Below are 57,671 nucleotides of genomic sequence, written 5' to 3' on the forward strand. Positions count from 1 at the left end.
CGTGTCCGATGAAGGCACCGGCATGGATGAGGCGACGCGCCAGCAACTTTTCACGCCCTTCTTCACCACCAAGGCGGGCGGCACGGGCCTGGGGCTGATGTCGTGCAAGCGCATCGTCGAATCGGCGCGCGGTCGCATCGAGGTCAACAGCACGCTGGGGAAGGGCACGTCCTTCGAACTGCACCTGCCCGCGCCCACGACCGACGAATGGGCAGGCAGCGAAGACGCGGCGTTCGCCGACGGCGCGGGGCGCCGGATCCTGCTGGTCGACGGCGATGCCACGCGCCTGTCGCTGCTGGGCAATGCGTTGGCCGCGCAGGGTTACGACCCGGTCATGGCGCCGGACGGTGCGAACGCCTTGCAACAGATCGCGCGCGACGGCATGCCCGCACTGGCGATCATCGACGACGACATCCTGCTGCTGTCCGCGGCGGACGTGCTGGCGGTGCTGCAGGAGGCGGGTTTCGACGGCCCGGTGATCCGGCTGCAGGAGCCGGGAAGGGCGCCGGATGGGCGCGAGTGCGCCACGGTCGCCAAGCCGGTACAGGTGCAGGCGCTGTTCGGCGCGATCGAACACGCGCTGGGACTGCGCGCCTGACATCCTCTCCGGGAGGAAGCAGGCGCGCGCCCGGCAGTCTCAGACGTGGCCCGCCGTAGGCTTCAGGCGCTGCCACACCGCGCGCATGATCGGCTGCGCGCGATACCAGCCGATCGGCGTGTCGGGGCAGTGGCGCTGCAGGCGGTCGCGCAGCGAAGGCGCGATCTCGTCGAACTCCTGCCGATGGTGCAGCAGGTAGGCGTCGTAGCCGATCTTCAGGCACTTCTCCAGATCGCCGACCGTGGCGCCGATCACCTGGAAGGTGTCCTCGTTGAGGCGCGTTTTCCAGTAGGCGAGTTCGGCGTCGATGTCGACGATCTGCGCAGTGGCTTGGACGTTGCGCTGGTGCAGGCTGGCCATGGTGAATCCCCTGTGTCGATGTGGTGGTGACGAGAGGATTTTTTGTTCGTCGCGGTGATGCTTAAGTGAAATAAAGGCCGTTTTAACCCGTATTTAACCGTGCAAGGGAATTTCCGTTCACCTTTGCCAGCGCTGCGTGAATGCGCTGCATGGGCGCTGGTCAGCGACGATGCATGGCGTCGCTGATCAGTGCGCGTTCTTCCAATGCGGCGGCTAGCGGCGAGAAGAGCGGGGGGTCTTCTTCGAGCGGCGCATTGAGGCGCTCCCAGACGCGTGCGATGACCGCCGCCGCGACTGGCCATTCCAGGCGAACGCTGCGCGCGAGGGCCATCTCGTAGCGCCCCGGCAGTAAGGGCAGCAGTTGCTGCAGTGAGCGCCGGTGCGACAGCAGATAGCTGTCGTACGCGAATTTCAACGTCGGCACGTAGTGCCGGAAGGGCGTGCCCGGGTGATGGAAGGGCTGGCAGGCGTAGGTTTGTTCCCAGAACCGCAGTTCGGACTGGATGTCCACCACGGCGCAGGGCATGGCGTCGTCATTCCATGCATGGGCAAACGGATCAACGCGACGGGACATGGGTCCCCTCCCTGGCGCACGGCAAGGCAGCGTATCGATCCCATGGAATGAAGCGCGGTTTGCCCGTGCATCGGCCTCTGTGCCCACGGCCATCGCGACGGCCTTCCGGACCTGCGCGATATCCGCGTGAGACCATTCGACCCCATCCCCGGTGAGATGCGTGCGTACTGCCGGCGTTCGCGGTTGTGGTGGCCCCTGCTTCTGATCAGACGAGGACGTGCAACCGGAACGGCCGACCGTCCGTCGGTGCGGACGTGGACGGCATGTGGGTCAGTGCACGCGGGCGGTGACCGCGCCGTGCTGGTCCAGCCAGCGCCACGCCTCGCGCAGCAGGGTCCTGGCCACGGGCCAGTCAGGGCCGGCCTCGCCGCGCAACCGTTCCCAGTCGTGTTCGAGTTCGAGTTCGGTATCGAGGTCCAGCGCGCCGTCATACTGGACATGCGAGGAAGCGGCGAATGCATAGACGTGGCAGGCGTCTTCCCACGCGACATCGGGGTGCAGGCGCCGGCGGCGGCTATAGTCGTAGGCCGTGAAGGCGGCGAACGCATCGCCATCGGCGGCCGTGCCTCGCCATGTGGTTTGCCGCAGCTGGTCGAGCTGCGCGCGATACAGTGGTCGGTCCATGGAAGTCTCCTGCTCCTGGCGAGCGCTTGGCATGGATAACTGGTAGCGCGCGACGCGTTAGTCGCAGGTGAGAAATACCTTCGTTGGCCGGTCACGAAGCTGACGCCGGTCGACGCGATCAGCGGGCGGTCAGTCTCAGCGCCTGAGACGCTCCGCGCGTCAGATGGCGGCCCCTGCCGAGAGACCGCCATGGCCGCAAAGACCGCATTGATCCGTCGCCACGCCGACGAGACCGCCCTGTTGCCTGCGGTGCACGCCGATGGCGGTGCGCTGGCCGAGCGACTCGCCGGCAAGTACCGCGACCGCGTCACCGGGCAGTTCGTCATTCCCGCACGCGAGGGGCGTTACGAAGCGCTGCCAGACGACGTGCCGGCGGCATTGGCCGATGCCTTGCGCCAGCGCGGCATCGACCGGCTGTATTCGCACCAGGCCGAGGCATGGCGGCAGGCGCAGGCCGGCGATCATCTGGCCATCGTCACCCCGACCGCCTCCGGCAAATCGCTGTGCTACACGATGCCGGTGGTGGCGTCGGCGCTGTCGCGCCGGGGCAAGGCGCTGTACCTGTTTCCGACCAAGGCGCTGGCGCAGGACCAGGTGGCCGAGTTGCTCGACCTCAGCCGCGCCGGCGACCTGGGCCTGAAGGCCTTCACCTTCGATGGCGATACGCCGGGTGATGCACGGCAGGCGATCCGCCTGCATGGCGACATCGTGGTCAGCAACCCCGACATGCTGCACCAGGCCATCCTGCCCCATCACACGAAATGGGCGCAGTTCTTCGAGAACCTTCGCTACGTGGTGATCGACGAGGTGCATACGTATCGCGGCGTATTCGGCAGCCATGTGGCGAACGTGCTGCGGCGCCTGAAGCGCGTGTGCGCCTTCTACGGGGCCACGCCTCAGTTCATCGTGTGCTCGGCCACCATCGGCAATCCCCAGGCGCACGCGGAAGCGTTGCTGGAACTGCCGGTGCATGCGATCACCGAGTCCGGTGCGCCGACCGGCGAAAAGCACGTGCTGCTGTGGAATCCGCCGGTCGTCAATCCCGACCTGGGCCTGCGCGCATCGGCACGCTCGCAGAGCAACCGCATCGCGCGGCTGGCGATCAAGGCGGGTCTGAAGACACTGGTGTTCGCGCAGTCGCGCACCATGGTCGAAGTGCTCACCAAGTACCTGAAGGACGTATTCGACAGCGATCCGCGGCTGCCGGCGCGCATCCGCGCGTATCGCGGCGGATACCTGCCGACCGAACGGCGCGAGGCCGAGCGCGCGATGCGCGATGGGCGCGTGGACGGGATCGTCTCCACGTCCGCGCTGGAACTGGGGGTGGATATCGGCAGCCTCGATGCGGTGGTGCTGAACGGTTATCCCGGTTCCATCGCGGCGACCTGGCAGCGCTTCGGCCGGGCCGGGCGACGGCAGCAGGCATCGCTGGGCATCCTCGTCGCCAGTTCGCAGCCGCTGGACCAGTACGTGGTGCGGCATCCGGAGTTCTTCGCCGACAGCCCGCCGGAGCACGCACGCATCGCGCCGGACCAGCCGATGATCCTGCTGGACCATGTGCGCTGCGCCGCGTTCGAGCTGCCGTTCCTCGCCGGCGAGCCGTTCGGTCCGGTCGATCCGTCGCCGTTCCTCCAGCTGCTCGACGAAGACAGCGTGGTACACCGCGAAGGCGACCGCTACGAGTGGATCGCCGACAGCTATCCGGCCAACGCGGTCAGCCTGCGTTCGGTGGCGGACGGCAACTTCGTGGTGGTGGATCGTACCGACGGGCGCCAGGTGATCATCGCCGAGGTGGATTTCAGTGCCGCGCCGCTGACGCTGTACGAGGGGGCCATCCACATGATCCAGTCCGCGCCGTACCAGGTGGAACGTCTGGATTGGGAAGGCCGCAAGGCCTATGTCACCCGCACGCAGGTGGACTACTACACCGACGCGATCGACTACACCAAGCTGAAGGTGCTTGAGCGGTTCGATGGCGTCATCGCCGGGCAGGGCACGTGCCACCACGGCGAGGTGCATGTGGTGCGCCGCGTGGCTGGTTACAAGAAGATCCGTTACTACACGCACGAGAACATCGGCTACGGCCCGGTTAACCTGCCCGACCAGGAGATGCACACCACCAGCCTCTGGTGGCAGCTGCCCCCCGCGCTGCTGGAGTCGGCCTTCGAGTCGCGGCAGGACGCGCTGGATGGCTTCCTCGGCGCGGCGTACGCGCTGCACATCGCGGCCACCGTCGCGGTGATGGCGGAAGGTCGGGATCTGCAGAAGGCGGTGGGCGACGGTGACGGCGCATGGTTCGCGCTGCCCGATACGCAGGGGCGAGGACAACTGCGCGGCACCGACAGCCAGGTACTGTCGCCGGTGTCGGGCGAGCGTTTCATTCCCACCGCGTATCTTTACGACAACTACCCGGGTGGCATCGGCCTGAGCGAACCATTGTGGCGGCGCCAGCGCGAACTGGTGCAACGGGCGGCACAGCTGGTGTCTTCGTGCGATTGCAAGGCGGGGTGTCCCGCCTGCGTCGGGCCCGTGCTGGCGAACGAGGAGGACGCGGACACCACGCCGCGCGCACTGGCTGCGCGGGTGCTGCAGCTGTTGGACGCGGCGTGAGCGTCAGCCTGGAGAAGCTGCAGCGCCTGCGTCGCCAGGCGGGGCAGGGCGGTGGTACGTCGCCCTCGGCTCCTTTGCCGCCGGCGCACGATCCATTGCCGGCACTGCGACGCATGCTCGGGATCCGTGAGCGGGCGCGTCCGGCCGTCCCCCGGCGCGCATGCGATCGTGCGCTGCCGGGCGACGAGATCGCGCCGGGGCTGCTGCACATCGAACAGGTGTTGCCGTTCGACGCCGTGCCGCCCCACGTGGACGGCACGTTCGCACGGACCGGCGCACTGCCGACGCCTGGCATGCTGTTCTTCGACACCGAGACCACCGGCCTGTCCGGCGGCACGGGCACGCGCGCCTTCATGGTGGGTGCGTCGGATTTCGTTGCGGCCGGGCTGCGCGTGCGCCAGTTGCTGATCACCCACCTGTCGGCGGAGCCGGCGATGCTGCGCGTTTTCGCCGGCTGGTTGTCGGAAGACACACGATTGGTCAGCTACAACGGTCGCTGCTACGACGCGCCGTTGCTGGCCACGCGCTACCGGCTGGCGCGGCAGGGCACGCCGTTGGCCGGCATCGAACATCTCGACCTGCTGTTCCCCACGCGGCGGCGGTATCGGGGGGTGTGGGAAAACTGTCGCCTGGGCACCATCGAGCGCAATGCGCTGGGCATCGTCCGCGAAGACGACCTGCCGGGCTCCGAAGCACCGGGCGCCTGGCTGCATTACCTGCGCGGCGGCGACGCCGGCCTGCTGCGGCGCGTGCTGCATCACAACTTCCAGGACGTGGTGACGCTCGCCCACCTGTTGCTGCACCTGTCGGCGCCACCCGAAGCCTGAGGAACGGCGTGCTTGACCGTGCAGGAGGGCGCGTCGGATGCTGATCATGTCGGGGCACCGACGAGGATGCGATTCCCTCCGCTCCAGGAGCGTTGCATGAAGACCGCTGTCGTCCTGCTGGCCATTGCATTGTCCGCGCCGGTGGCGGCGCAGGACCGGCTTCCGCCCATCGACAGGTTCGACTTGGGTGTGGGCCTCTACGCGGCCGACCACGATCTCGACACGCGCTGGGATGCCAGCGATGGATCGAGGGGCGCGCGCGTCGACTTCCAGCGCGACCTGGGATTCGCCGATCGGCAGGATGCGCTGGCCTGGCGCATCGGTGGCAGTCTGGGCACGGCGCGGCGGCACACGTTCGACGCCTTCGGCTACGACTACGACGACACCAGCATGCGGGTGCTCGACCGCATGCTGGAGATCGGCGACAACGTGTATCCGGTCGATGCGTCCTTCGAAGGCCGTCTGGATCTCGACATCACCGGCGTGGCGTATACGTGGATGTTCCTGCATGACGGACGCCAGGCCGCGGGCATCGGCCTGGGTGCGATGCGTTACGACATCCGCGCCGACCTGGATGCCAGCGCGACCCTCGCCGGTACGCCCGCCGCGTATGCGAACGACCTCTCCGAAGACGCATGGGCCCCCATGCTGCGTGCCGAATACGTGCGATCGCTGTCCATGCGCTGGCGCTGGGGCGCGGCACTGGCGTACACGCGCAAGAACGGCGGTGCGGTCAGCGGTGATGCGTTCGATGCGCAGGTCGCCCTGGACTACCTGCCTTGGCGGCACCTCGGCTTTTCCCTGCGCTACAACTACAACAACGTGGACCTGGACCTGCGGCGCACGCGGTTCGATGGCAACATCCACCTGAACAACCGCGGGCCGCAATTGCTCACGCTGTTCCGGTTCTGAACCGCCTGTCGGGGAACCACCGACAGCGGAGTGTGAAGCGTTGCGCATTCCCTGCATCGCGGCTCAAGAATGCGCCGCCATGGCCGACACCCTTGCTAGATTCCACATGAGCCGTGCCTTCCCCCCGTGGAAGGCATGCATCGAACTTGCAAGAAAAGAAGGGGACGTGCCTTGCGCATTCTGTACGTTGGCGACACCGCCTGCCTGCCTGACGATCTGGCCGACTACATCGGCGACATGGGCGACGAGTGGACGGTCGAGACGGTAGCCGACGGGAAGTCGGCGATGTTTGCGGTCGCCAATGGTCCGGTCGACGTGGTGATGGTGGGACCGGCGCTGCCCGACCTGCCGCCGGCCACCTTGCTGGGCCAGATCCGCACGCTGCGCTCGGAGACGATCCGCATCGCCCTGCTGGAAGGCAATGCAGACAGCCTGTCCGCCCCCATCAAGCTGATCGGCGTGGCGCACCGCTTCCTGCCGCTGCCGTTGTCGTCGGAAACGGTGCTGGAAGCGATCCACAGCCTGGAAGAACTGCGCGACCTGCTGGACAGTCCGCGCCTGCGTCGCGCCATCGGTCGCGTCGAACACCTGCCGTCGCCGCCGCACCTGTACTTCGCCCTGACGCGCGCACTGGAAGAAGACGAAGGCACGGCCAACGACATCGCCAAGCTCGTGGCCGGCGATCCGGCCATCGCGGCCAAGGTGCTTCAACTGTGCAACTCGGCCTACTTCTCCAGTGGCCGCTCGATCACCGACCTGCGTGCTGCGGTGACGCGGTTGGGCCTGGGCACCTTGCGCGACCTGGTGCTGGCGAGCGAGGTGTTCTCGATGAAGACCGCGGCCCATGTCGACCGCGGCGCGCTGCAGCAGCGTGCGCTGCTGGCGTCGCGCCTGGCGGCGAAGATCCTGCCGCGGACCAGCTCCGAACTCGGTGCCACCGCGGCGCTGCTGGCCGACATCGGCCTGCTGCTGCCGGGCGTGCGCGACGAGCGCGATACGCCGGCCAGCGAGGACGACGACCGCCCCGGTCACACCGAGGCGGGCGCCTACCTGCTGGGCCTGTGGGGCCTGCCGATGCCGATCGTCGAAGCGGTGGCATTCCACCGCCAGCCACAGCGTTCCAGCCTGCGCAGTTTCTGGGTGCCCGGCGCCGTGCACGTGGCCGGTGCGCTGGCCAGCAACGAACCGGTGGACGAGGGTTACCTGAAGTCGCTGGGCGTGCTGGACCAGTTGCCCAACTGGCGCCAGATGGCCGAGACCATGGTCGAGCGCGCCGAAGAGCAGGCGGCCTGACGCGTCTCCGATTCCGCGTGCGCGCCTGCGCGCGATGCAGCGTCTGCGATGCTTCACGCCTGTCTACGTGGAGCGGCCCGCGAGTGACGTCGTGGCCGTCATTGCGGCGCAAGCCGGAATCCATGGCCTCTCAGCGATGTCCTTCCTTGCGAACGTCAGGGAAAGCAACGGCAACGTGGGTCCCGGCTTTCGCTGGGACGACGGGGCTGGCGTGTCCGAATCCGTGCCGCCATCCCTTGCTGTCATTCCAGCGCAAGCTGGAATCCACTGTCCGTCAGTGATCCGCATCCTTCGTGCGGCGGGGAAGGCAAGGGCGAGAGGGGTCTCGGCTTTCCCCGGGGACGACGGGCCGTGACGCTGTCAGGGACGGTAGGTGGGAGAGGTCTCCTGCACCTTGCCTGCTGGCCTGGCGATGATCCGCGGGCGTAGCCACGCGGCGAAGTCGGCTTCGCCGAGACTGCCTTCCGACAGGCCCAGATACTGCGGATAGAGTTCGTGGTCTTCCGCCGACAATGTGGCGCCATTGAGTACGATGAAGACTTCGCAGGCCACGGCTGCCATGCGCTTGTTGCCGTCGACAAAGGGGTGGTTGCGGGCCAGGCCGAAGGCCGTGGCGGCCGCCAGATCGGCCAGGTCCGGCGTGGGTTGCCCGTAGGCGTGCAGCTGCCGGGCGCGCGCCAGCGCCGATTCCAGCAAGCCCTCGTCGCGGATGCCGGTCGCGCCGCCATGCTCGGCCAATTGCCGGTCATGGATGGCCAAGGCCAAGGCCCGGCTGATCCAGACGATCATCCGCGCTGCTTCATTGGGCCAGCTTGTGGAGCAGGGTGCGGCGGCTGCGCATCACCTGCTCGGCCACCTCCATCTGCTCGGCCAGGGTGGGATCGTAGACCGTCAGGCGGATGCCGTCGGGGGTCTCGAGTGCATGGAGTTCATCGCCTTTTTCCAGGCGAAGGCGCGCCAGGAGATCCTTGGGCAGGATGACGCCGGCAGAGTTGCCGACCGTGGTGATCTTGAGCTTCATGATTGCCTTCCTGACGTTATAACCATGGTTATATTGGGGCGGATGAGGGGTTGAGGCAACCCGCACGTTTTTCTCGTCATGTGAGACCTGAAGGTGTACAAATGTACACCCATGAACCCCATCGATCTGCCTCCCCAACGTGCCGCCGTCCTGGCCTTCCTGCGCCGGGAGCTGGCGGCCGGACGCGCGCCCAGCCTGGCGGACATCGCCGGGGCCTTCGGCTTCGCCTCCCGCAATGCCGCCCAGAAGCACGTACAGGCGCTGGTCGCCGATGGCCTGCTGGAACAGGCGCCGGGCCAGAAGCGCGGCCTGCGCCTGCCCGGCGGTATGGCCGACCTGCTGCCGTTGCCCGTGCTGGGCCGGGTGGCCGCGGGCCAGCCGATCGGCGCCGACATCGGCCTGGACGAACAGCTGTGGCTGGACCGTCGGCTGTTTTCGCCGCAGCCGGACTACCTGCTGAAGGTGCAGGGCGATTCGATGATCGACGACGGCATCGTCGATGGCGATCTGGTCGGCGTGCATCGCACGCCGGAGGCGCGCGACGGCCAGACCGTCGTGGCCCGCATCGACGGCGAACTGACCATCAAGCGCCTGCAGCGCGAGCGCCGGCGTATCCGCCTGTTGCCGCGCAATTCCGCGCACGCGCCGATCGAAGTGGAGCCGGGGCAGGACTTCGCCATCGAAGGCGTGTACTGCGGCCTGGTGCGCCGCGGTTGAGATGGGCGCCGTCGTCGCCCTCGACACGCTGCTGGCCGCGCGCACGCTGTGGCACGCGGGCCGCAGTGCGGCGATCGCCGCCGATGGCGAACCCACAGGCCATGCGACGCTCGACGCGCTGCTGCCGCAGGGCGGTTGGCCACGGCGCGCCCTGACCGAGCTGCTGCTGCCTGCCGACGGCGTGGGCGAACTGGCCTTGCTGCTGCCCACGCTGGCACGCATGACCCAGGCCGGCAGCGCGGTGGCGGTGATCGCGCCGCCCTACGTGCCGTATGCGCCGGCCTGGCAAGCCGCGGGCGTGGACCTGGCGATGCTGGAGATCGTCGAAGCCGCGCCACGCGATGCGTTGTGGGCGTTCGAGCAATGCCTGCGCAGCGGTGCCTGCGCCGCCGTGCTGGGCTGGCCCACGCACGCCGACGGGCCTGCGCTGCGCAGGTTGCAGGTGGCGGCCGACAGCGGCGAATGCCTGGGCTTTGCGCTACGCGACCGTCGCCACGCGGCCAATCCCTCGGCGGCCGCGCTGCGCGTGGAAGCCATGCGCGATGCGCAGGGCGGCACGCAGTGGCGGGTGCGCAAATGCCGGGGTGGTCCGGCACCTGCGCAACCCTTCGCGCTGGTCGCGCATTGAGGCCTACCGATGCTCTGGGCCTGTGTACTGCTGCCGCAGCTGGCGCTGGACGCCGTCCTCCGGCGTTTGCCTGATCCCGACGCGCCGCTGGCGCTGGTCGGCGGTGCCGTGCAGTTGCGTACCTTGCAAGCGGTGAATGCCGCTGCCGCGCAGGCGGGCCTGCGGGCCGGCATGCGGCTGACGGCCGCGCACGCGCTGTTGCCGGAGTTCGCGATGGTCGAATACGACCCCTCGGCCGAAGCGCGCTGGCAGCGGTTCCTCGCCGCCTGGGCGTATCGCCACAGTTCGCTGGTAAGCGCGCAGTGGCCGGGCTGCCTGGTGCTGGAGGTGCGCGCCAGCTTCCGCCTGCTGGGGCCCTGGCCGCGCATCGAGGCGCGGTTGCGCGAGGAACTCGGTCTGTTGGGTTTCCAGCATCGTCTCGCGCTGGCACCCACGCCGCGCGCGGCGCATGTGTTCGCCGGCCTGCGCGACGGACTGGCGGTGATGCAGCCGGCGGCGATGGCGGAAATGCTGGACCGCGTGCCGGTGCGCCGTGCGCGCCTGCCGGACGATGCCGGCGAACGCCTGCATCGCATGGGCATCCGCGACCTGCGCACGCTGCGCGACCTGCCACGCGACAGCGTGCGCCGCCGTTTCGGCTTGCCGGTGCTCGACCACCTGGATCGCCTGTACGGCCAGGCCGACGACGCGCTGGCGTACTACGCGCCGCCGGACCACTTCGATGCGCGCATCGAACTCGGCTACGAAGTCGAGAGCCACATGGCGCTGCTGTTTCCGCTCCGGCGCCTGATCGGCGACCTGTGCACCTACCTGTCCATCCGCGACGGCGGCGTGCAGCGCTTCGTGCTGCGGCTGGAACACGAGGAGGGCCATACCGATGTCGAGGTGGGCCTGCTGGCCGCCGAGCGCGAGCCGGCGATGCTGTTCGAACTCACCCGCAATCGCCTGGAGCGCGTGCAGATCGCCCAGCCGGTGGTAGGCGTGCGCCTGCTGGCACGCGAGCTGCCGCCGTTCGTGCCGGCCGCGCGCGATCTGTTCGATACGCGGCCGCAGCAGCAACTGCCGTGGCCGCAGTTGCGCGAACGCCTGCGCGCGCGCCTGGGCGACGAGGCGGTGCATCGTGTGGCACCGGCCGGCGATCCACGCCCGGAGCGCGCATGGCGACGCGTGCAGGGCGATGGCAGTCGCATCGAACGGGCGCCCCTGCGTCCGCCACGTCCGACCTGGTTGCTGCCGCAACCGGTGCCGCTGCGCGATCCGCATCCGCGCATCGTCTCCGGGCCCGAGCGGCTGGAAAGCGGCTGGTGGGACGGCGAGGACGCGCGCCGCGACTACTACGTGCTGGAGACGTCGCAGGGCCAGCGCGCCTGGGCGTTCGCGCCGCCGGGCGAGCAGGGCGGCTGGATGCTGCATGGGTGGTTCGCGTGAGCTGGGACGATGCGGTGGACGGCGTCGACCGCGATACGCCCGGCGGTCGCCCGCCCCGCGCGTGGGAAGTGGCGCAGCGGTTGCGCCGGCATGCCGCGGCCAACGACGACGGCCCGCAGGAAGATGCCTGGCCGGCCTATGCGGAACTGCATTGCCTGTCGGACTTCTCGTTCCTGCGAGGCGCGGCCAGTGCGGAAGAGCTGTTCGAGCGGGCGCGCGATCTCGGTTATGAAGCGCTCGCGATCACCGACGAATGCTCGCTGGCCGGCATCGTGCGCGGTTGGGAAGCTTCGCGTGCGACGGAGGTGCCCCTCGTCGTCGGCAGCGAGTTCACCCTGGCGTGCGGGTTGAAGTGCGTGCTGCTGGTGGAAACCACGGCCGGCTACACGCGGCTGTGCGAACTGATCACCACCGCCCGGCGTGCCGTCGACAAGAAGGGCTACCGGCTCACGCGGCTGGACATGGAGCGCCTCCTGTCCGACGTCGATCCTGCCGTCTGCGGCCTGTTCGCACTCTGGCTGCCGGCACCCGAGATCGACGAAACGCAGGGGCAGTGGCTGCAGTCGGTGTTCGGCGATCGCGCGCATGTGGCGGTCGAACTGCACCGTGAGCAGGACGATGCCGCCCGACTCGCGCGCCTGCTCGAGACCGCCGCACGCCTCGCCATGGTGCCGGTGGCGGCCGGCGACGTGCACATGGACGTGCGCCGCCGCCGCGCGCTGCAGGACACGATGACGGCGATCCGCCATGCCGCACCGCTGGCCGAATGCGGCGAGCACCTGTTCCGCAACGGCGAACGCCACCTGCGCACGCGACGGGCGCTGGGCAACATCTATCCGCGTGCCCTGATCGATGCCGCGGTGGCGCTGGCGCGGCGTTGCAGGTTCGATCTCAAGCGCGACATCCATTACCGCTATCCCGCCGAGCTGGTGCCGGCGGGCCACACGCCCACCACGTGGCTGCGCGAACTCACGGAACGCGGCATGCGCGAGCGCTGGCCGGAGGGCGTGCCGGATTCAGTAGTGGATCAGATCGACGGCGAACTCGCGCTGATCGAAGAGCTCCAGTACGAGGCGTTCTTCCTGACCGTGTGGGACATCGTGCGGTTTGCCAGGGAACAGCACATCCTCTGCCAGGGACGTGGTTCATCGGCGAATTCCGCGGTCTGTTTCGCACTGGGCATCACCGTGGTCAATCCTGCCGAAAGCCGCCTGCTGATGGCCCGATTCCTGTCCAAGGATCGCGGCGAACCGCCGGACATCGACGTCGACTTCGAGCACGAGCGCCGCGAGGAAGTGCTGCAGTACGTCTACACCAAGTACGGCCGCCGCCGTGCCGCGCTGGCCGCCACGGTGATCCGTTACCGCGGCAAGAGCGCGGTGCGCGACGTGGCCAAGGCGTTCGGCCTGCCGCCGGACCAGATTGCACTGCTGGCCGACTGCTATGGCTGGGGCAACGGCGAGGCACCGATGGAGCAGCGCCTGCGCGAGGCGGGGTTTGATTCGGGAAATCCACTCATCCGGCGCGTGCTGGCGGTGACCGACCAGCTGCGCGACCACCCGCGTCACCTGTCGCAGCATGTGGGAGGCTTCGTGATCGGCGATGCGCCGCTGTCCACGGTAGTGCCGGTCGAGAACGCGTCGATGGACGACCGCAGCATCATCCAGTGGGACAAGGACGACCTGGAGACGATGGGATTGCTCAAGGTCGACTGCCTGGCGCTGGGCATGCTGACCTGCATCCGCAAGGCGGTGGACCTGGTGGAGAAAAACCGCGGATTCCGTCTGGATCTCGCGCGCCTGCCGAACGATGACGAAGCGACCTTCCAGATGATCCAGGCCGCCGACACCGTGGGCGTGTTCCAGATCGAATCGCGCGCGCAGATGAGCATGCTGCCGCGGTTGAAGCCGAAGGAATACTACGACCTGGTTGTGGAAGTCGCGATCGTGCGCCCCGGCCCGATCCAGGGCGGCATGGTGCATCCCTACCTGCGCCGCCGGCAGGGCAAGGATCCGGTGACGTATCCGTCGGAAGGGGTGAAGGAGATCCTCGGGAAAACGCTCGGCATCCCATTGTTCCAGGAACAGGTGATGGAACTGGTGATCCATGCCGGCTATACGCCTTCGCAGGCGGATGGTCTGCGCCGCTCGATGGCGGCCTGGAAGCGGGGCGGCGACATGGAACCGCATCGCCTGCGCATCCGCGAGCTGATGCTCGGGAAGAATTACTCTCCGGAGTTCATCGACCAGATCTTCGAGCAGATCAAGGGCTTCGGTTCCTATGGCTTCCCGCAGAGCCATGCGGCCTCGTTCGCCAAGCTGGTCTACATCAGCTGCTGGCTGAAACGGCATGAGCCGGCCGCCTTTGCCTGCGCGCTGCTCAATGCGCAGCCGATGGGCTTCTACTCGCCCAGCCAGATCGTGCAGGACGCGCGACGCGGGCAGGGCGGGCGCGTGTCCATTGATGTCCTGCCCGTCGACGTCGCCGTCAGCGACTGGGACAACACACTGGAAGGCGGGCATGTGCGCCGCGGGGTCGATGACGGCGGACAGCCCTCGCTGCGGCTCGGCTTCCGGCAGGTGGGCGGACTGTCGGAGGACGCCGGCAAGGCGATCATGGCCGCGCGCGCGCAACGCCCCTTCGCCGATGTCCGTGATCTCTGCCAGCGCGCCAGGCTCGACGAGAAGGCGCGCACTGCCCTGGCCGAAGCGGGCGCGTTGCATTCGCTCGCCGGGCATCGCCATGCCGCGCGCTGGGCGGTCGCCGGCATCGAGCGGCAGCGCCCGTTGCTGCCCGGCAGCCCGGATGAGGAGGCGATCGTCCTGCCCGCTCCGACGGTGGGCGAGGACGTGACCTCGGACTACCGCATGACCGGGCTGACGCTGGGCGCGCATCCGCTGTCGTTGCTGCGCGAACGCCTGCAGCGGCAACGCGTGGTCGATTCGCGACAGCTGCGCGGGTTGCCACACGGGCGGGGCGCCTTCGCGGCCGGCATCGTCACCCAGCGGCAACGGCCGGCCACGGCGAAGGGCACGATCTTCGTCACCCTGGAGGACGAGCACGGTATGGTCAACGTGGTGGTGTGGTCGCACGTGGCGCTGCGCGACCGCAAGGCCCTGCTCGGCGCGCGCCTGATGGCGGTACGCGGCCGTTGGGAACAGGTGGACGGCGTCTCCCACCTGATCGCACGCCGGCTGGAGGATTTCAGTCACCTGCTGGGCGAGATCCAGCCCGGCTCCCGTGACTTCCACTGACCTGCCATGCGTGCGCTGACCGCCCACACCGATGATCTGTTCGCTCCCGCGATGCACCGCCTCGTGCATGACGATCAGGGCGGCATCCGCTATTGGCCGGGTGCGATCGATCCCGATACGGCGCAGGCATGGTTCGAGGCCCTGCACGCACAGGCCGCGTGGATCCATCTGCAGCGCCCCATGTACGACCGCATCGTCGACGTGCCGCGCCTGCTGGCGAACTACGCCGTGGATGCACTGCCGCCCGAGCTTCCGCTGGCCGGTCTCCTGGCCTGCGTGCAGGCGAGGGCGCCTGCGCCCTATTCGCGCATCGGCATGAACCTCTACCGCGACGGCCACGACAGCGTCGCCATGCACGGCGACAAGCTGCATACCGTAGCCGCCGGCCATCCGATCACCCTGGTCTCGCTGGGCGCGCCGCGGCGCATGCTGATCCGCGCACGCGAGGGCAGGCGCGAAACGCTGGCGGTGGACCTCGCGCCGGGAAGCATCCTGTCGATGAGCCATGCGTCGCAGAGCACGCACGAGCACGGCATTCCGAAGACCCGGCGTTCGCAGGGGCCGCGGATCAGCGTGGTGTTCCGGGTGAGGCCTTCGTCCCCTGTGGGAACAGGTGGCTTGGCAGGTGTGGGAGCGACGTGAGTCGCGAAGGGTCACCTGTAAAGCTTCATCGCGACTTACGTCGCTCCCACAACAGGCTGCCCAAAAAAAAAGCCGCGAGGGCATCGCGGCGTGAGGGGAAGGACTGCATGAAAAGGAGAGGCCGGTCAGCCCATCAGCTTGAACAGCGACAGCTGCTGCATCTGCATGAAGACCGTCTGCGCGGCCTGCAACGCGGTGTTCTCCATCTGGTAGCGGCCGATGGCCTCGGCCCAGTCCAGGTCGCGCAGGGTGGACAGGGTGCCCTGCAGGGTGACGTTGTTGGCTTCGCGCAGGGCGGCCGCATCCTCGATGGCGGACAATTGCGCGCCGCCGCTGGCGCGGGCATCGATCATCTTTCCCTGCGCGGTCCCGACATCGCGCATGGCGGCCTGCAGGTTGTTCTGCATCGCGGCGCGCTGCGCGTCCGTGGTGGGGTTGGCGTCCAGCGTGTCGATCAGTCCCTGCACGGTGGCGAAGATGTCGCGGCTGCCCGAGGGGCCCAGGGTGAAGCTGTCGCCGTTGGCGGGCTGACCATCGATCTTCATCTGCACGCCGGCGAAGGCAATGCTCTCGCCCTTGGCGTAGGTGCCGGTCGTGACCGCATTGCCGCCTGCATCCAGCACCTGGTACGTGTTGCCGGCGCCGAACGAAAGCGTGTAACTGCCGCCCGACCAGAGGGTGGAATCGGTGACGCTGAAATCCATCAGCAGGCCCGTACCCGTGTTGCCCGGAGCGGCCCGTCCGTCGATGCGGCCGTCGCCGGTGCGCAGGCGCAGGAAGACCTCGCTGCCGGGCAGGGTGTCGGCGACGAACATGTCCGGCGCCACTTCCACCTGGCGCTGCGTCTGGTCGCCGCTGTAGATCACGCTGCCGCCGGCGATGGCGAAGGGCGTGCTGCCGTCGCTGGTGCCGCCGAACAGGTAGCGGCCGGCACCGTCGGTGCTGTTGGCCAGGTCCAGCAGGCCGGCATAGATCGCCTTCAGCTCGGTGCTGATGGCGTGGCGGCTGTCGTCGCCCATCGCCGCGTTGTTGGCCTGGATCGCCAGCTCCTGCACGCGCGCCATCGCTTCGCCCACGCGGGTGAGTGCGTTCTCCTGCAGGCCGAGGCGGTTCTGCACCGCGTTGGCGTTCATGCCGAAGCGTTCGAGTTCGGCGACGGCCCGGTCCAGGCCGACCGCGGTACCCGCAGCGACCGGATCGTCCTTGGCGGTCACCAGGCGTTGCCCGCTGGCGAGCTGCTGTTGCGTGTGCGCCAGTTTCGCCTGCTTGGCCAGCATCGTGGAGATCGACTGCTGGTACATCATTCCGGTGGAGATGCGATTGTTCATCGGCGTGTGGCGCTCAGCAGCGATTGGAACAGGGTGTCGGCGGTCGCGATGATCTGCGACGCCGCCTGGTACGCCTGCTGCAGGCGCATCAGGTCGGCGGCTTCTTCATCCAGGTTGACGCCGGAAATCGCATCGCGCGCGGCCTGCGCCTGGTCGTGGATGACCTGCTGCGCCTGGGCGGAGTAATCCGCCTGTCGCGCCGCCGAACCGACCTGCGTGGTCAACCCGCCGATGGCGCCATTGAGCGTCAGCGTGCCGCCGTTGAGCGCGCGCGCGTCGTCCAGGTTCGACAGCAGCCTGGCGTTGCCGTTGTCGCTGGAATTGGCGCCGGTCGGGCCCACGCTGAAGCGGTCGCCGGCGGCGGGTGCGCCGTCCAGCACCAGGCTCCAGCCGTTCGACGCAATGGTCTGTCCGGGGGTGTAGACGAACGGGCCGGCGCCATTGATGGTGTAGTTGGTGGCATCGAGGAAGTCGATGTCGACCGGCGCCAGCAGGCCCGCATGGCTGGCGTCCAGCACTTTCAGGCCGCTCAGCTTGCCGCTGCCGGTGTTGGCCATGTCCGTCGTGGCCTTGACCGGCGTGGCCGCGGCGATGCGGCCGGGATCCGTGATCGCGACGCCCAGGTTGCCGGCGGCGCCCGCGGTGGGTTGCAGCAGGAAGCGATCGTTGGCGGCCGGGGTGCCGGACGCGAGCACGACCTCCACGCCGTTCACCACCAGCGGATCGGCCGCCGTGCCCGTGCCGGTCGTTGCGATGGCGGCACCGGTGTCGGGATGCGTCGCCACCCATGCGCTGCCGTCGAAGCGCAGCAGCGCGTTCTGCGAATTGAGTGCCGAGACGCTGCCCACGGCCGTCTGCAGCACGGCGGTGCCGGTGTTGCCGGCGTTCGACGAAATGCGTGGCGCGGGCAGGCTGAAGAAGTCGGCGCCCAGCTGTCCATACTGGTCCATGCCCGCGCGGTGGCCGGCATTGAACGTATCGGCCAGCGACGTGGCGACGCGCCCAAGCTCGGCGACCGCCGGGTCCAGCACCGTGGTGCGGAACTCGATCAGGCCGCCGATCTGTCCGCCCATCGCGCGCTTGTCGAGCGTGATGCGCTGGCTGTTCGTTTCCAGCGCCACCTGCAGCCGCTCGGGGCGGTACGCGTCGGGCACGGTGACGAGCCGGCTGGCGGTAGCGCCGACGACCAGGGGTTGTCCACCGGCGCTGAACACGTTGACCAGCCCGCCGTCCTGCGTCACCGCGTTGCCGCCGGTGAAGGCCACCAGTTCGCTGATCAACTGGTCGCGGCGGTCCAGCAGGTCGCCGGAAGGATGGGTGTTGCCGCCGATCTGCCCGTTGAGCTGGGCGATCTCCTTCGCCAGCCGGTTGACTTCACCGGTGGCGGCGGTGAGTCCGGCATTGACCTCGGTATCCAGCCCGTCCAGGTGCTGGTCGATCTGCCGGAAGCGCGTGACCAGCGCGTTCGCCTGCGCCAGCACGCTTTCGCGGTCGGCCGAGCCGGCCGCGTTGGACGACAGCGCGCTCACCGAATCGAAGAAGCTGGACCACGGCGCGCTGATGCCCGTCGCCTTTTCGGAGAACAGCTGGTCCAGGCGCGTGGACAGCACCGACAGCTGCTGCAGGCGCGACAGTTCGCCGCCGCTGTCGAGCAGGCGCGAGGTCGCCAGCGAGTCCGCCATGCGGCGGATGTCGACGATCTGCACGCCGTTGCCCTGGTAGCCCTGGCCGAAGTAGGTGCCGTCGCGCGCTTCGAACTCGGCGCGCTGGCGCGAATAGCCGGGCGTGTTGATGTTGGCCACGTTGTGGCTGACCGTCGACAGCGCACGCTGGAAAGCGAGGAGGGCGCTGCTGCCGGTGGCGAGAAGGTTGGACATGCGTGCTCCGGGGTCAGCGCTTCAATGCGTTGCCGATGGCATTGCCGACGAATCCGCCGACCTTGCCGCCGACGCTGTCGCCGATGGCCGACAGCACTTTTCCGAGTGTCGGACCGTTGGCGATCGAGGCGATCTTGTTGGCATACGTCGGGTCGGTGGCGTAGCCGGCGCGCTGCAGGCCGCGGGCGAAGCCCGCAATGTCCTTGCCGGCCGCCAGTGCCTGCTGGTAGCGCGGATTGTTCTTGAGCAGTCGCACGTAGTCGGCGAAGCTTTCCGCGGGCGACGCGTACGCGCGGAAGTCCGCGGTCTCGCTGTGCTTCACGCCATTGCTGTATTCGTGCGTGGCGGTGCGGGCGCGCTCGCCCTTCCAGCCCGTCGCCTTGATGCCGAACAGATTGTGCGCGCTGTCGCCATCGCCGGTCTTGATCTGCCGCTTGCCCCAGCCGGTTTCCAGCGCAGCCTGGGCGACCAGCGCGCGCGGGTCGACGCCCAGCTCCTTCGCCGCCTGCTTGGCGTGGTCCCAGATCTCGGCGACGAAGCGCTCGGGCGTATTACGCGCGTACTTCGACGGATCGGCCGACGCGACCTGTTCCACCTCATCGCAGGCGGCGTCAGGACGGACGGTGATGGTGTCCAGCGTGATCGTGCCAGGCATGCCGGCGTCGTTGCGCACGGCGCTGCTGCCGATGCCGCGGCCTGCGATGGCGTCCAACATGGAATCGGCTTCGTTGCCCGGCAGCAGGCGCTTGTACGCGGACAGCGCCGTGGTGGCGGGAACCGCGGGCGTGGTGCTGTCGGTCGCGCCCAGCTGCCGCGCGATCATCGGCGCCAGGCCCAAACCGCGCCCTTCGCTCATCGCCTTGGCGATCTGCTGGTCGTACATGTCGCGGAATATCTGGTTTTCGCCGGGAAACAGCGAATCACCGAAGCCGGCCTCGCGCATGCACTTGATCATCATCTGCGCGAACTGGCCTTCCAGCTTCTTCGCGACGTCGTGGATGCGCGCGTTGTCGGGCTTGCCGCCGGCATCGGCCAGCGGCAGGGAAGGATTCAGCGTTCCGATGGGCATGCTGGCCATGTCAGATCACCTCGAGCTCCGCGCGCAAGGCGCCGGCCTGCTTCAGGGCTTCCAGGATCGCGATCAGGTCGCCGGGTGCGGCGCCGACTTCGTTGACCGCGCGGACGATCTCGTCCAGCGAGGTGCCGCCTTCGAACTTGAACATGCGGTTGCCTTCCTGGCTGACGGACACGCTGGACTGCGGGGTCACCACGGTGGTGCCACCCCGGGAGAATTCGTTCGGCTGGCTGACGTTCGCCGATTCGGTGATCGTCACCGTCAGCGAGCCGTGCGTGACCGCCGCCGGCATCACCTGCACCTGCGCGCCGATCACCACGGTGCCGGTGCGCGCGTTGACGATGACCTTCGCCGGCGCGCTGCCGGGGGTGAGTTCCAGGTTCTCGATCTGGGCGAGGAAATTCACCCGGCGCGAGATCTCGGCCGGTGCGCGCACCGCGACGGTGACAGCATCCAGCGCGTAGGCATTGCCGGCGCCGAAGTTCTGTTCCAGCGCCGCGACCATGCGCGACACCGTGGTGAAATCGGCGCGGTGCAGGTTCAGCGTGATGGTGCCTTCGCCACTGTCCAGTGCATTGGGGATCGCACGCTCGACGGTGGCGCCGTTCGGAATGCGACCCACGCTGGGCACGTTGACCGACACGCGCGAGCCATCCTTGCCCTGCGCACCAAAGCCGCCGACCACCAGGTTGCCCTGGGCGATCGCATAGACCTCGCCATCGGCGCCGCGCAACGGCGCCATCAGCAGGCTGCCGCCGCGCAGCGAAGTGGCGTTGCCGATCGATGACACGGTGATGTCGATCGGCTGGCCTGGCTTGGCGAAGGCGGGCAGCTCGGCGTGAATGGCCACGGCCGCCACGTTCTTCAGCTGTGGATTGACGTTGGGCGGAATGTTGACGCCCAGCTCGCCGAGCATGTTCTTCAGGCTCTGCACGGTGAAGGGCGCCTGGCTGGTGCGGTCGCCACTGCCATCCAGGCCCACCACCAGGCCGTAGCCGACCAGCGGGTTGCTGCGCACGCCGCCGACCTGGGCCAGGTCCTTGATGCGCTCGGCACGCGCAGCGGGCGCCAGGCAGATCAGCACCAGGCCGATCCAGGCCAGCAGCCCCAGCAGCGTGTAGGTGTCGATGCGGCGCGACTTCTTCGCGGGTGCCGGTGCAGCGCGGTTGGCTTCGTTGGCGTCCATCACGGTGCTCAGTTCGGGAAGATCGGGGAGTTGAAGAACCGGCCCAGCCAGCCCATCGAGTTGGACTGCGCGATCGCGCCGCGGCCGCCGTAGGCGATGCGCGCGTCGGCGACCTTGCCGGAGGAGATCGTGTTGTCCGGATTGATGTCGGCGGGGCGGACGATGCCCTGGATCTGCACCAGCTCGTCGCCCTGGTTCAGGCGCATGTTCTTCTGGCCCTGCACCACCAGGTTGCCGTTGGGCAGGCGCTGGATCACGGTGACCGTCACGCTGCCCTGCAGCTTGTTGCTCTGCGCGCTGTTGCCTGCGCCGCTGAAGCCGCGATCGCCATTGACCGAAGCGCTCAGGATGTCGCGGCCGTTGTACGTGACCGGCGCACCGGCGATGTTCGGGGCCGCGATGGCGATTTCGCTCTGTTTGTCGACCGAGGTGGTGGCCGACGTCTGCGCGGTGGTGTTCTCCACCAGGTTGATCGTCAGCAGATCGCCGACGTCGCGCGCGCGGCGGTCCGCGTAGAGATTCAGCCCGGGGCCGGCGCGGTAGATGGAACCCGCGGTCGCCGGTGACTGCGCAGCGACGATCGGCTGGATGGGCTGCATCGGTGCGTACGGGCGCACGTCGCCGTAGTAGCGTGCACAGCCCGGCAGCAGGATGAGCGCGCAGGCGAGGGTGGTGGCGGACGTGGTGCGCTTCATGGCGTGTCTCGTGGCGTGACGGTGGAGTGAGGCGTCAGACGTTGTTGTTGAGGTAGCCGAGCATCGAGTCGGTGGTGGAGATGGCCTTGGCGTTCATCTCGTAGGCGCGCTGGGTCTCGATCATGCTCACCAGCTCTTCCACCACGTTGACGTTGGAGCCTTCCAGCGAACCCTGCACCAGACTGCCCAGCCCGTTGAGGCCGGGCGTGCCGTTCTGCGCGGGGCCGGAGGCGGTGGTCTCGACGTAGAGGTTCTCGCCCTTGGCCTGCAGGCCCGACGGATTGACGAAATCGGTCAGCGTCAGCGAGCCGATCTCCAGCGCCTGCGCCTGGCCCGCCATGGTCACGCTGACGGTGCCGTCGTTGCCGATGGTCATCGACTGCGCGCCTTCCGGCACCTGGATGCCGGGTTGCACCGGATAGCCGCTGTTGGTGACCAGCTCGCCCTGCGCGTTGATCTGGAACGAGCCATCGCGCGTGTAGGCCGGTGAGCCATCGGGCAGCAGCACTTCGAAGAAGCCGCGGCCGTTGACCATGACGTCCAGCGAGCGGCCGGTCTGCTGCGGGTTGCCCTGCTGGAAGTCCTTGGAGGTCGACACCACGCGCACGCCGGTGCCGAGTTGCAGGCCGGACGGCAACTGGGTCTGCGAGGAGGTGGAGCCGCCCGGCTGGCGGACCTGCTGGTACAGGAGGTCCTCGAAGCTGGCGCGGTCGCGCTTGAAGCCGGTGGTGTTGGTGTTCGCCAGGTTGTTGGAGACCACGGACATGCGCGTCTGTTGCGCGTCCAGTCCGGTCTTGGCGACCCAGAGGGCCTGGTTCATGGCGTGGTTCCTCGCGGAGTGGAAGGGGTGGAAACGCGCGGTGCGGTTCCTCGCTTCCTCTCAGGCAAGTCCTGTGCCGAAATGGGTGTCGTGGTTCTGGCGCTGGGATTGGCGCCGAAATGGGACGGAGGTTCCGGTCGCGGCGTAGGCGTGGCGGAAAACCGGCGGGGCCTGGCGTTAGCCCCTCTCCCTGCGGGAGAGGGGTTGGGGTGAGGGGCAACGAAGCCGGTCTCCCCCGGCTATCAGGCATGTTTCCAAATCCGCCATTCACTCGAAACGCACACTCATGATGAATGTGTTGAGTGCGTCTTTCGTGGGCGGGGCTTTGGGTCAGGCATGGCGCCGCTCGCCGCGGGGGCCTTCTTGACCAGCCATTCGGCTGTTGAAGAGCGTTTCTTTGCTTGTGCAAAGAAAGGAGCAAAGAAACACACCCCAAGCGGCACGCCCTTCGCTTCGCTCCGGGTCCGCGAGCGGGCCGGGAATTTTCGTAAGGCACATCCATGTGCCATACGAAAACGCCGTCATCCATGACGGCGCCCTTCGGGTTTTACCCGGCCCACTCGCCGTGCCTCATGGGGACCCGGAAAGCGTGAGCAACAGCGGAAGCAGCTCTTGGGGCCCCTGAGGTCCGGCAGTCACGGCGGGTAAAACCCCGCAGGGGCGGCGCACAGGGATGTGCGCCGTTTTCGGCCAGGGCAGGATGCCCTGTCCGAAAATTCCCGTCGCGACTGCGCACCCGCCGCGCAGCGGCGGGCGGACCGCCGGGGTGTGCTTTCTTTGCCTACTTTCTTTGCACAAGCAAAGAAAGTAGGGCCCCCGCGGCGAGCGGCACCATGCCCAAGAAAAAGAAAACCCATCCCGCAAGGCCATCGAACCAAAGCTGCGCCGCGGATGTGGTGACAGCCAATGGCGGACTGAAGACATGGTCTTCGTTGCCCCTCACCCCAACCCCTCTCTCCCACAGGGACTTCCTTCGGTCGCCGGAGGGAGAGGGGCTTAAGAGCGTCAGCTACCCAACCGCAGCAGCTGATTCGACGACTGCGCCATCTCGTCACCCGTGCGGATGACCTTCACCTGCATCTCGAACTGCCGCTGCAACTGGATCATCTGCACCAGCGCACCGGCCGCATCCACGTTGCTGCCTTCCAGCACGCCCATCGTCAGGCTGTTGCCATTGGCCACCGGCAACGCCGGCGCCTGCGGATCCGAGGGACGCATCAGGCCATCGCCGCCCCGGGCGAGCTGCGACTGGGCGGCTTCCACGATGCGCATGCGACCGACGATGGCCATCGTCTGCGGGCCTTCGCCTTGCGGGATGATCGACACCGTGCCGTCGGCGCCGATGTCGATCGACTGTGCAGGCGGGATCGCGATGGGATTGCCGTTGTCGTCCAGCACCGCACGGCCACCGGCGGTGACCAGTTGGCCGTTCGGGGTGACGTTGAGCTCGCCGTTGCGCGTGTAGGCCGTGCCACCGTCGGCGGCCTGCACGGCCATCCAGCGGTTCGGCTGCAGCGAGATGTCGAGCGAACGGCCGGTGACCATCTGCGATCCGGTGCGCCCGTCGAACCCTGCATCGATCAGCATGGCATCGACGCGCGAGGGGAAACCCTGGCCCTGGATCTTGAAGGCTTCCGTGCCGGCCAGCGCCGCCTTGAAACCCTTCGTGTCCACGTTGGCGAGGTTGTGCGACACCGTGCCCTGCGCCTGCAGCGAAGCGCGGGCGCCGGTCATCGCGACGTAGAGTGCCTTGTCCATGCGTCAGCCTCCGTCGGCCGTGCCGCCATCAACGGATGTTGATGACGGTCTGGGTGATCTGGTCCTGCGTGGACAGCATCTGCGAGTTCGCCTGGAAGTTGCGCTGCGCCACGATCATGTTGACCAGTTGCTCGGTCAGGTCGACGGTCGAAGCTTCCAACGCGCCCGAGGCCACCTGGCCGAAGTCCGACGTGCCCGGCGCGCCGATACGCGGTTCACCGGATGCGAAGCTGTGCGTCCACGTGTTGTTGCCCTGCGACACCAGACCCTGCGGATTGGTGAAATTGGCCAGGCCGACCTGGCCGATGGCGCGGTCCACACCGTTGGAATAGCGCGCATACACCACGCCTTCCGGCGAAACGCTGAACTCGTTGAGCTTGCCGGTGGCGTAGCCGTCCTGGTTCTGGATGCGCTTGGCGAACTGTTCGCCGTACTGCGTGGTGCCGCTGATGTTCATCGTCATGTTGAGCACGCCGGCGCCGGTGCTGGGCGTGAACGGTGCCAGCGTCACCAGGCCGTTGGCCGGGGCGGTCAGCGTACCGTTGTTGTCGAACTGCACCGTGGTCGGTGCGCCCATCGAGGCGCCGTCCACATAGGTGTGCATCTGCCACTCGTTGGGGTTGGCCGTCTTCACGTAGTACACGGCCTGCTGGTGGGCCACGCCGAGCGAGTCGTACACCGTCACCGAGGTGGTCTCGTTGTAGCTGGCGCTGTCGGTGGGCGAGAACGGCGCGATCGTCGGCTGCGACGCATTGCCGGGCAGGGTCACGCCCAGGTCCACGTTGGTGGTCGGCGAGGGCGCACTATCGGTGGTCAGCAGCTGCAGGTCGACCAGGTTGCCGGTATCGAAGCCGACGCCGTCGGCGCGCGGCGGGAACACCTGCAGGCGGTAACCGTCGGGCGTGGTGACGAAGCCATTCGCGTCGCGCTGGAAGTTGCCGGCGCGGGTATACACGTTGGTGCCGTTGTTGCTGACGGTGAAGAAGCCTTCGCGGTCGATCGCCAGGTCCAGGTAGCGGCCGGTCTGGTTGATGTCGCCCTGCGAGAACTGCTGGGCCACGTTGGTCACCCGCACGCCCGCGCCGATGCCGTTCTGCAGCAGGCCGTAACCGGTGGTGGAGAACACCTCGGCGAACTCCGCGCGCGACTCCTTGAAGCCGCTGGTGTTGACGTTGGCGATGTTGTGCGAGGTGACGTTGAGGTCGGCATTGGCCGCCCTCATGCCGGACAGCGAGCTGTTGAAAGCCATGGAAGACTCCTTGCTGGATGCGGTGGGAGTGAGGTCAGGACGCCGACTTGCCGATGCGCAGCACGTAGTCGAGCGGGGCGGTGCCCAGGCCGGGCAGGTTGAGGTACAGGCCGTCGGAGCCGATGGTCACGCTTTCCACGGTGGCGTCGACGTAGGTATTGAGCGCGGTGCCGGTGCCATCGCTGCCGGTATGCGTGGCCTTGATGGAGTACGCGCCGGCCGCCGCGCGTTCGCCGTTGGCCTTCACGCCATCCCAGACGAAGGCGGTTTCGCCCTTGCCGGTGGATTCGACGTCGATGGTGTCCACGACCACGCCACTGGCATCGGTGATCTCGAACGTCACCTTGCCCGCACCCGGGGACATGACCAGGCCCGTGGCATTGCCGGTGGCAGGCAGTGCCACCGAACTGGACGGCACCACGACGGAATGGCCGACCAGCGCCGCGCCCTTCAGCACCTGGTCGCCGGTCAACGCAGAGGAGAAACCGCCGACGGTGGTGTTCAGTTCGCTGATGCCCTGCACGGTCGAGAACTGCGCCAGCTGCGCGACGAATTCGCTGTTGGACAGCGGCTTCAGCGGGTCCTGATGGCTCAGCTGCTCGGTCATCAGGCGCATGAAATCGGCCTGGCCCAGCGTGTCGGCCTTCTTGGTGGTCGCCACACCCGAGGAGGCGGTATTGATGGCGGCGAACGGATCGCCATTGATGGTGGTCATGTGCGTGGTCGCTCGGTGGCGGGGCGTCAGCGGCCCATGGTCAGGGTGGCCAGGGCGAGTTCCTTGGCCGTGTTCAGCACTTCCACGCCGGCCTGGTAGCCGCGCGACGCCGAGATGAGGTTGACCATCTGCGAGACCGGATCCACATCGGGCGCGTAGACGTAGCCGTCGCCGTCGGCCATCGGGTGGCCGGGCTCATAGCGCTTGATCGGTGGCGCATCGCTCTGGCTGATCTCCTTCACCTGCACCGACGTAAGCGAGCCGTCGCCGCGCAGCGGGCGCGCCTGGAACACGGGCTCGATGGGCTTGTAGACCGCATCCGCGGACGAGGCGATGGAATCGGCGTTGGACAGGTTGCTGGCGATCGTGTTCAGGCGCACGGACTGCGCCTGCAGCGCGGAACCGGCGACGTCGAAGATGGGCAGGTTGCTCATGGCATGCCTCCTTACTGGCCGGTGATCGCGGTGAGCATGGTGCGCACCTTGGATTCGATGAAGCTCAGCGAGGCGCGATACTCGAGCGCCGCGCGGCCATAGGCGGCGCGCTCGGTGTCGGCATCGACGGTGTTGCCGTCCAGGCTGGGCTGCACGCCATCGCGTTCGAACATGCGCGGGGTGGCGTCCTGCAGGGTGAGGTGCAGTTCGTTGGTGGTCCGCAAGGGCGCGGCCCTGGCGGCGGCGTTCTCCAGGGCAGCCTGGAAGTCGAGGTCCTTCGCCTTGTAGTTCGGCGTGTCGGCGTTGGACAGGTTGCTGGCGATCAGCTGCATGCGCTGCTCACGCAGCGGCAGTGCCGCCGCATGGACACCGAGGTAGTTGGAGATGGGATTGGACATGGCACCGCTCCGGCAGACCGTTGCCGGGGCAGCTGCAAAGCGTGTGCCAGAACGTGCTCTTCCTTCGCCCCGCGCGGCGGGGAGAAGGTGCCCGAAAGGCCTGCCCCATACTCGATACGGGGGCGGATGAGGGGCGCTTTACGCCGCCATTTGCGCTGCCGCCACCTGGTTCAGCCGGAACAGCACATGCTCGGCCAGCTCGTGCGGGCTGTACTTCGCCACGAAGGCGTTTGCGCCCACGCGTTCGACCATGGCGTTGTTGAACACGCCCGACAGGGACGTGTGCAGCAGCACGTAGAGGCCGGCCAGGCCCGCATGGCGCCGGATTTCCGTCGTCAGCGTGTAGCCGTCCATCGCAGGCATCTCGATGTCGGAAATGACCATGGCGTAGCGTTCGGCCGGGTTCTCGCCGGCGGCGTGCACCTGCAAGAGGTGGTCCAGCGCCTGCCGGCCGTCGGACAGCAGGGTGGCGGTGACGCCGAGCTGCTCCAGTACGCTGCGGATCTGCGAGCGCGCGACGCGCGAGTCGTCGACCACCAGCACCTGCATCGGCGGGGCACCGGCGGGCAGGGCCATTTCCGGCGCCAGCGTGGCATCCATGCGCGACTGGCAGATGTCCGCCAGCACGCTTTCCACGTCGATCACCTGGATCAATTCGCCCTGGAAACGCGTCACCGCGGTGAGGAAGCTGTTTTCCGCGCCCAGTTCCGGCGGCGGATGGATGTCTTCCACCGCGATGTTGACGATGCGCTCCACGCCGCTGACCAGGAATCCCTGGATGGACCGGTTGAACTCGGTGACCACCAGGTAGTTGGGCGCGTTCTCGGGATTGGGGTCCCGCTCGGGGTGGCGGATGCTCAGGCCCAGGTCCAGCACGGGGACGGAACGGCCGCGCACGTCGGCCACGCCCACGAATTCGGTGGGCAGTCCGGGCAGCTGGAACAGGGGCGGGCGGCGCAGGACTTCCTGCACCTTGAACACGTTGACGCCAAAAAGCTGACGCCCGCCCAGGCGGAACAGCAGCAATGCGAGGCGGTTGTGGCCGGCCAGGCGGGTGCGCTGGTCGATGCGGTTGAGCAGGTCCTGGGTCATGTCCAGCATATCGGCCGGGTGGATGAGGCCTTGAGGTGCGGCGCGTCCGCAGAGGTGCTTTCGTGACGGGGCTTCGGTATGGAGAGATGGCGCCGCTGGCCGCGGGGGCGTCCCTTTCTTTGCTCGTGCAAAGAAAGGAACCAAAGAAACACGCCCCAGGCGGCACGCCCTGCGCTTCGCTCCGGGTCCGCGAGCGGTCCGGGAATTTTCGTATGGCACATCCATGTGCCATACGAAAACGCCGTCATCCATGACGGCGCCCTTCGGGTTTTACCCGGCCCACTCGCCGTGCCTCATGGGGACCCGGAAAGCGTGATCAACAGCGGAAGCAGCTCTTGGGCCCCCTTAGGTCCGGCAGTCGCGGCGGGCAAAACCCGTAGGGCGGCGCACATGGATGTGCGCCGTTTTCGGCCGGGGCAGGATGCCCCGTACGAAAATTCCCGCCGTGACTGCGAACCCGCCGCGCAGCGGCGGGCGGACCGCCGGGGTGTGCTTTCTTTGCCTACTTTCTTTGCACAAGCAAAGAAAGTAGGGCCGCCGCGGCGAGCGGCACCATGCTGGCATGCCAGAAAACACATCGCCGCAGGCCCCACGCTCTGGCACATCACTTGCACCTTCCCCGCCGATGAACCGACGGAGCCCGCCCATGCTGCTGCGCCTGACCACCGCCCTGATCGGCGGTCTGACCGCCTGCGCCGTGCTGGCCGCGGACTTCCAACCGGTCGACAGCATCAAGGCCGCCGCCCTCGGCGCTTTGCCTGCCGGCAGTGAGGCCGAGGCCACGCTCGATCCCGCCTTGCGCCTGCCGCGCTGTGGCGCCGCGCTGGTCGCACGTATCCAGGGCAACAACAGCGTGGAAGTCAGTTGCCCGCAGGATGCCGGCTGGCGCCTGTTCGTGCCCGTGCGCGTGCGCCGCAGCCAGACCGTGCTGGTGCTGGCGCGTGGCGTGGCGCCAGGCGAGACCATCACCGCCGATGCCTTCGTCGCCGAGCGCCGCGATGCTTCCCGCGTCGTCGGGGCGGCTGTCGCCGATCCGGCGCAGGCGGTGGGCCGGGTCGCGCGACGCATGCTTTCTGCCGGGGCGGTGCTGGCGTCGACCGACCTGGTCGCGCAGCGCCTGGTCCGGCGCGGCGACAATGTGGCGCTGGTGTCCCGGCGCGGGGGCGTGGAAGTCCGCGTCGCCGGCAAGGCATTGGCCGATGCAGGCGAGAACGAGCGGGTAACCGTCGAAAACCTGTCCTCGCGCCGCGTGGTGCAGGGTGTGGTCGGGCCGGGCGGCGACGTCTGGGTGAGTCGATGAAAATAATTCGCGATCGGCCCTCAAGATGTCCCTCGGGGTGCCGATACCGACGCTGGGTGGAAGGACATCGGGCAGAAAACGGGCCTTCCTCGGAATTGTGCGATCCGTCACTAAAGTCGACCGGGTGGCGGCCGATAACTCCTTTGAACCCTGTTACAGGTGACTGACATGAACCAGAAAATCGAAGGCACTCCCCCTGCCGCCATCCGCAGCACAGGCCCCTTGGGTGGCCGTGTCGCCCCGGCGGGCGCCGACCGTTCCAGCCCCGTGGAAGCCAGCGCGGCAGGCGACAGCCTGCGCCTGACTGGCGAGGCCACCAGCCTGCAGGCCATGCAGCGCGAACTGTCCACCGCCCCGGCGATCAACGAGGCACGCGTGCAGGCCGTGCGCGAAGCGCTGCAGGCCGGCACGTACAAGATCAACGCCGAGGCCATCGCCGACGGCATGCTCGGCCTGGAAGACCAGCTGGGCGGCTGAGCACCATGACGCACGCCCCCCTCCAGCGACTGTCCGCGGCCCTGGAAGAGGAGCGCCGCGCCATCGTCGAGCACGACGTGGAAGCGCTCGTGCGCTGCACCCAGGACAAGCTGGACGCGCTGCGGGCGCTGGAAGGCGCCGCCGCCGGCTACGGCTTCCCGGACGAACTGCGCCAGCGCCTGGCCGAACTCGCCGACATGAACCACGCCAATGGCATCCTGCTGGCGCGTCGGCGTCGCGAAGTGAACTGGGCGCTGCGCCACCTCGGCCGCACCGAAAGCCACGGCGCCTACGACGCCCAGGGCCAGACATCGACGAACGCCGCCCCGCGTCCGATCGCGGTGGCCTGAGCCCGGTGCCGGATCCGCAAACTGCGACACCGCACCTTGCCGCTCCTGCGGCCGCGCCGGATACTGGCGCCCCATCATCGCCGCCACCCGATCCATCCGTGGCCACAGACCCGCTGACGAATCCGCCTTCCGGCGCCTGCACCTTGGACGACATCCCGTCCTTCGCCGATCTCAAGGCGCTGGCCGAACTGATGGACGATGGCTACCTGCTGTGCCGTGGCGATGCGCGTCCGTTGCACGCCAATGCGGCCGCCCGCGCGCTGGTGAACGATGAAGGCGACGTGCTGGCCGCGCTGTCCCGCCTGTTGCCCGCCGACGCGATCCGCATCGCGCGCGAGACCGGGCGCTGGAATGCCGACCTCACGCTCGACGACGGACTGGTGCTGCAGGTGCGCGCATACTTCCACGACACTCCGGGCGGCGGCCACTGCATGGTCGTGTTCCACGATGTGAGCGAAGCGCATGCGCGCCAGCAGGAACTGCAGCGTCGCCATGCACAGCTCCGGCAGACGCTGGTGCGGCTGGCCGGTGCGCAGGAGCAGCTGGTCCAGTCGGAGAAGATGGCCTCCATCGGCCAACTCGCGGCCGGCGTTGCGCACGAGATCAACAATCCGATCGGTTACGTGCACTCGAACCTCGGCTCGCTGCAGGAATACCTGCACAGCCTGTTCTCGCTGATCGAAGTCTACGAGCGCGCGCTGCGCCTGCCGGACCCGAAGACGATGCTGCCCGAGATCGAGGACCTGCGTGCACGCGCCGACATCGACTTCATCACCGGCGACCTGCCGCAGCTGATGTCCGAGTCGCGCGAAGGCATCGAGCGCGTCACCGCGATCGTGCGCAACCTCAAGGATTTTTCGTACTCCGGGCGCGACGACAGCTGGAAGTCCGCCGACCTGCATGCCGGCCTCGATTCCACCATCAACATCATCTGGAACGAGCTGAAGTACAAGGTCACCCTGGAAAAGCAGTACGGCAAGCTGCCGCTGGTGCAGTGCCGCCCCTCCGAGTTGAACCAGGTGTTCATGAACATCCTGCTCAACGCCAGCCATGCCATCGACGAACGCGGCACGATCACCGTGGCCACCGGGGTGGAGGGCGACGAGGTGTGGATCGAGATCCAGGACAGCGGACACGGCATCCCCGACGAGATCCTGCAGCGCATCTTCGACCCGTTCTTCACCACCAAGCCGGTCGGCAGCGGCACCGGGCTGGGGCTGTCGATTTCCTACGGCATCGTGAAGAAGCACAACGGGCGCATCGAAGCGCGCAACGTGCCGGGCGCCGGCGCCTGCTTCCGCATCGTGCTGCCGATCCGGCAGCCGAGTCTCGACGCGGCGTGACGTCTGTTCCCTTCTCCCCGCTCGGCGGGGAGAAGGTGCCCGAAGGGCGGATGAGGGGCGGGCGCAGGAATAAACCTCGCGGCATACATTGCGATTGTTGCGATGGCGCCGCATGTCCCGGCTCTTGGTCTTCGTTCGCCCCTCACCCGCCTCCGGCACCCTCTCCCCGCTTCGCAGGGAGAGGGGAAGGGTGTCAGGACTCGAAGAACGCCAGCTTCTTCGCCCGCGGCAACCGTTTGAGGTGCGCTTCCGCACGCGATGCCGCACTGCGGTCGGGATACGCGCGGCTGGCCAGCAGCTGCACGGGAGGATTCGCACGCGTGTACTTCGCGCCGGTCCCGGCGACATGCGCGGCGTAGCGTGCGTCGAGGCGGTTGGTGATGCCGGCGTAATACGCGCCGCTGCGACACTCGAGCAGGTACACGCACCAGCGACCCGGCGCGTCGTCGGCGTCAGGCGTGCGCACGATGGTGCGGCTGGTTCTCGTGCGTGGTGAATGCCTGGCGGATGTGTTCGCGCAGGTCGTCATCGTTCCACGGCTTGGTCAGGAAGCGGTAGATCTCGCCGCGGTTGATCGCCTCGGTGACGGTCGCCAGGTCGGTGTAGCCGGACAGCACCAGCCGGATCGTGTCCGGGTAGAGCACGCGCACGCGGCCGAGGAACTCGGTGCCGCTCATGTCCGACATGCGCTGGTCGGACAGGATGACCTGCACGTCGTTGGTCGCGAGCAGCTCGAACGCGTCGGTGACGTTGCTGGCGGCCAGGATGCGGTAGCCATCGCGACGGAACAGGCGCACCAGCGAGCGCAGGATGTTCTCTTCGTCGTCGAGCAGCAGCAGGGTGCGGTCGGGCTTGGTGGCGGCGAAGGCATCGGCGCGCAGGTAGCGACGGCGCAGCACCGCGCCGGCATCCTCGGCCGACATCGGCTCGCCGAACAGGTGGCCCTGGAACATGTCGCACTGGTTCCTGCGCAGGAAGCCCAGCTGCGTATCGGTTTCCACGCCGTGCGCGATGACCTTCATGCCCAGCTGGTGGCCCATCGCGATGATGGCGCAGGTGATGGCGACCTCGCGGTTGCCCGAGGGCACGCCCTTCACGAAGTTGCGGTCGATCTTGATCTTGTCCACCGAGAAGCGGACCAGCGAATCCAGGTTCGAGTCGCCCATGCCGAAGTCGTCCAGCGTCAGCCGCACGCCTTCGCGGTGCAGCTGCGCCAGCGTGCGGTGGACCAGGTTCATGTCCTTGGCGAGCGCATTCTGGCGCACCTCCAGGACCACCATCTGCGGCGGGATGCCGGCCTCCTGCATGGCCTCCAGGACTTCGGGCACGAAGCTGGGGCGCAGCAGTTGCAGCGTGGACACGTTGACCGCGATCTCGAAGTCGTCGAAGCCCCAGTCGCGCCAGACGCGCGCCTGCTTGAAGGCATTGCGCAGCACCCAGTCGCCGATCTGGACGATGACGCCCAGCTTTTCGGCCACGTGCATGAAGCGCTCGGGCACCAGCAGGCCCAGGGCCGGCGAGTACCAGCGCAGCAGCGTCTCCATGCCGACCACGCGTCCGTCGTGGGCATTGATCTGCGGCTGGTAGAACAGGCGCAGTTCGTTGTGGTGGATGGCATTGACGATCTGCCGCGCGATGATGCTGTCGCTGCGTGCGGTGATCGCCGCGCCGCGCCGGTACAGGCGCACCAGGTTCATGCCTTCGTGCTTGGCCTGTTCCATCGCGCTCTCGGCGCATTGCAGCAGGCCAGACGGCGTGTCGGCATGTTCGGGACACAAGGCGACGCCCAGCGTGCCGGTCAGGAACAGCGTGTACGGCAGCACCGTCATCGGCAGCTCGATCTGCTCGCGCAGCAGCTCGCCGAAGCGTTCGGGCGGCAGGGTGCCGGGCGAGCGCGGCACGGCCACGATGAACTCGTCGCTTCCATGGCGCCAGGCGCGTGCCTCGGTACCCAAGGCCTGCTGCAGGCGGTCGCTGAGGATCGCCAGGGCTTCGTCGCCGACCTCCACGCCCATGTTCTCGTTGATCGAGCGGAAGTGGTCGATGTCGACGTACAGCAGCATCAACGGCGTGCCGTCGTGGGTGGCGGCCTCGACCATGCGCAGCAGGTCGGGTTCGCCGGCCCCCAGGCGCGGCAGGCGGGGCAGGTGGGCGTGCTCGGAGTTCACGCGGGATCGGCGGATGTGGCGGGCAGGGGCCCATAGGGTAGGCGAAGTCGCCATGGCGCGTCCGGGACGACGACCAGTTCGCCCCCCGCCGCGTTCGCCAGCGCCTGCAGCAGCGGCCGCGCATCCACGTCGGCCTGCACCTGCATGTCCACGGTGAAGCCGCCGCGGGGATCGGGATCGCCGTCGAGCGCGAGGACGATGCGGCCGCCCGCGTGGGCCACTTCCCGGGCGATGGTCTGGACGATGCGGAACGCGACCAGGGCACGGTCGGCGGCGGGTGCGTGGGGCAAGGACGCGAGCGTCACCGTGCTGCCGGGGAACAGGCGTTCGTACTCGGCCCGCAATGCGGCGTCGAGCCCGATCAAATCGAGTTGCGGCGGATGCAGCGTGGCATGCAGGTCGCGAACGATGGCGACCGCCTCATCGCTTGCGCGGATGATCTCGCGCAGGTCCTCCTGGCGGATCTCCGCGTCATCCTCCGACTGCACCAGGTGCGCTCCCATGCGGATCGCCGACAAGGCCTGGCCGACCTGGTCGTGCAGGGCGCGCCCGACCCGGTGGCGGTCGGCTTCCTGCAGGTGGAAAAGCTGCAACAGCAGGTCGTCGGGAGAAGGCGGCATGGGCGCGGCGCGGGCGGGAACGGCGGCAGTATGCCAGTCGTGCCGCCGTGGCATGGCGGAGCGGCCCTGAATGCAGCGGGGCGGCCATCGCTGGCCGCCCAGTGCGTGTCATCCGGTGGCGGGGGTCAGAACAGCTCGACCGTGCCCGCGCCCATGTTCTGCTGGGCCACCGGCTTGTGCGGCGGACGTTCCCATTCGGTGCGCTGGTCGCGCAGGCGGTTGCCGATCAGGCGCAGCGCGCTGAGCAGTTCGTTGTCCGTCGCGCCGCCGGTACGGTGCAGCAGTTCCTGCAGGGCCAGCGCTTCCTTGTTGATCGCGGTCAGGCGGTCCAGGTGGGTCTGCGCACTGCCCAGCGACTGCGTGGCGATGTCCTCGAACTGCAGCGAGCGGACGGCATCGGCGACGCTGGCGTCGATCGCGTGGCCGCACATCGAGACTTCGCGCATGCCGTCGCCCAGCGAGGCGTTGATCGCCGCGACTTGGTTGAGCATGCCGGCGGCTTCGGAGCGGGCTTCACGCGAGCGGTCCAGGTCGCGCGAGGCCATGTTCGACACGGTGTCGCGGACCTTGGCAATGGATTCCTTCGAGCTGTGCGCCAGCTTGCGGATCTGCTCGTTGAAGGCGGTGGAGCGCTCCGACAGGTTGCGCACCTCGTCGGCAACCACCGCGAAGCCACGACCGGCTTCGCCGGCGCGCGCTGCTTCGATGGCGGCGTTCAGTGCCAGCAGGTTGGTCTGGTCGGCGATCGACTTGACGTCTTCCAGCAGCGAGAAGATGCCATCCAGGTGCTGTGCCATGTCGTCGATGTGGTGCACCGTGGTGCCGCTCTGGCCGGCGACCTGTTCCAGCGCCTCGACCAGCTGTTCCATGCGCTGGCTGGCGTTCTGGGCAAAGCGCGCCACGTCCACGCCGGCACGGTCGCCGTCGCCGTTGCGGTCGATGATCCGGGAGATGGCCGCACTCTGTTCGCGCGACTTGCGGTTCATCGCGTCGAAGCTGCCGCCGAGGTTGCTGACCGCCTCGCGGATCAGTTCCCGTGCGCGGTCGATCTCGCTGCGCGAGCCTTCGATCTCGTTGTTCACGAAGCGGCGCAGTTCGGTCAGCAACGCATCCTGTTCACGCACTACGCTGGCATGCTCAGGGGAGATCTGGTGCGAATTGACGGCCGTCAGCCAGGCGAAGATGAGCCAGGCCAGCGTCAGCGACGTCAGCAACGCCCACTGCACGGCGTTGGGCCAGTCGAAGCCGACCGACAGCGGGAACAGCAGGGTCAGGAGAAGGGGTGCCGCAAGACGAACCAGGATGCGCGAGTACATGGGTGCTCTCTGATGAAGCTCACTGATGAGTATCGGCCGTGCGGAACGGCTCTTTAGGCGGGAAATCGCGCGGTTTTGCTGTGGCGGGCGATCTGTGACCGCCATTGCCGCTTGTGCGACCGGCGGTTGTGGGAGCGACGCAAGTCGCGATGCTCTTCGTTCAGGCATCGCCGTCGCGTCATCGCGACTTACGTCGCTCCCACATCAGGCTCGCAGCGGCGATGCCGCACGCTCAGGCAATCGCCGCCGCCAGGTCGAGCAGGCGTTGGGCGATGCGTTCCAGTGGCATCGCCTCCTTGGCCGCGCCCAGGCGCATCGCGGCGCCGGGCATGCCCCAGACCACGCTGGTGGCTTCGTCCTGCACCAGGGTCGGCGCACCGGCCTGGCTCATTTCCAGCAGGCCGCGGGCGCCGTCGTCGCCCATGCCGGTCAGGATGGCGCCGACCGCATTGCCCCCCGCGCTCTGCGCCACCGAGCGGAACAGCACGTCGACCGCCGGCTTGTGGCGGTTAACGGCGGGGCCGTCGTCGATGCGGGCGCGCCAGCGCGCACCGTCGCGGATGATCCGCATGTGCTGGCCGCCCGGGGGCAGATAGGCGTGGCCGGGCAGGATCGCTTCGCCGTCGCTGGCTTCGCGCACGGCCATCGCCGAATGGCGGTCCAGGCGCTCGGCGAAGGCGCGGCTGAAGCCCGCGGGGATGTGCTGGGTCAGCACGATCGCGGGCGCGTCGGCGGGCATCTGTTCCAGCACCACGCGCAGCGCTTCGGTGCCGCCGGCGGAGGCGCCGATGGCGATCAGGCGGTCGGTGGTGCGGAAGCGCAGTGCCGGCGGCGCCGGCAGTGCCGCATCGAGGTTCACGCGTGGCGCGCCGGTGCGGGCCAAGGGCCGTACGCGCGCCTTCGCCGCCGTCTTGACCTTGGCGATGATCTCGTCGGAATACGCCTGCAGTCCGCTGGCGACATCGAGCTTCGGCTTGGACACGAAATCCACCGCGCCCAGCGACAGCGCCTGCAGCGTGGTATCGGCGCCGCGCTCGGTCAGCGAGGAGATCATCACCACCGGCATGGGCCGCAGCCGCATGACGTTCTCCAGGAACGCCAGGCCGTCCATGCGCGGCATTTCAACGTCGAGCGTCATCACGTCGGGATTGAGCCGCTTGATCTTGTCGCGCGCCAGCAGCGGGTCCGCGGCGGAGCCGACGACCTCGATGCCGGGGTCGCGCGACAGGATTTCGGTCAGGATCTGGCGCACGACCGCCGAGTCGTCGACGATCAGCACGCGGCAAGGATTCGTACTCATCAGAACAGCTCCACGCCCCCGGTGACGGGCGCCCTGGACAGGCGCGCGCGCGCGGCGGATTCGGCGGCCAGCACTTCGGCATCGTGGGCGTGCGGCAGGCGCTGCACCACCGCGCGGCCGCTGTCGGCGAAGTACCAGACCTTGCGCGGATGAATGCCCCGCAGGTCTTCCGCCACCACCGGGATGCGCTCGGCATCGAGGTAACGGCGCACGAATTCGGCGTTGCGGGTACCGACCGGATTGCTGGTGAAGCCCTTCAGCACGTTGGCGCCCCCGAACACCTTGGCCTGCAGGCGGCTGCGCGCGGCGCCGCGCTTGAGCAGGTCGTTGATCAGCAGCTCCATCGCATAGCTGCCATAGCGCGCGGGTGCGCCGTCGCCGACGTTGCCGTCCGGCAGCAGGAAATGGTTCATGCCGCCGAGTTTCAGCAGCGGATCGCGTATGCAGGCGGCCACGCACGAGCCCAGCACGGTGACCAGCGCGGTGTGATCGTTCACCACCAGGTACTGCGTGGGCAGCAGCTTGGCGGCATCGGTCTTGAAGCGGATGTCGTGGTAGCGCATCACGCTGCCATCGGCGAAGGCGGCTGCGGCGGCGCTCATGCGGCGGCCCCGGCGCGCCGGTACAGGGTGCGTCCGCAGGGCTGGATGATGTCCGCGGCGTGCAGGTAGTTCTCCGAGTGCCCGGTGTACAGCATGCCGTCGTCCGCCAGGTGCGGCACGAGGCGGGTGAGGATGCTGCGCTGGGTCGGTTTGTCGAAGTAGATCATCACGTTGCGGCAGAACATCGCCACGAACGGGCCCGCCACGTCGTAGCGTGGCGCCAGCAGGTTGAGCGGACGGAAGTCGATCATCTGGCGCAACGCCGGGTGCACGCGGCACTTGCCCTCGTTGGGGCCGCTGCCGCGCTGGAAGTAACGCCGCTTCAATGCGTCGTCCAGGCCGGCGATGCGTTCGATCGGATAGACGCCGCGTTCGCCGGTGGCCAGCACCTGCGTGTCGACGTCGGTGGCCAGGATGCGCACCGGCGGCGTCAGCGTGCCGTAGGCCTCGCAGGCCGAAATGGCGATGGAATAGGGCTCCTCACCGGTGGAGGCGGCGCAGGACCAGATCTTCAGCGCTCCGTCATTGCGCCGCTTGGCGAGTTCTTCCTGCAGGCGCTCGAAATGGTGCGGTTCGCGGAAGAACGAGGTCAGGTTGGTGGTCAACGCATTGGTGAAGGCCTGCCACTCGTCGCCGCCGTCCCGTTCCAGCTGGTCCAGGTAGTCCTTGAAGCTGCGCAGGCCCAGCGCACGCAGGCGTCGCGAAAGGCGGCCGTAGACCATGTCGCGCTTGCCGTCGGCCAGGGCGATGCCTGCCCGTTGGCGGATCAGGTCGGCGACGCGGCGGAAGTCGCGGTCATCGAACTCGAAATCACGCGCGCCGGTCGCGGCGGCGTCGTCGCGAGGGGGCGGGGCGGAGGTCCGTCGGGTCGAGGTAGCCGGAGCAAGGGGGCGGGTACTGACGGACATGGAGGTCTCGCAAGAGCGGGGTACTGGCGGTCATGCCGCCGGGGTCCGTCCTGTGGACGGGCCCCGGCGCGCGACCGGGACGATGCAAACCGCGTGCCTCAGAATTCCTGCCAGTCGTCACCGTCGGCAAGGGCGGGCTCCAGCACCGTCGAGGCGGTGCGGGCGACCGGCTTCGGCGTTGCAGCGGTCGGGGCGGCCGCGGCCTTGGCCGGCTTGGCGGCGGCCACGGGTGCGGAGTGGGCATGCAGCTTGAACACCGAGACGGACTCGCTGAGCGACTGCGCCTGCTCTTCCATCGAGCGGGCGGCGGCCGAGGCTTCCTCCACCAGCGCGGCGTTCTGCTGGGTGGTCTCGTCCATCTGGGTGATCGTCTGGTTGACCTGCTCGATGCCCGCCGACTGCTCCTGCGAAGCCGCCGAGATCTCGGCCATGATGTCGGTCACGCGCTGCACGCTGGCGACGATCTCGCCCATCGTCGCGCCCGCCTGGTTCACCAGCTTGGAACCGTCGGCGACCTTGTCCACGGACGTCTCGATCAAACCCTTGATCTCCTTGGCCGCATTGGCCGAGCGCTGGGCCAGCGTACGTACTTCGCTCGCCACGACGGCGAAACCGCGGCCCTGTTCGCCGGCACGCGCCGCTTCAACGGCGGCATTGAGCGCCAGGATGTTGGTCTGGAAGGCGATGCCGTCGATGACCGAGATGATGTCGGCAATCTTCTTCGAGGACTGCTCGATGTCGCGCATCGTGGTGACGACCTTGCCGACCACCTCGCCGCCCTGCGACGCGACGGACGCGGCGCCGATGGAGAGCTGGTTGGCCTGGCGGGCCGATTCCGCGTTCTGGCGCACGGTGGAGGTCAGTTCCTCCATGGACGCTGCGGTTTCCTCCAGGTTCGCCGCCTGCTGTTCGGTGCGACGCGACAGGTCCGCGTTGCCGGACGCGATTTCACCGGCGGCGGTGTTGATGGAGCCGGAGGCGTCCTGGATGCGGCCGACGATGTCGGTCAGCTGGGCGACGGTGGCATTCGCATCGTCGCGCATGGTGGCGAACACGCCGTGGAAATCGCCTTCCATGCGGGCGGTGAGGTCCCCGCGGGCGATGGCCTGCAGCAGTTCGGAAACTTCGGCCAGGTTGCCGTCGGTCGTTTCCATCAGCTGGTTCAGGCCGTCGATCATGTCGCGGAAGTCGTACTGGTACTTGTCCACGTCGCCGCGCTGGCTGAAGTCGCCGGACGAGGCCGCCATGGCCAGGCGCTTGATCTCGCCGTTGATGGCCGAGAGGTTGGCCTTGGTGGCGTCCATCGTCTCGGTCAGGTTGGCCTTCTCGCCGGGCAGCTTGGGCATGTCCAGGCTCAGGTCGCCCACCGAGTAGCGCTGCATGATCTTCAGCGCGTCGCCGATGGCCTGCAGGTGCGAGGCGACCAGCGCGTTGGTGTCGCGCACCATGCGGCCGTATTCGCCCGGGAACGCGCTGTCGTCCATCCTGTAGCTGATCTGGCCTTCGTCGTGGCGTGCGGCCATTTCGCTCTGTGCGGCGATGACCGACTGCACCTGCGTCTGCATGCGCTGCATGGCGCTGAGCAACTGGCCGACCTCGTCGGAACGGCTGGTATCGATCTTGCCGTCCAGCTTGCCGGCGGAGACATCGTTGGCCACGCGCACGGCTTCGCCGACGGCATTGGCGATGGCACGGGCGAAGAACCAGGCCAGGGCCAGGCCACCGACGATGCCGACCAGCAGCATGATGACCATCAGTGTGCTGGAGGCGGTATAGGTACTGTCGGCGCTTGCGCTGGCCTGCTTGGCTTGGCCATCGACGATGGCGATGAGCGCAGTCAGTGCGCTCGTGGCCTTGGTGTGCTGATCGCGGGTGGCGCCGATGAACGTATCCACGGCGTCGTCCGGCAGCCCGAGGTCGAGCATCTCCTGCACGTCGGCATACGACTGCTTGGCAGCGGCCCACTCCTTCACGAAGAGGTCGTACGCCTTTTTCTCCTCCGGCGTGGCGACGAGCGCGGCATACTGCTTGATGCCGGCGTCGATCTCCTTCTCCTGGGCCGCGGCGCGCGTCTTCGCCTCTGCCTTGACCGCATCGCTGGCGCGGACGTGCTGGCGGTACGCGGTAGTGCGGAACTCGCCGAGCAGGCTGCGAAGGTCGCCGGCGGCCTTGACACTGGGCAGTACGTTGCCGGTGACCTGGGTGGTGGCGCCGTTCAACGAGTTCAGGCCGACGAACGCGGCGATGCCCTGGACGAGCATCAGGGCCAGCACGATGCCGAAGGCCAGCATCATCTTCGTCGTCAATTTGAGGTTCTTGATCCGCTGCATGGGGATTCTTTCCTTTACCGGGGCGCGCGCCGCGCCGCTCTCATTGGCAACCAGGGCGGGGCAGGGCGCGCGGCCCTGCCCGTGAAGCGGATCAGCGGATCGTGGCCAGCTTCAGGTTCGACGGCGAACTCACCACGATCTCGGCACGCGACTGGTCGCGCTCGATGTTGCCGATCACGCAGACATCCTTGCCTTCCAGCTCTTCCGGCGCCGGCTTGAACTTGGCGCGGGCGTCGCCCGGGATGCGGGCGGTGAAGGTGTGGCGCGGGAAGTTGCCGCCCATGTACAGGAAAGTCGGGGTGCCTTCCGAATTCTCGGCGAAGCGGGCCTTGCCCACCTTGCCGCAGACGGTGCCGGCCTTGCCGGTGAAGCGCGCGGCCATGTCGGCGGGGATCGCGTTGTCGATCTGCGACTGGCTGCTGGCCGGCGTGGGCATCATCAGGGCGGCGCCGGCGGCGACGAGGGACAGGGTCAGGACGGAAGCGATCTTCATGCCAGTAACTCCGGAGGGGCAGGGATGGTGGGAAACACTCACCGCCTGAGATCGGCGCCCCGCCGCCAAACTTGAGACCTCGGACGCTTCAGGAAGCGGTGATGCGCACGAGTGGGAGCTGCATCACAGTTCGTGGCCGCGGGCGCGCGGCGGAGGCCCGGCTCAGGCCGTGGCGACGCTGTCCGCCACGACCTCGATGTCGCGCACCGACGCATGCGGATGTGAGTGCAGCCATGCTTCCAGCGGGCCCGCCGGGAGCGGCGGCGAAAACAGGTAGCCCTGCAGGACGGGGAAGCGCTGTTCGGTGAGGAAACGATGCTGGGATTCGGTTTCCACCCCTTCGGCGACCACCTTCATGCCCAGGCTCTCGCCGATGCGCAGCACCGAGGACGTCAGCGTGCGGGCGATGGCGCTGGTGTCGATGTCGCGCACGAAGCTCTGGTCGAGCTTCAGCTCGCTGATCGGCAGGCGGTGCAGGTGGCTGAGGCTGGAATAGCCGGTGCCGAAGTCGTCCAGCGACAACCGCACGCCGAGCACGTAGATGGCCTCGATGTTCTCCAGCACGTCCGGATCCGGATCGAGCATGACGCTTTCGGTGATTTCCAGCGTCAGGTCGGCCGGCACCAGGCCATGTTCGTCCAGCAGGTCGGAGATCTGCAGCGACAGTTGCGGATCGCGGAAATTGATCGCGGAAACATTGACCGACACGCGCGGGATGTCGATGCCGCGGCGACGCCAGTCGGCCATCTGCGCGCATGCCCGGCGCAGCACCCACAGGCTGAGGTCGGCGATCAGGCCGCACTCTTCCGCGACGGGAACGAAACGCGACGGCGGAATCACCCCGAGATCGGCATGGTGCCAGCGCAGCAGCGCTTCGACGCCGTAAAGCTCGTGGCCGTCGCCACCGCCGACCTGCGGCTGGTAGTGCAGGTCAAGCTGGTCCAGCCGCAGCGCGTCGCGCAGTGCCGTCTCCAGCGAGACGCGCTCCTGTGCCACGCGGTTCATGTCCAGGCTGAAGAAGCGGAAGCTGCCGCCGCCGTCGCGTTTGGCGCGGTACATGGCCATGTCGGCGTGGCGGACCAGCAGGTCGATGTCGCGGCCGTCGTCGGGGAACATCGCCACGCCGATGCTGGCGCTGGGGTGCAGGGTCATCAGGCCCGCCGTCGTGGGGGCGGCGATGGCGCCCAGCAGGCGCTCGGCGACGCTGCCCGCCTGTTCCGTGCCGCACATCGGCAGCACGGCGACGAATTCGTCGCCGGCCTGTCGGCCGACGATGTTGATGCCGCCGAGTTCTTCGCTCAGGCGCGCGGCCACGTCACGCAGCAGGCCATCGCCGGCGGCGTGGCCTTGCGCGTCGTTGACCCGCTTGAAGCGGTCCAGGTCGATGAAGACCACGGCCGCAGTACCGTTGGCCTGTGCCACGTTGGCGAGCGCCTGCTCGGCCTTGGCGCTGAACATGATGCGGTTCGGCAGGCCGGTCAGGGTGTCGTAGAACGCCAGCTGGTGCACGCGTTCGTTGGTCTGTTCGCGCTCCAGCGTCAGCGAGCACAGGTGCAGGCAGGTGTCGGCCAGCCGCTCGTGCAGCTCGTCCGGTCCGCGGTTCTCGCGGTAGTAGAACGACAGCGTGCCGAGCACGCGACCGCTGCTCGACTTGATGGGGTGCGTCCAGCAGGCGCGCAGGCCCAGCGGCGTGGTGAGGTGGCGGGTGTTGGCGCACAGCGGGTCGCTGGCGATGTCCTTGACCAGGACCGCCCGGCCGCGCCAGGCGGCTACCCCGCAGACGCCGGCGCGCGGGCCGATCGGCAGGCCGTTGATCTTGCGCGACCAGGCTTCGGGCAGGCTGGGCGAGGCGAGGGCGTGCATCAGCCCCTCGTTGTCGACGGTGATGATGGACACCGTCAGCTCCGGCGCGATGTGCTCCACCTCCCGGCAGATCAGCGTCATCACGTCGGCCACGTTCCACTCGTGCACCAGCGCGTCCAGCACCTTGTTGTGCAGTACCTGATGCATCTTGGTCTGGGTGATGTCGCTGAGCACGCTCACCAGTCCCAGCAGCGTGCCGTCCTCGTCGCGTACCGGGTTGATCGCCGTGGACAGCCACAGCGGGCGACCCGCCTTGGTGTACAGCAGGACCTCGGTCTGCAGTCCCTCGCCGTTGTCGATCGCACGGCTGATGCGTTCGTCCAGCGAACCGTCCGTGTGCGGTCCCGACAGCAGTTCCGAAGGTCGGACGCCGCGCAGCTCCTCCAGGCGGTACCCCAGCATGCGGGTGAAGCCGCTGTTGACGTAGACGACCTCGCGGTCGGCGGAACTGATGAAGATGGCGTTGTCGCTGCTGTCCACGACGATGGACAGCTGCCGCAGGCGCGCCAGTTGCCGCTGCTGGTCGCTGGTGTCGCGGACGAAGGCGGTATGGAAGACCTGGTCGCCGATCACCACTTTCGACATGGAGACCGAGCAGGCGCTTTCGCTTCCGTCGGCCCGCACCAGCACGGCATCGCGATGGCTCCCGAGCAGCGATGCGAGCGTCGTCTCGCCGGCGACGCCTGCCGGCGCCTCCGCGAGCAGGCGGGTGAACGGCACGCCGTGCACGTCTTCGCGGCGGCATCGCCACAGCGCTTCCGCCGCCGGGTTGAACAGCACCACGCGGTGCCGCGCATCGATGACGAACGCCGCATCGACCGACTGCTCCAGCACGTGCCACAGGCTGTCGTGCGCCGGGCCGGGCGGTGCCTGCACGTCGCGCACGGGCGCAAGCGCGTTCAACGTGCGGCGCAGCATGCGGACTCCTCGCAGTATGCGGGCGTCGCGGGGCTGGCGTCGTCGTGGGCGGTGAGTGCGACGGTCATGGGGGCCAGGGAGGAGTGCCTTCACGTGACATATCGGCCGCGATCCGGATTACTTGAAAACGGTCACGGGGTGGATGCGAAGCGGGTCCGGAGGCTCAGAACTCCTGCCAGTCGCCATCGGCGAGCGCGGGTTCGGGCTTGCGCGCCGCGGGCTTGCGGGCCGGGGCCTTGGCGACGGGCCTGGCGGCGGCGACCGGCTTGGGAGCGGGGCTGATCGCCTTGCGCACCGGTGTATCGACCGTGGCCTGCAGCTTGAACACCGCCACCGATTCGGTCAGTCCCTGCGCCTGCTCCTCCATCGAGCGTGCGGCGGCCGTGGCTTCCTCCACCAGTGCGGCGTTCTGCTGGGTGGCTTCATCCATCTGGGTGATGGTCTGGTTGACCTGTTCGATGCCGGCCGACTGCTCCTGCGAGGCCGCCGAGATCTCGGCCATGATGTCGGTCACGCGCTGCACGCTGGCCACGATGTCGGCCATCGTCGCACCGGCCTGGTTCACCAGCGCCGAGCCGTCGGAGACCTTCTCCACCGAGTTCTCGATCAGGCCCTTGATCTCCTTGGCCGCATTGGCCGAGCGCTGGGCCAGGGTGCGCACTTCCGAGGCGACCACGGCGAAGCCGCGGCCCTGTTCGCCGGCGCGGGCCGCTTCCACGGCTGCGTTCAAGGCCAGGATGTTGGTCTGGAAGGCGATGCCGTCGATGACCGAGATGATCTCGGCGATCTTCTTGGAGGACTGTTCGATGTCGGTCATGGTGGTGACGACCTTGCCCACGACCTCGCCACCCTGCGAGGCGACCGAGGCGGCACCGATGGCCAGCTGGTTGGCCTGGCGGGCCGACTCGGCGTTCTGGCGCACGGTGGAGGTCAGCTCCTCCATGGACGCGGCGGTTTCTTCCAGGTTGGCGGCCTGCTGTTCGGTACGGCGCGAGAGGTCGTTGTTGCCGGCGGCGATTTCACCGGCAGCGGTATTGATGCTCATGGCCGCCCTCTGGATGCCGCCGACGATGTCGGTCAGCTGCGTCACGGTGGCGTTGGCGTCATCGCGCATGGTGGCGAACACGCCGTGGAAGTCGCCTTCCATGCGCGCGCTCAGGTCGCCGTCGGCGATGGCACGCAGCAGCGACGACAGCTGTGCCAGGTTGCGGTCGCTCGTCGCCATCATGGCGTTCAGGCCCTGCACCATCTGCAGGAAGTCGTGGCGGAAGCCGGCCTCGTCGCCGCGGGCGGTGAAGTCGCCGGCCGAGGCTGCCTGCGCCAGTCGCTTGATCTCCCCGTTGATGGCCAGCAGGCTCTGCTTGGCGGCGTCCATCGCCTCGTGCAGGAAGGCGCGGGTGCCCGGCAGGCGGCGCGCATCCTGGCTCAGGTCGCCGTTGGCGTAGCGCTCCAGGATGCCGATGGCATCGCGGAAGGCATCCAGGTGTTCGAACATCATGGTGTTGATGCCGGCAGCCAGTTCGCCGTACACGCCGGGAAAGTCCTCCGGCATGCGGTGGCGGATGTCCTCGGCGGCGTGCAGGCGGATCATGTCGCGCGTCTCGTGCGAGAAGCGTTCGAGCATGTGCACCATCGCGTCGGTGGACTTCAGCATCTGCCCGATTTCGTCGCGGCCATGGTGGCCGGTGCGCACGCTCAGGTCGCCGCGCGACACGCCCTTGATGGCGGCCAGTGCGCGTGCGACCGGCTCCAGCACCGACTGGCCGATGACCCAGCCGATCGCCATGCTCAACAGCACCAGCACGCCGCCCGCGACGGTCATGATGAGGGTGAACTGCAATGCCTGCGCCTGCGTATCGTCGATGTAGACGCCGGTGCCGATGACCCAGCCCCAGGGCTGGTACAGCGCCGCATACGATGTCTTGGGCACCGGATCCTCTTCGCCCGCCTTCGCCCAGCTGTAGTCGACATGGCCGCCGCCGGCGCGCGCGACGCGGACGAACTCGGGAAAGATGCGCTTGCCATCGGGGCTGAGCACGTCGTCCAGCGGCTTGCCGACCAGGTCGGGGCGGGTGGGGTGCATCAGCATGGTCGGCGCTTCGTCGGTGACGAAGAAGTAGTCCACGCCCTTGTTGGCCTGCATGGTCGCCAGGGTCGCGAGCGCGCGGGCCTTCGCATCGGCTTCATCGAGCCTGCCGTCCTTCGCCTGTTGCGCGTAACCCTCGATCACGCCCAGTGCCATCTCGGTCTGCGCTTTCAGGCCGGCCTGGCGCGTGCCGGTCAGGTCCAGGTACTGCATGCGGGCGGCGACGACGGCCAGGGCGATGGTGCCTGCCGCGACGACCGCGGTCTGGATGAGGAAGCGGCGCTTCAGGGGCAGCGAAGAGAGGGTGGCGGCAATGCGGGCAGTGAACGTCATGGCGATCTCGGACGACGGGCGGTACAGGGGAGGGCGGGGCGCCGTGGCGTCCCAAAGGGGTTATCGGCCGGCGGGGGCGAATGTTCAGGCGCAGGCAGCGTTCTGCGACGGAGGACGCATCCGGGTCGGCAGCGGGCGCCGGAAACGCGAAGACCGCGGCCGGTGAGGGCCGCGGTCTCGGGAGAACATCACTGCGCCGGATGCCCGGTGACGGATCAGGCGGCCGCCTGTTCCGGCAGGGGCTGGCCCAGGTCGGCGCTGTCGATCAGTGTTTCGATGTCGAGCAGGATCAGCATGCGCTCGTCCACCGTGCCGATGCCGGAGATGAAACGGGTGTCGACGCTGGCGCCGAACTCCGGAGTGGGACGGATCTGCTCGGCGTTCAGGGCGAGCACGTCCGAGACGCTGTCCACCACGATGCCGACCACGCGGTCCTCCACGTTCAGCACGATCATCACGGTGAAGGCGTCATAACGCGCTTCCTTCAACCGCAGTTTCAGGCGCAGATCGATCACCGGCACGATGGTTCCGCGCAGGTTGATGACGCCCTTGATGTAGTCCGGTGCATCCGGCAGGCGCGTCACCGAGTCGTAGCCACGGATCTCCTGCACCTTCAGGATATCCACGCCGTAGTGCTCGTCCCCCAGGGTGAAACTGAGGAACTCGTCCGCGCTCGCCGCGGCCTGGGTCTTCTTGTCGCTCATTCGTCGGGCTCCTGTCGCAGCCGGTAAGGGGTGGGGTTCCCGGGACGGAACCGGTCAATGCCTAGATCGGCCCCGGGTGGGGTTTCTTTAGCGGGTCAGTAGGCGTGGGGTTCGGAGACCGTGCGGTGTGCGCCGCCGGCCGCGATGCGGGTGACGCGTTCCTGCACCAGGCGTGCGACCGTGCCGTGGCTGTCCAGGCGGAAGGTCGACACGGCGTCGCTCAGCGCATGCGCCTGCTCTTCCATGGCGCGGGCGGCGGCGGTGGCTTCCTCCACCAGCGCGGCGTTCTGCTGGGTGGTCTCGTCCATCTGAGTGATGGTCTGGTTGACCTGTTCGATGCCGGCCGACTGCTCCTGCGAGGCCGCCGAGATCTCGGCCATGATGTCGGTCACGCGCTGCACGCTGGCCACGATGTCGGCCATCGTCGCACCGGCCTGGTTCACCAGCGCCGAGCCGTCGGAGACCTTCTCCACCGAGTTCTCGATCAGGCCCTTGATCTCCTTGGCCGCATTGGCCGAGCGCTGGGCCAGGGTGCGCACTTCCGAGGCGACCACGGCAAAGCCGCGGCCCTGTTCGCCGGCGCGGGCCGCTTCCACAGCCGCGTTCAAGGCCAGGATGTTGGTCTGGAAGGCGATGCCGTCGATGACCGAGATGATCTCGGCGATCTTCTTGGAGGACTGTTCGATGTCGGTCATGGTGGTGACGACCTTGCCCACGACCTCGCCACCCTGCGAGGCGACCGAGGCGGCACCGATGGCCAGCTGGTTGGCCTGGCGGGCCGACTCTGCGTTCTGGCGCACGGTGGAGGTCAGTTCCTCCATGGACGCAGCGGTTTCTTCCAGGTTGGCGGCCTGCTGTTCGGTACGGCGCGAGAGGTCGTTGTTGCCGGCGGCGATTTCACCGGCAGCGGTGTTGATGGAACCGGAGGCGTCCTGGATGCGGCCGACGATGTCGGTGAGCTGGGCGACGGTGGCGTTGGCGTCGTCGCGCATGGTGGCGAACACCCCGTGGAAGTCGCCTTCCATGCGGGTGGTCAGGTCGCCCTTGGACAGCGACTGCAGCACGCCCGAGACGGCATCCACGCTGCCCGCGATCGTCCCCAACAGGCCGTTGATCTGCTGGGAAAGCCCCAGCAGGAAGCCCTGCTTGCCGGTTTCGGCGATGCGGCCGGTCAGGTCGCCCTGCACGGCGGCCTGCACGATGCGGGTCACTTCCTGTTCGACCATCACCTCGTTGGTGCGGTCGGCCCACTCCACCACGTAACCGATGCGCTGGCCTTCGCCATCGGTCACCGGATTGATGATGAGCTGCATGATGCGGCCGCCCACGCTGATCTGTGCACGATGCGTACCCTGCAGCTGCGCAAGCATCCGCGACTGGTGCTCGGGCTTCTTGTGGAAGATGTCGATGCTGCTGCCGACGACCGTGCTGACGTCGAAGGCGGGCAGGTCGCGGCGCAGGTCCTGTTCCACGTCCGTCAGCATCTTCATCAGCGGACGGTTGGCGTAGACGATGGTGCGGTCGGCATCGGCGATCATGACGTTGGTCGTCACATCCTCCAGCGCCGTGCGGATGCGCAGGCTTTCCTTGGCCACCACGGTGTCGCGCTCGATGCGATCGCGCAGGTTGGCCTGCATGCTGCGCATCGCTTTCATCAGGGTGCCGATCTCGTCCGTGCCGCTGGCGTCGATGTCGCTGTCCAGCTTGCCGCGGGCGATGTCGTCGGCCACGCGCACGGCGCCGGCCAACGGCCTGGCGACCTGGCGGCGCAGCAGCCAGAACACCGCGCCGCAGAGCAGGGCGGCGCCCAGTGCGCCCACCATCACCACCGTCCACAACACGGCGCGGGCTTCCTGCATCAGCACGGCACGCGGCACCACGACGCCCAGCGCGAAGTGCTCCTGCGCGCCACCGATCTGCAGGGGCACATAGGCTTCCATGACGGCATCGCCGGCGGCATTGGACGATTCGCGGAAGACGGGCTCGCCCGCGGCGATCTGCTTCATCACCTCGGCGGCCTGTGCGCCCGCAAAGGGCTTGCCGACCGATGCGGCGTCCTGGTCGGCGATGACCACGCCGGCCGGCGTGAGCAGACGCACGAAGCCCGCGCCCATCGGGGTGAGTTTGGCGATGCGTTCCTGCAGCGACTGCAGGGCGAAATCGACGGTCATGACGCCGAGGTAGTTGCCGTCTTCCAGGACCGGCGTCGACAGGGTCGTCATCAGCACGTCCTTGCCGGCGATCTTGTACACGTAGGGTTCGGCGACGACCTGGCGCTTCAGTTCACGCGGTTTCAGGTACCAGTCGCCGGCGCCGGGCACCTCGTAGTCACGCAGGGCTTCCTGCAACGGAGCGCCCTCGCTCCATGCCCAGTAGCTCATGAAGCGGCCGGTGTCGTCGTGGCCGTCCGCGGCGCGGTAGTCCGCATCCTTGCCGTCGAAGGCATCGGGTTCCCACAACGTGCCGACGCCAACCCATTCCGGGTGCGCTTCGAGCTGGCGCTTGAAGATGGCGCTGGCCGCCTCGCGACTGAGGCCGTCGGCGCCGCGCTGCGCGAGCAATGCGTTCGCCAGGGCCGCGTTGGTGTCGAAGGCGCCCGTCAGTTCACCGGCGATGCGCTGTGCCTCGGCGCTGGCCAGCGTCTCCATGGTGGTGCGGGCGCCGGCCAGCAGGGACTGGCTGCTGCGGAGGTAGCTGGCCGCTGCGGCGACGCCGAAGGCCAGCAGCGCCACCAGGGCGGTGCCGTACATCACGCGGGTGGCGATGCTGCGGGAGGAAAAACGGGTAGACACGGATGACATGGTGGCCTCGACGGGTGGGGCGGTGTGGCGGCCCCTGCCCACGGCCACGTGCGGCCATGCGAGTGTTGCAGGAGCGTTACACCGGGTATCGGCGGTGGCGCGGCCAGGTTGAGTACGTGCGGCTCAATGCCGATGAACGGTGGCCGGAAAGCGGACGAAGGTCACGCAGCGCCGCGCTCGCGGGCGCTGCGCTGGCGTTCCAGGCGGAAGATGTAGCGCTGGATCAGCGCATCGCCGCCGCGCGGTAGCTCGGTGAACTGGCAACCCGCGCGCCAGCTCTCGCTGCCGTTCTGGTTGAGCTGGCTGTGCAGGCTCTTGACCATCAGGCGCACGCACAGCGGGCCGCTGTCCGGCAGGTACAGCAGGCTGCCGGGGAATTCCTTGTAGGGTCGCAGCGTCGGTTCCCCCGCCTGCACGGCCAGGGCGATGCCGCCGCCGCTGATGTCCAGCACGCGGTACTTGCGGTAGGTGGTTTCGCCATCCGGCTGGCGCTCCGGGATGCCGCACTCCATCGGCTGGGTCACCGGTACCTGCAGGCGATAGAACTCGCGGCGCTGCAGGCGCAGGATGCTGTCGGGCAGCTCGGCCCGGAAGGCCACCTGCCCATCCTTCTGCACGCGTTGCAGCCCGTACAGACGGAACTGCACGTGGATGCGGTCCAGCCGGGACACGCAGGTCACGTGCGTGGCTTCGTCGAGGCTGCGGTTGATCGCCTCCGAGGCGCTGCCGTCGATCAGCACGGCGTCCTCGTCGTCCAGCACCTCGACCACCGACGTGGGGAAGGTGTGGTTGCGCGGCATCGCGCAGCCGCTGACCAGCGCCCGCTTTTCGATGAGCGATTGCAGGATCTGGCGGATCGCGTGCTCGCCGTGCACCAGGTACTTTTCTTCGTCGTCGTACCTGACGGGATCGGCCAGAGGGGCGTCGCTGGGCTCGGTCATGCGGGCGGAAACGTCAGGGCAGGGAAGGCGTCACAGGCTGTATCGGCGGACGACACGGCATCTTGAGCGAGCGGGGCGGAAGACGTGGGCAGCAGGATCCCGGTCGGGGGAAACTTCCATTGCGCACGCGATGCCTTGCGGCGTGTAGCGTTTTCCCCCGGTCACCCGGCAGGACGCATGGCCTCTCCGATGGGAGCGCACAGCCGCAGCGGCATGCCGGGCTGTGCGGGTCCCGGGTGCTTCTCAGAACGTCTGCCAGTCGTCGCCCTCGCCCTCGGCGAGGGCGGTTTCCGGCTGGCGCGTGGGCCGTGCGCGGACGGTGGACTTGGGCGCGGTGGCCGGTCGCGATGCGGCCGGCGCCGCGATCGAAGCGGTCCTGCGGACCGGCAGGCCGGTCGCCGCTTTCAGCGTGAAGACGGCGACCGACTCGGTCAGCGCGTGCGCCTGTTCCTCCATCGCGCGTGCGGCGGCGGAGGCTTCCTCCACCAGTGCGGCGTTCTGCTGCGTGGCCTCGTCCATCTGCACGATGGTCTGGTTGACCTGTTCGATGCCCGATGACTGCTCCTGCGACGCCGCGGCGATCTCGGACATGATGTCGGTCACGCGCTGCACGCTGGCCACGATGTCGGCCATCGTGGTGCCCGCCTCGCTCACCAGGGCGGACCCATCGGTGACCTTGTCGACGGACGTTTCGATCAGGCCCTTGATCTCCTTCGCCGCATTGGCCGAGCGCTGGGCCAGCGTACGCACTTCGCTGGCGACGACGGCGAAGCCGCGCCCCTGTTCGCCCGCACGCGCGGCTTCCACCGCGGCATTGAGCGCCAGGATGTTGGTCTGGAAGGCGATGCCGTCGATGACCGAGATGATCTCGGCGATCTTCCGCGACGACTGCTCGATGTCGGTCATGGTGGCGACGACCTTGCCGATCACCTCCCCCCCTTGCGACGCGACGCCCGCCGCGGTGATCGAGAACTGGTTGGCCTGGCGCGCCGATTCGGCGTTCTGGCGCACGGTGGAGGTCAGCTCCTCCATGGACGCGGCGGTTTCCTCCAGATTGGCGGCCTGCTGTTCGGTGCGACGCGACAGGTCCAGGTTGCCCGCCGCGATCTCGCCAGCCGCGACGTCGATGCGGCCGGAGGCTTCCTGGATGCGGCCGACGATATCGGTCAGCTGGGCGACCGTCGCATTGGCGTCGTCGCGCATGCGGGCGAACACGCCGTGGAAATCGCCTTCCATGCGGGCGGTGAGGTCGCCGCGGGCGATGGCCTGCAGCAGCTCGGAAACTTCCGCCAGGTTGCCGTCGGTCGTTTCCATCAGCCGGTTCAGGCCGTCGATCATGTCGCGGAAGTCGTACTGGTACTTGTCCACGTCGCCGCGCTGGCTGAAGTCGCCGGACGAGGCCGCCGTGGCCAGGCGCTTGATCTCGCCGTTGATGGCCGACAGGTTGGCCTTGGTGGCGTCCATGGTGTCGGTCAGCACGGCCTTCTCACCGGGCAGGCGATCCATGTCCACCGAGAGGTCGCCGACCGAGTAGCGCTGCATGATCTCGACCAGGCGCAGCTTCACCGCGATGTGCGCGCCGACCAGCGTGTTGGTATCGCGCACCATGCGTCCGTACTCGCCGGGAAAGGCGCTGTCGTCGATGCGGAAGCTGATCTGGCCCTCGTCGTGGCGGCGTGTCATCTCGGTCTGCGCGGCGATCACCGACACCACCTGCGTCTGCATCAGCCCCATGGCGGCGAGCAACTGGCCGACTTCGTCCTGGCGGGAGGTGTCGATCCGGCCGTCGAGCCGGCCCGCGGCGACATCCTCGGCGATCGCGACGGCCGAGCGCAGCGGTCGCGACACCACGCGGCGCACGCCGATCGCGGTGAGCACTCCGATTACCGCCAGCGCCAGCACGGACAGGCCCACGATGGCGATCGTCAGCGCATGGCTGGAGGCGAGCACGGTGTCGCGCGGCTCCACGGCGACCAGGGCCCATTTCCACGGAGCGAACCGTTTGACCGCAATCAGCGCGGGCACCGCTTCATCGCCGGACGCGGGGGCGACGTCGAGCACGGCATGCCCATGGTCCTGGTCCAGCAGGGCCTTCATCGCCGGGACCGAGTCGGGACCGACCACGGCGGTGTACGGCGATTCCTGATCGGACGGGTGCGCCGCCAGCATGCCGTTGTGTTCGCCTTCCGCGAGGTCGACCACGAAGAAGTAGCCCGCTTCGCCCAGTCGCGTGGTGCGCAGCTTGTCCTTCAGTGCGGCCAGGCCGTCACCGTAGTTCTGGCCGACGAACAGGATGCCGACGGTCTTGCCTTCGGCATCCCGCAGGGGCTCGTAATGGGTCATGTAGTCGCGGCCGAACAGGCGCGCGCGACCGGTATAGGGCTTGTCCTGCAGCATCAGCGCGTAGGCGGGATGCTTGTGGTCCAGCGCCGTGCCGATGACGCGTTCTTCCTCGGCGTTGCGCAGCGACGTGGTCACGCGGACGAAGTCGTCGCCCTGGCGGACGAACAGGGTGGCGACCACGCCGGTGCCTTCGGTGAAGCGGTCCACGGCGGTGAAGTCGAGATTGAGCGTCTGTTCGCCGAAGCGCAGGGCGGCCACGTCGGTATCACCGATCGGCGTGGCGCTGTCCGCGTCCACCGATACGTCGCCGGCAGGCAGCGTGGCGCGGAAGCTGCGCGCCATCCGCTGGGTGGTGTCGGTCAGGGTGCTGTCGTACAGCGCGACGGATTCCAGCATCACCTGCGCGGCGACATCCAGGTCGGCGAGTGCCCGGTCCTCGATGGCGCGACTGGACTGCCGCTGGACCACGATGGCGAGCAGTGTGAGCACCGCCGCGACGGCGAGCGTGACCTGCAGGGAGAGTTTGCTACCGAGCGAAAGACGCGCGAATCGGGTCATGGGCCGGGAAAGGTAGTGGAATGATCACAACCGGTATCGGCGTTACGCCTTCAAGATTGAGCGCCTTGTCGGGATTTTCCCGACGAACGGTAAATACGGATACCTTGCGCCGGCCACGACCCCGGAAACGCGCGCGGCCCGGGAATGCCGGGCCGCGCGAGACGCAACATGGATCACGCGAGACGCAGGGCTCAGAACTCCTGCCAGTCGCCGTCGGCGAGCGCGGGTTCGGGCTTGCGCGCCGCGGGCTTGCGGGCCGAGGCCTTCGCGACGGGCCTGGCGGCGGCGACCGGCTTGGGAGCGGGGCTGATCGCCTTGCGCACCGGCGTATCGACCGTGGCCTGCAGCTTGAACACCGCCACCGATTCGGTCAGTCCCTGCGCCTGCTCCTCCATCGAACGCGCGGCGGCCGTGGCTTCCTCCACCAGTGCGGCGTTCTGCTGGGTGGCTTCATCCATCTGGGTGATGGTCTGGTTGACCTGCTCGATGCCGGCCGACTGCTCCTGCGAGGCCGCCGAGATCTCGGCCATGATGTCGGTCACGCGCTGCACGCTGGCCACGATGTCGGCCATCGTCGCACCGGCCTGGTTCACCAGCGCCGAGCCGTCGGAGACCTTCTCCACCGAGTTCTCGATCAGGCCCTTGATCTCCTTGGCCGCATTGGCCGAGCGCTGGGCCAGGGTGCGCACTTCCGAGGCGACCACGGCGAAGCCGCGGCCCTGTTCGCCGGCGCGGGCCGCTTCCACGGCCGCGTTCAAGGCCAGGATGTTGGTCTGGAAGGCGATGCCGTCGATGACCGAGATGATCTCGGCGATCTTCTTGGAGGACTGCTCGATGTCGGTCATGGTGGTGACGACCTTGCCCACGACCTCGCCACCCTGCGAGGCGACCGAGGCGGCACCGATGGCCAGCTGGTTGGCCTGGCGGGCCGACTCGGCGTTCTGGCGCACGGTGGAGGTCAGTTCCTCCATGGAGGCGGCGGCTTCTTCCAGGTTGGCGGCCTGCTGTTCGGTACGGCGCGAGAGGTCGTTGTTGCCGGCGGCGATTTCACCGGCGGCGGTATTGATGCTCATGGCCGCCATCTGGATGCCGCCGACGATTTCGGTCAGTTGCGTCACGGTGGCGTTCGCGTCATCGCGCATGGTGGCGAACACACCGTGGAAGTCGCCTTCCATGCGCGCGCTCAGGTCGCCGCGTGCGATGGACCGGAGCAGAGCGGACACTTCCGCCAGGTTGCCGTCGGTGGTTTCCATCAGCTGGTTCAGTCCGCCGATCATGTCGCGGAAGTCGTACTGGTACTGCGCCACGTCGCCGCGCTGGCTGAAGTCGCCGGAAGCAGCCGCCGCCGCCAGGCGCTTGATCTCGGCATTGATGGCCGACAGGTTGGCCTTGGTGGCGTCCATGGCTTCGGTGAGCTGGGCCTTCTCGCCGGGCAGGCGATCCATGTCGATCGACAGGTCGCCAACGGCGTAGCGCTGCATCACTTCCACCAGGCGCAGCTTGACGGCGATGTGCGAACCGACCAGTGCGTTGGTGTCGCGCACCATGCGGCCGTAGTCGCCGGGGAACGTGCTGTCGTCCATCCGGTAGCTGATCCGTCCTTCGTCATGGCGCGCCGCCATTTCGCTCTGTGCGGCGATGACCGATTTCACCTGCGTCTGCATGCGCTGCATGGAACCGAGCAGGTCGCCGAGCTCGCTGCGGTCGTCGACCGTGATCTGGCGATCGAGCTGGCCGCGCGCCACGGCGTCGGCGACGCTCATGACGTCGGCCATCGGTCGCACGATCGAACGGGTGATGAGGACCGCAGCGGCGATGGCCAACAGCATCGCCACCACCACCAGCAGCCCGATCGCCTTGATGTTCGTTGTGTAGCCGGCCTCCTGTGCGGCCACCGCGCTGTCCAGCACCTTCATTTTTGCGTCCAGCATCCGCCCGACAGCATCGGCGGTGGCCTGGCGCAAATCGCCGGCACCACTGGCAGGGGTCAGATCGCCGACCTTGACGGACTCGATCAGGCGGCGGCTGTTCTCGAAGTACAGCGCGGCCTTGGCCATCATCTCCTGGTGCAGCGCCTTGTCCTGCGGGTCGGACAGGCTGCTGCCATACGCCTTGGAAAGCTCGTCGAAGGCCTTGCCGCCCGCGATCAGTTCATCCGTGTATTCGGCGACCTTTTCCGGGTCCTCGTAGCCGGCCACGAGGCCACGCTCGCTGACGCGGTACTCGGCCAGCATCGTGGCCATGCGCCCCAGATCGCGGATGGCCGGGACTTCCTTCTTGGTGATGTCGAGCACGACGTCCTGGGCCACGCCCATCCGCTGCGCGGAGAAAGCCCCGGTGGCGACGATGAGCAGGACGAGCACGGCGAAGCCGATGGCCAGGCGCTTGCCGATCTTGAGGTGCTTGAACATGAAGGAAGTCTCGATGGAGTTCAGTGGGTGGGGCCGGTGCATCAGAGGGAAGCAGAGCGGTCCATGCCCTTGGTGCGATATCTGTTCCTGAGTAACGGCGGGGTCCGACGGTTCTTGATGACCGTTCGGCTGAAAGGTAAGCGTGCTTACCTGCATGTCGGCGTCGTGCCCGCGCAGACCGTGACGGGCGGCGCGGGCGCTGTCGAATGCAAGGTCAGAAGTGCATCTGTGCGCGCAGCTCGAACACGGACGGGTCGGCGGCGAACGCGCCACGCGTCGCATCGCTCTTCACGTAGTTGGCCTGGAACTTGAAGTACGGCGTCAGGTACCAGTTGGCGCCCAGCGTCCAGTCGTGCTGGCGGCCACCGGCGATGCCATCGCTGTCCAGGTCGATGCGGCTGTAGCGCGCCAGCAGTTCCACCGCGCCATGGGCGGCTTTCGGTTTGGGGTTGGCGACGTTGCCGCCGCTGTAGCCGCGCGATTCGCCGGTCACCATCCAACTGGCGAACACGTAGCCGCCGTCGGCCGAGTAGGCGGGCAGGCCGAGGTCGCGGGTCGTCTTCTGCCGCAGGTATTCGCCCTGTACCGACCACGGCCCATGGATCCACAGAGCCTCCAGGCCTGCGCGGTCGATGCGGTCCACGCGCGTGAGCGTGCCCGAGTCCACGAGGCGCACGGACGTGAGCGCGGCTTCCGGACGCGCGCGCCAGCGGACGCTGGGATGCACGGTGATGCCGAGGCCGTTGACCTCGCTGTCGGGACGCTCCTGCGACCCCGCGATGCCCAGGTGGAGCACGTCGCCGGCCGCCTTGCGCGGTGTCCAGGCCATGCGGACGGCCGTGGTGTCGCCCTTGTTGTTGCCCAGCAGGTCGGATTCGAAGAAGTAACCGGCGTTGACGAGGTAACGCTCGCGCTCGAACGCCCAGTCGATGCCGCTGCGACGGTTCTCGTAGAACGCCTGGGTCGGCAGGGCGGCTTCCAGGAAACTCACCGAACGGGTGGCGGTGTTGCCTTCGAAACCGAGCGGCACTTTCATCTGGCCGATGCGCAGCTTGCCCACGTCGTGGCCGAACAGCGCCTTTGTTTCCACGCGCAGGGCGACGTCGTTCCAGCTCTTTGCGTGGAAGTCGTAGGTGACGCCCAGGTCGTACACGCCCTTCCTGCGCAGGGTCAGGCCGAGTTCCTGGCGACGCCAGGCATCGTCGTCCTCGAGTGCGGCGCCGTTGTAACCGTCACCGGAGAAGCGGTTGAGGTCGTACTGCAGGTTGCCGCCGAGGCTGAGTTCGGTGCCGTTGGCGAACGTGATCTTCGGCGGCCATGCGGTGGCGGTGGCCGTGGTCTTGCCGTCGTCGGCGCGGGCGCCGGCATGGACGGCCAGCAGCGAAAGGGCG

Annotated in this window: 48 protein-coding genes (2 of these 48 running past the window's edge); 14 read left to right on the forward strand and 34 right to left on the reverse strand. The window is 68.0% G+C overall.

Translation table 11 applies throughout. From position 1 onward, the window contains the following. Window positions 1-598: the final stretch of an ATP-binding protein gene (locus tag Q0907_RS08825; protein ID WP_299343349.1), read on the forward strand. It extends 908 nt beyond the left edge of the window; 598 of the gene's 1,506 nt are visible here — the last part of the coding sequence; its start codon lies beyond the left edge, outside the window; its stop codon occupies window positions 596-598. 39 nt (window positions 599-637) lie between these two features. On the opposite strand, the gene Q0907_RS08830 is transcribed toward Q0907_RS08825, so the two are convergent. The 3 genes from Q0907_RS08830 to Q0907_RS08840 all read right to left on the reverse strand — a co-directional run bounded on the left by Q0907_RS08830 (window position 638) and on the right by Q0907_RS08840 (window position 2,156). After that, a complete protein-coding gene (locus Q0907_RS08830; protein ID WP_299343350.1) occupies window positions 638-958 on the reverse strand; it encodes a hypothetical protein in 321 nt (106 codons plus the stop codon). Window positions 959-1,118: 160 nt separating this feature from the next. Further along, window positions 1,119-1,532: a hypothetical protein gene (locus Q0907_RS08835; RefSeq protein WP_296281810.1), complete on the reverse strand. Its 414-nt coding sequence runs from the start codon at window positions 1,530-1,532 to the stop codon at window positions 1,119-1,121. A gap of 270 nt (window positions 1,533-1,802) precedes the next feature. Next, window positions 1,803-2,156: a hypothetical protein gene (locus Q0907_RS08840; protein WP_299343351.1), complete on the reverse strand. Its 354-nt coding sequence runs from the start codon at window positions 2,154-2,156 to the stop codon at window positions 1,803-1,805. Window positions 2,157-2,345: 189 nt separating this feature from the next. Between Q0907_RS08840 and Q0907_RS08845 the strand changes: the two genes are divergently transcribed. From Q0907_RS08845 to Q0907_RS08860, 4 genes are all read left to right on the forward strand, one after another. After that, the gene (locus tag Q0907_RS08845) at window positions 2,346-4,766 is read left to right on the forward strand and encodes a DEAD/DEAH box helicase (protein WP_299343353.1); all 2,421 of its coding nucleotides are present in this window, start codon (window positions 2,346-2,348) and stop codon (window positions 4,764-4,766) included. Beyond that, window positions 4,763-5,593 carry a ribonuclease H-like domain-containing protein gene (locus Q0907_RS08850; protein ID WP_299343354.1) on the forward strand — a complete coding sequence of 277 codons (831 nt, stop codon included), beginning with the start codon at window positions 4,763-4,765 and terminating at the stop codon, window positions 5,591-5,593. The genes Q0907_RS08845 and Q0907_RS08850 overlap by 4 nt, the downstream gene beginning before the upstream one ends. Before the next feature lie 96 nt (window positions 5,594-5,689). Next, window positions 5,690-6,505, forward strand: a complete 816-nt coding sequence (locus tag Q0907_RS08855) for a hypothetical protein (protein ID WP_296281818.1) — start codon at window positions 5,690-5,692, stop codon at window positions 6,503-6,505. 171 nt (window positions 6,506-6,676) lie between these two features. Next, the gene (locus tag Q0907_RS08860; RefSeq protein ID WP_296281820.1) at window positions 6,677-7,798 is read left to right on the forward strand and encodes an HDOD domain-containing protein; all 1,122 of its coding nucleotides are present in this window, start codon (window positions 6,677-6,679) and stop codon (window positions 7,796-7,798) included. 360 nt (window positions 7,799-8,158) lie between these two features. Here Q0907_RS08860 and Q0907_RS08865 read toward each other — a convergent pair whose 3' ends face one another. After that, window positions 8,159-8,587 carry a type II toxin-antitoxin system death-on-curing family toxin gene (locus tag Q0907_RS08865; protein ID WP_299343356.1) on the reverse strand — a complete coding sequence of 143 codons (429 nt, stop codon included), beginning with the start codon at window positions 8,585-8,587 and terminating at the stop codon, window positions 8,159-8,161. Between the two features lie 10 nt (window positions 8,588-8,597). Then, complete coding sequence (locus Q0907_RS08870; RefSeq protein ID WP_162110343.1) at window positions 8,598-8,819, reverse strand: AbrB/MazE/SpoVT family DNA-binding domain-containing protein; 222 nt, start codon at window positions 8,817-8,819, stop codon at window positions 8,598-8,600. 111 nt (window positions 8,820-8,930) lie between these two features. On the opposite strand from Q0907_RS08870, the gene lexA reads away from it, so the two are divergent. Genes lexA through Q0907_RS08895 form a run of 5 tightly spaced genes read left to right on the forward strand, consistent with a single transcriptional unit; the run spans window position 8,931 to window position 15,488 of the window. Next, window positions 8,931-9,536, forward strand: coding sequence for a transcriptional repressor LexA (gene lexA, locus Q0907_RS08875; RefSeq protein WP_296281826.1), 606 nt, complete (start codon window positions 8,931-8,933; stop codon window positions 9,534-9,536). Between the two features lies 1 nt (window position 9,537). After that, window positions 9,538-10,164, forward strand: coding sequence for a translesion DNA synthesis-associated protein ImuA (imuA, locus tag Q0907_RS08880; protein WP_299343357.1), 627 nt, complete (start codon window positions 9,538-9,540; stop codon window positions 10,162-10,164). 9 nt (window positions 10,165-10,173) lie between these two features. Next, complete coding sequence (locus Q0907_RS08885) at window positions 10,174-11,592, forward strand: DNA polymerase Y family protein (protein ID WP_299343359.1); 1,419 nt, start codon at window positions 10,174-10,176, stop codon at window positions 11,590-11,592. Further along, entirely contained in the window at window positions 11,589-14,846 is a 3,258-nt protein-coding gene (locus Q0907_RS08890) for an error-prone DNA polymerase (protein WP_299343360.1), read from the forward strand. Before Q0907_RS08885 ends, Q0907_RS08890 begins: the two co-directional genes overlap by 4 nt. A 6-nt stretch (window positions 14,847-14,852) precedes the next feature. Continuing rightward, window positions 14,853-15,488: an alpha-ketoglutarate-dependent dioxygenase AlkB gene (locus Q0907_RS08895; RefSeq protein ID WP_296281833.1), complete on the forward strand. Its 636-nt coding sequence runs from the start codon at window positions 14,853-14,855 to the stop codon at window positions 15,486-15,488. 125 nt (window positions 15,489-15,613) lie between these two features. Here the strand turns inward: Q0907_RS08895 and flgL are convergent, their stop codons facing one another. The 12 genes from flgL to Q0907_RS08955 form a co-directional block, all read right to left on the reverse strand. Then, the gene (gene flgL, locus Q0907_RS08900) at window positions 15,614-16,816 is read right to left on the reverse strand and encodes a flagellar hook-associated protein FlgL (RefSeq protein ID WP_299343362.1); all 1,203 of its coding nucleotides are present in this window, start codon (window positions 16,814-16,816) and stop codon (window positions 15,614-15,616) included. Next, on the reverse strand, window positions 16,813-18,693 hold the full coding sequence (gene flgK, locus Q0907_RS08905; protein ID WP_299343364.1) for a flagellar hook-associated protein FlgK: 1,881 nt from the start codon (window positions 18,691-18,693) through the stop codon (window positions 16,813-16,815). Before flgK ends, flgL begins: the two co-directional genes overlap by 4 nt. 13 nt (window positions 18,694-18,706) lie before the next feature. Beyond that, window positions 18,707-19,762 carry a flagellar assembly peptidoglycan hydrolase FlgJ gene (flgJ, locus tag Q0907_RS08910; RefSeq protein ID WP_299343865.1) on the reverse strand — a complete coding sequence of 352 codons (1,056 nt, stop codon included), beginning with the start codon at window positions 19,760-19,762 and terminating at the stop codon, window positions 18,707-18,709. A gap of 10 nt (window positions 19,763-19,772) precedes the next feature. Continuing rightward, window positions 19,773-20,954 (reverse strand): flagellar basal body P-ring protein FlgI, encoded by a 1,182-nt coding sequence (locus Q0907_RS08915; protein WP_299343365.1) that lies wholly within the window; start codon window positions 20,952-20,954, stop codon window positions 19,773-19,775. Between the two features lie 8 nt (window positions 20,955-20,962). After that, window positions 20,963-21,649, reverse strand: a complete 687-nt coding sequence (flgH, locus tag Q0907_RS08920) for a flagellar basal body L-ring protein FlgH (RefSeq protein WP_299343367.1) — start codon at window positions 21,647-21,649, stop codon at window positions 20,963-20,965. A 34-nt stretch (window positions 21,650-21,683) separates the two neighbouring features. Then, window positions 21,684-22,469, reverse strand: a complete 786-nt coding sequence (gene flgG, locus Q0907_RS08925; protein WP_185896369.1) for a flagellar basal-body rod protein FlgG — start codon at window positions 22,467-22,469, stop codon at window positions 21,684-21,686. 1,005 nt (window positions 22,470-23,474) lie between these two features. Then, window positions 23,475-24,227 carry a flagellar basal body rod protein FlgF gene (locus Q0907_RS08930; RefSeq protein WP_299343368.1) on the reverse strand — a complete coding sequence of 251 codons (753 nt, stop codon included), beginning with the start codon at window positions 24,225-24,227 and terminating at the stop codon, window positions 23,475-23,477. A 28-nt stretch (window positions 24,228-24,255) separates the two neighbouring features. Continuing rightward, entirely contained in the window at window positions 24,256-25,476 is a 1,221-nt protein-coding gene (gene flgE, locus Q0907_RS08935) for a flagellar hook protein FlgE (protein WP_299343369.1), read from the reverse strand. 34 nt (window positions 25,477-25,510) lie between these two features. Beyond that, window positions 25,511-26,191 carry a flagellar hook capping FlgD N-terminal domain-containing protein gene (locus tag Q0907_RS08940; protein ID WP_296281852.1) on the reverse strand — a complete coding sequence of 227 codons (681 nt, stop codon included), beginning with the start codon at window positions 26,189-26,191 and terminating at the stop codon, window positions 25,511-25,513. A 26-nt stretch (window positions 26,192-26,217) separates the two neighbouring features. Continuing rightward, a complete protein-coding gene (flgC, locus tag Q0907_RS08945; RefSeq protein WP_296281855.1) occupies window positions 26,218-26,625 on the reverse strand; it encodes a flagellar basal body rod protein FlgC in 408 nt (135 codons plus the stop codon). An 11-nt stretch (window positions 26,626-26,636) separates the two neighbouring features. Further along, window positions 26,637-27,023 (reverse strand): flagellar basal body rod protein FlgB, encoded by a 387-nt coding sequence (gene flgB / locus Q0907_RS08950; protein ID WP_296281856.1) that lies wholly within the window; start codon window positions 27,021-27,023, stop codon window positions 26,637-26,639. Between the two features lie 138 nt (window positions 27,024-27,161). After that, window positions 27,162-28,115 carry a chemotaxis protein gene (locus Q0907_RS08955; RefSeq protein WP_296281858.1) on the reverse strand — a complete coding sequence of 318 codons (954 nt, stop codon included), beginning with the start codon at window positions 28,113-28,115 and terminating at the stop codon, window positions 27,162-27,164. A 646-nt stretch (window positions 28,116-28,761) separates the two neighbouring features. Here Q0907_RS08955 and flgA point away from each other — a divergent pair. The 4 genes from flgA to Q0907_RS08975 all read left to right on the forward strand — a co-directional run bounded on the left by flgA (window position 28,762) and on the right by Q0907_RS08975 (window position 31,585). After that, window positions 28,762-29,415 carry a flagellar basal body P-ring formation chaperone FlgA gene (gene flgA, locus Q0907_RS08960; RefSeq protein WP_299343371.1) on the forward strand — a complete coding sequence of 218 codons (654 nt, stop codon included), beginning with the start codon at window positions 28,762-28,764 and terminating at the stop codon, window positions 29,413-29,415. A gap of 168 nt (window positions 29,416-29,583) precedes the next feature. Further along, complete coding sequence (flgM, locus tag Q0907_RS08965; protein ID WP_296281862.1) at window positions 29,584-29,892, forward strand: flagellar biosynthesis anti-sigma factor FlgM; 309 nt, start codon at window positions 29,584-29,586, stop codon at window positions 29,890-29,892. Window positions 29,893-29,897: 5 nt separating this feature from the next. Further along, complete coding sequence (locus Q0907_RS08970) at window positions 29,898-30,242, forward strand: flagellar protein FlgN (RefSeq protein ID WP_296281863.1); 345 nt, start codon at window positions 29,898-29,900, stop codon at window positions 30,240-30,242. A 191-nt stretch (window positions 30,243-30,433) separates the two neighbouring features. Then, on the forward strand, window positions 30,434-31,585 hold the full coding sequence (locus tag Q0907_RS08975; protein WP_299343868.1) for an ATP-binding protein: 1,152 nt from the start codon (window positions 30,434-30,436) through the stop codon (window positions 31,583-31,585). Window positions 31,586-31,778: 193 nt separating this feature from the next. On the opposite strand, the gene Q0907_RS08980 is transcribed toward Q0907_RS08975, so the two are convergent. The 17 genes from Q0907_RS08980 to Q0907_RS09065 form a co-directional block, all read right to left on the reverse strand. Beyond that, the gene (locus Q0907_RS08980) at window positions 31,779-32,051 is read right to left on the reverse strand and encodes a GIY-YIG nuclease family protein (RefSeq protein WP_296281864.1); all 273 of its coding nucleotides are present in this window, start codon (window positions 32,049-32,051) and stop codon (window positions 31,779-31,781) included. Further along, window positions 32,038-33,684 (reverse strand): EAL domain-containing protein, encoded by a 1,647-nt coding sequence (locus tag Q0907_RS08985; RefSeq protein WP_296281875.1) that lies wholly within the window; start codon window positions 33,682-33,684, stop codon window positions 32,038-32,040. Before Q0907_RS08985 ends, Q0907_RS08980 begins: the two co-directional genes overlap by 14 nt. A gap of 65 nt (window positions 33,685-33,749) precedes the next feature. Beyond that, the gene (locus tag Q0907_RS08990) at window positions 33,750-34,373 is read right to left on the reverse strand and encodes a histidine kinase (protein ID WP_299343671.1); all 624 of its coding nucleotides are present in this window, start codon (window positions 34,371-34,373) and stop codon (window positions 33,750-33,752) included. A 125-nt stretch (window positions 34,374-34,498) separates the two neighbouring features. Beyond that, entirely contained in the window at window positions 34,499-35,689 is a 1,191-nt protein-coding gene (locus Q0907_RS08995; protein ID WP_296281866.1) for a methyl-accepting chemotaxis protein, read from the reverse strand. A 232-nt stretch (window positions 35,690-35,921) separates the two neighbouring features. After that, entirely contained in the window at window positions 35,922-36,989 is a 1,068-nt protein-coding gene (locus Q0907_RS09000) for a chemotaxis response regulator protein-glutamate methylesterase (protein WP_299343675.1), read from the reverse strand. After that, a complete protein-coding gene (cheD, locus tag Q0907_RS09005) occupies window positions 36,989-37,591 on the reverse strand; it encodes a chemoreceptor glutamine deamidase CheD (protein WP_296281868.1) in 603 nt (200 codons plus the stop codon). Before cheD ends, Q0907_RS09000 begins: the two co-directional genes overlap by 1 nt. Next, the gene (locus Q0907_RS09010; RefSeq protein WP_299343677.1) at window positions 37,588-38,499 is read right to left on the reverse strand and encodes a CheR family methyltransferase; all 912 of its coding nucleotides are present in this window, start codon (window positions 38,497-38,499) and stop codon (window positions 37,588-37,590) included. The genes cheD and Q0907_RS09010 overlap by 4 nt, the downstream gene beginning before the upstream one ends. A 98-nt stretch (window positions 38,500-38,597) precedes the next feature. After that, complete coding sequence (locus Q0907_RS09015) at window positions 38,598-40,829, reverse strand: methyl-accepting chemotaxis protein (RefSeq protein WP_299343678.1); 2,232 nt, start codon at window positions 40,827-40,829, stop codon at window positions 38,598-38,600. A 91-nt stretch (window positions 40,830-40,920) separates the two neighbouring features. Further along, entirely contained in the window at window positions 40,921-41,322 is a 402-nt protein-coding gene (locus Q0907_RS09020; protein ID WP_299343681.1) for a hypothetical protein, read from the reverse strand. Between the two features lie 162 nt (window positions 41,323-41,484). Beyond that, window positions 41,485-44,103 (reverse strand): EAL domain-containing protein, encoded by a 2,619-nt coding sequence (locus Q0907_RS09025; RefSeq protein ID WP_299343686.1) that lies wholly within the window; start codon window positions 44,101-44,103, stop codon window positions 41,485-41,487. 163 nt (window positions 44,104-44,266) lie between these two features. After that, a complete protein-coding gene (locus tag Q0907_RS09030; RefSeq protein ID WP_299343691.1) occupies window positions 44,267-46,522 on the reverse strand; it encodes a methyl-accepting chemotaxis protein in 2,256 nt (751 codons plus the stop codon). Window positions 46,523-46,737: 215 nt separating this feature from the next. Next, window positions 46,738-47,226: a chemotaxis protein CheW gene (locus tag Q0907_RS09035; RefSeq protein WP_192267748.1), complete on the reverse strand. Its 489-nt coding sequence runs from the start codon at window positions 47,224-47,226 to the stop codon at window positions 46,738-46,740. Window positions 47,227-47,321: 95 nt separating this feature from the next. Further along, window positions 47,322-50,018 (reverse strand): methyl-accepting chemotaxis protein, encoded by a 2,697-nt coding sequence (locus Q0907_RS18985; RefSeq protein ID WP_343229811.1) that lies wholly within the window; start codon window positions 50,016-50,018, stop codon window positions 47,322-47,324. A 170-nt stretch (window positions 50,019-50,188) separates the two neighbouring features. Then, entirely contained in the window at window positions 50,189-50,968 is a 780-nt protein-coding gene (locus Q0907_RS09050) for a flagellar brake protein (RefSeq protein WP_299343697.1), read from the reverse strand. Window positions 50,969-51,211: 243 nt separating this feature from the next. Continuing rightward, the gene (locus tag Q0907_RS09055; protein WP_299343698.1) at window positions 51,212-53,869 is read right to left on the reverse strand and encodes a Cache 3/Cache 2 fusion domain-containing protein; all 2,658 of its coding nucleotides are present in this window, start codon (window positions 53,867-53,869) and stop codon (window positions 51,212-51,214) included. A gap of 191 nt (window positions 53,870-54,060) precedes the next feature. After that, complete coding sequence (locus Q0907_RS09060) at window positions 54,061-56,280, reverse strand: methyl-accepting chemotaxis protein (protein WP_299343701.1); 2,220 nt, start codon at window positions 56,278-56,280, stop codon at window positions 54,061-54,063. Window positions 56,281-56,494: 214 nt separating this feature from the next. Beyond that, window positions 56,495-57,671: the 3' portion of a porin gene (locus Q0907_RS09065; RefSeq protein WP_299343704.1), read on the reverse strand. 23 nt of this gene lie beyond the right edge of the window; only the last 1,177 of its 1,200 coding nucleotides appear in the window; its start codon lies off the right edge, out of view — the gene reads right to left on this strand; its stop codon occupies window positions 56,495-56,497.

The organism is uncultured Pseudoxanthomonas sp. (genome assembly GCF_947498795.1).
Lineage (GTDB): Bacteria > Pseudomonadota > Gammaproteobacteria > Xanthomonadales > Xanthomonadaceae > Pseudoxanthomonas_A.

Coding starts and splice junctions, on each gene's coding strand:
- Q0907_RS08830 (WP_299343350.1), bottom strand. CDS start 958: ATGGCCAGCCTGCACCAGCGCAACGTCCAAGCCACTGCGCAGATCGTC.
- Q0907_RS08835 (WP_296281810.1), bottom strand. CDS start 1,532: ATGTCCCGTCGCGTTGATCCGTTTGCCCATGCATGGAATGACGACGCC.
- Q0907_RS08840 (WP_299343351.1), bottom strand. CDS start 2,156: ATGGACCGACCACTGTATCGCGCGCAGCTCGACCAGCTGCGGCAAACC.
- Q0907_RS08845 (WP_299343353.1), top strand. CDS start 2,346: ATGGCCGCAAAGACCGCATTGATCCGTCGCCACGCCGACGAGACCGCC.
- Q0907_RS08855 (WP_296281818.1), top strand. CDS start 5,690: ATGAAGACCGCTGTCGTCCTGCTGGCCATTGCATTGTCCGCGCCGGTG.
- Q0907_RS08865 (WP_299343356.1), bottom strand. CDS start 8,587: ATGATCGTCTGGATCAGCCGGGCCTTGGCCTTGGCCATCCATGACCGG.
- Q0907_RS08870 (WP_162110343.1), bottom strand. CDS start 8,819: ATGAAGCTCAAGATCACCACGGTCGGCAACTCTGCCGGCGTCATCCTG.
- lexA (WP_296281826.1), top strand. CDS start 8,931: ATGAACCCCATCGATCTGCCTCCCCAACGTGCCGCCGTCCTGGCCTTC.
- imuA (WP_299343357.1), top strand. CDS start 9,538: ATGGGCGCCGTCGTCGCCCTCGACACGCTGCTGGCCGCGCGCACGCTG.
- Q0907_RS08885 (WP_299343359.1), top strand. CDS start 10,174: ATGCTCTGGGCCTGTGTACTGCTGCCGCAGCTGGCGCTGGACGCCGTC.
- Q0907_RS08895 (WP_296281833.1), top strand. CDS start 14,853: ATGCGTGCGCTGACCGCCCACACCGATGATCTGTTCGCTCCCGCGATG.
- flgL (WP_299343362.1), bottom strand. CDS start 16,816: ATGAACAATCGCATCTCCACCGGAATGATGTACCAGCAGTCGATCTCC.
- flgK (WP_299343364.1), bottom strand. CDS start 18,693: ATGTCCAACCTTCTCGCCACCGGCAGCAGCGCCCTCCTCGCTTTCCAG.
- flgJ (WP_299343865.1), bottom strand. CDS start 19,762: ATGCCCATCGGAACGCTGAATCCTTCCCTGCCGCTGGCCGATGCCGGC.
- Q0907_RS08915 (WP_299343365.1), bottom strand. CDS start 20,954: ATGGACGCCAACGAAGCCAACCGCGCTGCACCGGCACCCGCGAAGAAG.
- flgH (WP_299343367.1), bottom strand. CDS start 21,649: ATGAAGCGCACCACGTCCGCCACCACCCTCGCCTGCGCGCTCATCCTG.
- flgG (WP_185896369.1), bottom strand. CDS start 22,469: ATGAACCAGGCCCTCTGGGTCGCCAAGACCGGACTGGACGCGCAACAG.
- Q0907_RS08930 (WP_299343368.1), bottom strand. CDS start 24,227: ATGGACAAGGCACTCTACGTCGCGATGACCGGCGCCCGCGCTTCGCTG.
- flgE (WP_299343369.1), bottom strand. CDS start 25,476: ATGGCTTTCAACAGCTCGCTGTCCGGCATGAGGGCGGCCAATGCCGAC.
- Q0907_RS08940 (WP_296281852.1), bottom strand. CDS start 26,191: ATGACCACCATCAATGGCGATCCGTTCGCCGCCATCAATACCGCCTCC.
- flgC (WP_296281855.1), bottom strand. CDS start 26,625: ATGAGCAACCTGCCCATCTTCGACGTCGCCGGTTCCGCGCTGCAGGCG.
- flgB (WP_296281856.1), bottom strand. CDS start 27,023: ATGTCCAATCCCATCTCCAACTACCTCGGTGTCCATGCGGCGGCACTG.
- Q0907_RS08955 (WP_296281858.1), bottom strand. CDS start 28,115: ATGACCCAGGACCTGCTCAACCGCATCGACCAGCGCACCCGCCTGGCC.
- flgA (WP_299343371.1), top strand. CDS start 28,762: ATGCTGCTGCGCCTGACCACCGCCCTGATCGGCGGTCTGACCGCCTGC.
- flgM (WP_296281862.1), top strand. CDS start 29,584: ATGAACCAGAAAATCGAAGGCACTCCCCCTGCCGCCATCCGCAGCACA.
- Q0907_RS08970 (WP_296281863.1), top strand. CDS start 29,898: ATGACGCACGCCCCCCTCCAGCGACTGTCCGCGGCCCTGGAAGAGGAG.
- Q0907_RS08975 (WP_299343868.1), top strand. CDS start 30,434: ATGGACGATGGCTACCTGCTGTGCCGTGGCGATGCGCGTCCGTTGCAC.
- Q0907_RS08985 (WP_296281875.1), bottom strand. CDS start 33,684: ATGGTCGAGGCCGCCACCCACGACGGCACGCCGTTGATGCTGCTGTAC.
- Q0907_RS08990 (WP_299343671.1), bottom strand. CDS start 34,373: ATGCCGCCTTCTCCCGACGACCTGCTGTTGCAGCTTTTCCACCTGCAG.
- Q0907_RS08995 (WP_296281866.1), bottom strand. CDS start 35,689: ATGTACTCGCGCATCCTGGTTCGTCTTGCGGCACCCCTTCTCCTGACC.
- Q0907_RS09000 (WP_299343675.1), bottom strand. CDS start 36,989: ATGAGTACGAATCCTTGCCGCGTGCTGATCGTCGACGACTCGGCGGTC.
- cheD (WP_296281868.1), bottom strand. CDS start 37,591: ATGAGCGCCGCCGCAGCCGCCTTCGCCGATGGCAGCGTGATGCGCTAC.
- Q0907_RS09010 (WP_299343677.1), bottom strand. CDS start 38,499: ATGTCCGTCAGTACCCGCCCCCTTGCTCCGGCTACCTCGACCCGACGG.
- Q0907_RS09015 (WP_299343678.1), bottom strand. CDS start 40,829: ATGCAGCGGATCAAGAACCTCAAATTGACGACGAAGATGATGCTGGCC.
- Q0907_RS09020 (WP_299343681.1), bottom strand. CDS start 41,322: ATGAAGATCGCTTCCGTCCTGACCCTGTCCCTCGTCGCCGCCGGCGCC.
- Q0907_RS09025 (WP_299343686.1), bottom strand. CDS start 44,103: ATGCTGCGCCGCACGTTGAACGCGCTTGCGCCCGTGCGCGACGTGCAG.
- Q0907_RS09030 (WP_299343691.1), bottom strand. CDS start 46,522: ATGACGTTCACTGCCCGCATTGCCGCCACCCTCTCTTCGCTGCCCCTG.
- Q0907_RS09035 (WP_192267748.1), bottom strand. CDS start 47,226: ATGAGCGACAAGAAGACCCAGGCCGCGGCGAGCGCGGACGAGTTCCTC.
- Q0907_RS09050 (WP_299343697.1), bottom strand. CDS start 50,968: ATGACCGAGCCCAGCGACGCCCCTCTGGCCGATCCCGTCAGGTACGAC.
- Q0907_RS09055 (WP_299343698.1), bottom strand. CDS start 53,869: ATGACCCGATTCGCGCGTCTTTCGCTCGGTAGCAAACTCTCCCTGCAG.
- Q0907_RS09060 (WP_299343701.1), bottom strand. CDS start 56,280: ATGTTCAAGCACCTCAAGATCGGCAAGCGCCTGGCCATCGGCTTCGCC.